This is a genomic window from Roseomonas haemaphysalidis (assembly GCF_017355405.1).
GTDB lineage: Bacteria > Pseudomonadota > Alphaproteobacteria > Acetobacterales > Acetobacteraceae > Pseudoroseomonas > Pseudoroseomonas haemaphysalidis.
Map to the genome: position 1 here is coordinate 1,191,544 of NZ_CP061177.1, position 55,316 is coordinate 1,246,859.

The 55,316-nt window shown below is 71.4% G+C and carries 55 protein-coding genes (2 of these 55 only partly in view); 22 read left to right on the forward strand and 33 right to left on the reverse strand.

Annotation, left to right across the window (positions count from 1 at the left end; genetic code table 11):
* The 4 genes from IAI59_RS05425 to IAI59_RS05440 all read right to left on the reverse strand — a co-directional run.
* On the reverse strand, positions 1-21 hold the beginning of the coding sequence (locus IAI59_RS05425; RefSeq protein ID WP_207419248.1) for an MOSC domain-containing protein. Its footprint begins 468 nt before the window's first position; 21 of the gene's 489 nt are visible here — the first part of the coding sequence; it begins with the start codon at positions 19-21; its stop codon lies beyond the left edge, outside the window.
* 1 nt (position 22) lies between these two features.
* Positions 23-406 (reverse strand): nuclear transport factor 2 family protein, encoded by a 384-nt coding sequence (locus tag IAI59_RS05430; RefSeq protein WP_237181201.1) that lies wholly within the window; start codon positions 404-406, stop codon positions 23-25.
* Positions 403-813, reverse strand: a complete 411-nt coding sequence (locus IAI59_RS05435) for a hypothetical protein (protein WP_207419249.1) — start codon at positions 811-813, stop codon at positions 403-405. The genes IAI59_RS05430 and IAI59_RS05435 overlap by 4 nt, the downstream gene beginning before the upstream one ends.
* A 93-nt stretch (positions 814-906) precedes the next feature.
* Positions 907-1,113: a DUF1674 domain-containing protein gene (locus IAI59_RS05440; RefSeq protein WP_207419250.1), complete on the reverse strand. Its 207-nt coding sequence runs from the start codon at positions 1,111-1,113 to the stop codon at positions 907-909.
* Positions 1,114-1,154: 41 nt separating this feature from the next.
* Between IAI59_RS05440 and htpX the strand changes: the two genes are divergently transcribed.
* From htpX to IAI59_RS05475, 7 genes are all read left to right on the forward strand, one after another.
* The gene (gene htpX, locus IAI59_RS05445; RefSeq protein WP_207419251.1) at positions 1,155-2,117 is read left to right on the forward strand and encodes a zinc metalloprotease HtpX; all 963 of its coding nucleotides are present in this window, start codon (positions 1,155-1,157) and stop codon (positions 2,115-2,117) included.
* A 154-nt stretch (positions 2,118-2,271) separates the two neighbouring features.
* Entirely contained in the window at positions 2,272-3,330 is a 1,059-nt protein-coding gene (locus IAI59_RS05450; RefSeq protein WP_207419252.1) for an alpha/beta hydrolase, read from the forward strand.
* A 162-nt stretch (positions 3,331-3,492) separates the two neighbouring features.
* On the forward strand, positions 3,493-3,699 hold the full coding sequence (locus tag IAI59_RS05455; RefSeq protein ID WP_207419253.1) for a cold-shock protein: 207 nt from the start codon (positions 3,493-3,495) through the stop codon (positions 3,697-3,699).
* 135 nt (positions 3,700-3,834) lie between these two features.
* A complete protein-coding gene (locus IAI59_RS05460; protein ID WP_207419254.1) occupies positions 3,835-5,616 on the forward strand; it encodes an IlvD/Edd family dehydratase in 1,782 nt (593 codons plus the stop codon).
* A gap of 167 nt (positions 5,617-5,783) precedes the next feature.
* Positions 5,784-6,530, forward strand: coding sequence for an SDR family oxidoreductase (locus tag IAI59_RS05465; RefSeq protein ID WP_207419255.1), 747 nt, complete (start codon positions 5,784-5,786; stop codon positions 6,528-6,530).
* 13 nt (positions 6,531-6,543) lie between these two features.
* Positions 6,544-7,386 (forward strand): fumarylacetoacetate hydrolase family protein, encoded by an 843-nt coding sequence (locus tag IAI59_RS05470; protein ID WP_207419256.1) that lies wholly within the window; start codon positions 6,544-6,546, stop codon positions 7,384-7,386.
* A 122-nt stretch (positions 7,387-7,508) separates the two neighbouring features.
* Entirely contained in the window at positions 7,509-8,606 is a 1,098-nt protein-coding gene (locus tag IAI59_RS05475) for an alpha/beta fold hydrolase (protein ID WP_207419257.1), read from the forward strand.
* A 165-nt stretch (positions 8,607-8,771) separates the two neighbouring features.
* On the opposite strand, the gene pncA is transcribed toward IAI59_RS05475, so the two are convergent.
* The 8 genes from pncA to IAI59_RS05515 all read right to left on the reverse strand — a co-directional run bounded on the left by pncA (position 8,772) and on the right by IAI59_RS05515 (position 14,540).
* Positions 8,772-9,380, reverse strand: coding sequence for a bifunctional nicotinamidase/pyrazinamidase (gene pncA, locus IAI59_RS05480; RefSeq protein WP_207419258.1), 609 nt, complete (start codon positions 9,378-9,380; stop codon positions 8,772-8,774).
* Entirely contained in the window at positions 9,377-9,997 is a 621-nt protein-coding gene (ureG, locus tag IAI59_RS05485) for an urease accessory protein UreG (RefSeq protein ID WP_207419259.1), read from the reverse strand. The genes pncA and ureG overlap by 4 nt, the downstream gene beginning before the upstream one ends.
* Positions 9,994-10,704, reverse strand: a complete 711-nt coding sequence (locus IAI59_RS05490) for an urease accessory protein UreF (RefSeq protein ID WP_419556515.1) — start codon at positions 10,702-10,704, stop codon at positions 9,994-9,996. Before IAI59_RS05490 ends, ureG begins: the two co-directional genes overlap by 4 nt.
* On the reverse strand, positions 10,670-11,182 hold the full coding sequence (locus tag IAI59_RS05495) for an urease accessory protein UreE (protein ID WP_207419260.1): 513 nt from the start codon (positions 11,180-11,182) through the stop codon (positions 10,670-10,672). Before IAI59_RS05495 ends, IAI59_RS05490 begins: the two co-directional genes overlap by 35 nt.
* A gap of 165 nt (positions 11,183-11,347) precedes the next feature.
* Positions 11,348-13,057 (reverse strand): urease subunit alpha, encoded by a 1,710-nt coding sequence (gene ureC, locus IAI59_RS05500; protein WP_207419261.1) that lies wholly within the window; start codon positions 13,055-13,057, stop codon positions 11,348-11,350.
* A complete protein-coding gene (locus tag IAI59_RS05505; protein ID WP_207419262.1) occupies positions 13,057-13,362 on the reverse strand; it encodes an urease subunit beta in 306 nt (101 codons plus the stop codon). The genes ureC and IAI59_RS05505 overlap by 1 nt, the downstream gene beginning before the upstream one ends.
* Before the next feature lie 11 nt (positions 13,363-13,373).
* Positions 13,374-13,676, reverse strand: a complete 303-nt coding sequence (locus IAI59_RS05510; protein WP_207419263.1) for an urease subunit gamma — start codon at positions 13,674-13,676, stop codon at positions 13,374-13,376.
* Between the two features lie 42 nt (positions 13,677-13,718).
* Positions 13,719-14,540, reverse strand: a complete 822-nt coding sequence (locus IAI59_RS05515; RefSeq protein WP_207419264.1) for an urease accessory protein UreD — start codon at positions 14,538-14,540, stop codon at positions 13,719-13,721.
* Positions 14,541-14,731: 191 nt separating this feature from the next.
* On the opposite strand from IAI59_RS05515, the gene IAI59_RS05520 reads away from it, so the two are divergent.
* Entirely contained in the window at positions 14,732-16,675 is a 1,944-nt protein-coding gene (locus IAI59_RS05520; protein ID WP_207419265.1) for a PhoX family protein, read from the forward strand.
* Positions 16,676-16,889: 214 nt separating this feature from the next.
* On the opposite strand, the gene IAI59_RS05525 is transcribed toward IAI59_RS05520, so the two are convergent.
* A complete protein-coding gene (locus IAI59_RS05525) occupies positions 16,890-18,422 on the reverse strand; it encodes a UxaA family hydrolase (RefSeq protein WP_207419266.1) in 1,533 nt (510 codons plus the stop codon).
* Between the two features lie 75 nt (positions 18,423-18,497).
* Positions 18,498-19,121, reverse strand: coding sequence for a YqgE/AlgH family protein (locus IAI59_RS05530; protein ID WP_207419267.1), 624 nt, complete (start codon positions 19,119-19,121; stop codon positions 18,498-18,500).
* 110 nt (positions 19,122-19,231) lie between these two features.
* Here IAI59_RS05530 and IAI59_RS05535 point away from each other — a divergent pair, with 110 nt between their 5' ends.
* Positions 19,232-19,714, forward strand: a complete 483-nt coding sequence (locus IAI59_RS05535) for a peroxiredoxin (RefSeq protein ID WP_207419268.1) — start codon at positions 19,232-19,234, stop codon at positions 19,712-19,714.
* 235 nt (positions 19,715-19,949) lie between these two features.
* Here IAI59_RS05535 and IAI59_RS05540 read toward each other — a convergent pair whose 3' ends face one another.
* Both IAI59_RS05540 and IAI59_RS05545 read right to left on the reverse strand, forming a co-directional pair.
* Positions 19,950-21,143, reverse strand: coding sequence for an acyl-CoA dehydrogenase (locus IAI59_RS05540; RefSeq protein WP_207419269.1), 1,194 nt, complete (start codon positions 21,141-21,143; stop codon positions 19,950-19,952).
* A 141-nt stretch (positions 21,144-21,284) separates the two neighbouring features.
* Positions 21,285-23,246, reverse strand: coding sequence for a DEAD/DEAH box helicase (locus tag IAI59_RS05545; protein WP_408887627.1), 1,962 nt, complete (start codon positions 23,244-23,246; stop codon positions 21,285-21,287).
* A 176-nt stretch (positions 23,247-23,422) separates the two neighbouring features.
* Between IAI59_RS05545 and IAI59_RS05550 the strand changes: the two genes are divergently transcribed.
* The 8 genes from IAI59_RS05550 to IAI59_RS05585 all read left to right on the forward strand — a co-directional run bounded on the left by IAI59_RS05550 (position 23,423) and on the right by IAI59_RS05585 (position 34,842).
* A complete protein-coding gene (locus IAI59_RS05550) occupies positions 23,423-24,118 on the forward strand; it encodes an alpha/beta fold hydrolase (protein ID WP_207419270.1) in 696 nt (231 codons plus the stop codon).
* Between the two features lie 98 nt (positions 24,119-24,216).
* On the forward strand, positions 24,217-25,278 hold the full coding sequence (locus IAI59_RS05555) for a family 8 glycosyl hydrolase (protein ID WP_207419271.1): 1,062 nt from the start codon (positions 24,217-24,219) through the stop codon (positions 25,276-25,278).
* Positions 25,279-25,529: 251 nt separating this feature from the next.
* Positions 25,530-26,249, forward strand: a complete 720-nt coding sequence (locus IAI59_RS05560; RefSeq protein ID WP_207443843.1) for a hypothetical protein — start codon at positions 25,530-25,532, stop codon at positions 26,247-26,249.
* 13 nt (positions 26,250-26,262) lie between these two features.
* Positions 26,263-27,129 carry a cellulose biosynthesis protein BcsQ gene (gene bcsQ, locus IAI59_RS05565; RefSeq protein WP_207419273.1) on the forward strand — a complete coding sequence of 289 codons (867 nt, stop codon included), beginning with the start codon at positions 26,263-26,265 and terminating at the stop codon, positions 27,127-27,129.
* Complete coding sequence (gene bcsA, locus IAI59_RS05570; RefSeq protein ID WP_207419274.1) at positions 27,129-31,880, forward strand: UDP-forming cellulose synthase catalytic subunit; 4,752 nt, start codon at positions 27,129-27,131, stop codon at positions 31,878-31,880. The genes bcsQ and bcsA overlap by 1 nt, the downstream gene beginning before the upstream one ends.
* Positions 31,881-31,905: 25 nt before the next feature.
* The gene (bcsD, locus tag IAI59_RS05575; protein WP_207419275.1) at positions 31,906-32,379 is read left to right on the forward strand and encodes a cellulose biosynthesis protein BcsD; all 474 of its coding nucleotides are present in this window, start codon (positions 31,906-31,908) and stop codon (positions 32,377-32,379) included.
* Between the two features lie 92 nt (positions 32,380-32,471).
* Positions 32,472-33,746 (forward strand): class I SAM-dependent RNA methyltransferase, encoded by a 1,275-nt coding sequence (locus IAI59_RS05580; RefSeq protein ID WP_207419276.1) that lies wholly within the window; start codon positions 32,472-32,474, stop codon positions 33,744-33,746.
* 70 nt (positions 33,747-33,816) lie between these two features.
* Positions 33,817-34,842 carry an MBL fold metallo-hydrolase gene (locus IAI59_RS05585; RefSeq protein ID WP_207419277.1) on the forward strand — a complete coding sequence of 342 codons (1,026 nt, stop codon included), beginning with the start codon at positions 33,817-33,819 and terminating at the stop codon, positions 34,840-34,842.
* A gap of 252 nt (positions 34,843-35,094) precedes the next feature.
* Here IAI59_RS05585 and IAI59_RS05590 read toward each other — a convergent pair whose 3' ends face one another.
* The 8 genes from IAI59_RS05590 to IAI59_RS05625 are packed head-to-tail and all read right to left on the reverse strand — an operon-like array spanning position 35,095 to position 41,659.
* Positions 35,095-35,466 carry a HesB/IscA family protein gene (locus IAI59_RS05590; RefSeq protein ID WP_207419278.1) on the reverse strand — a complete coding sequence of 124 codons (372 nt, stop codon included), beginning with the start codon at positions 35,464-35,466 and terminating at the stop codon, positions 35,095-35,097.
* A gap of 13 nt (positions 35,467-35,479) precedes the next feature.
* A complete protein-coding gene (locus tag IAI59_RS05595; RefSeq protein ID WP_207419279.1) occupies positions 35,480-35,944 on the reverse strand; it encodes an SUF system Fe-S cluster assembly protein in 465 nt (154 codons plus the stop codon).
* On the reverse strand, positions 35,904-36,371 hold the full coding sequence (gene sufU, locus IAI59_RS05600) for a Fe-S cluster assembly sulfur transfer protein SufU (protein ID WP_207419280.1): 468 nt from the start codon (positions 36,369-36,371) through the stop codon (positions 35,904-35,906). Before sufU ends, IAI59_RS05595 begins: the two co-directional genes overlap by 41 nt.
* On the reverse strand, positions 36,371-37,615 hold the full coding sequence (locus IAI59_RS05605) for an aminotransferase class V-fold PLP-dependent enzyme (protein ID WP_207419281.1): 1,245 nt from the start codon (positions 37,613-37,615) through the stop codon (positions 36,371-36,373). Before IAI59_RS05605 ends, sufU begins: the two co-directional genes overlap by 1 nt.
* A gap of 2 nt (positions 37,616-37,617) precedes the next feature.
* Entirely contained in the window at positions 37,618-38,898 is a 1,281-nt protein-coding gene (gene sufD / locus IAI59_RS05610) for a Fe-S cluster assembly protein SufD (protein WP_207419282.1), read from the reverse strand.
* Entirely contained in the window at positions 38,895-39,638 is a 744-nt protein-coding gene (gene sufC, locus IAI59_RS05615; protein WP_207419283.1) for a Fe-S cluster assembly ATPase SufC, read from the reverse strand. Before sufC ends, sufD begins: the two co-directional genes overlap by 4 nt.
* Positions 39,639-39,655: 17 nt before the next feature.
* Positions 39,656-41,155, reverse strand: coding sequence for a Fe-S cluster assembly protein SufB (gene sufB / locus IAI59_RS05620; protein ID WP_207419284.1), 1,500 nt, complete (start codon positions 41,153-41,155; stop codon positions 39,656-39,658).
* 12 nt (positions 41,156-41,167) lie between these two features.
* Entirely contained in the window at positions 41,168-41,659 is a 492-nt protein-coding gene (locus IAI59_RS05625) for an SUF system Fe-S cluster assembly regulator (RefSeq protein WP_207419285.1), read from the reverse strand.
* A gap of 139 nt (positions 41,660-41,798) precedes the next feature.
* Between IAI59_RS05625 and IAI59_RS05630 the strand changes: the two genes are divergently transcribed.
* The 4 genes from IAI59_RS05630 (at position 41,799) to IAI59_RS05645 (ending at position 45,695) form a co-directional block, all read left to right on the forward strand.
* Positions 41,799-42,419, forward strand: coding sequence for an NUDIX hydrolase (locus tag IAI59_RS05630; protein WP_207419286.1), 621 nt, complete (start codon positions 41,799-41,801; stop codon positions 42,417-42,419).
* Positions 42,420-42,696: 277 nt separating this feature from the next.
* Complete coding sequence (locus IAI59_RS05635; protein WP_207419287.1) at positions 42,697-43,854, forward strand: Re/Si-specific NAD(P)(+) transhydrogenase subunit alpha; 1,158 nt, start codon at positions 42,697-42,699, stop codon at positions 43,852-43,854.
* 16 nt (positions 43,855-43,870) lie between these two features.
* Positions 43,871-44,281, forward strand: a complete 411-nt coding sequence (locus IAI59_RS05640) for a proton-translocating transhydrogenase family protein (protein ID WP_207419288.1) — start codon at positions 43,871-43,873, stop codon at positions 44,279-44,281.
* Between the two features lie 4 nt (positions 44,282-44,285).
* Complete coding sequence (locus IAI59_RS05645; RefSeq protein ID WP_207419289.1) at positions 44,286-45,695, forward strand: NAD(P)(+) transhydrogenase (Re/Si-specific) subunit beta; 1,410 nt, start codon at positions 44,286-44,288, stop codon at positions 45,693-45,695.
* 159 nt (positions 45,696-45,854) lie between these two features.
* On the opposite strand, the gene IAI59_RS05650 is transcribed toward IAI59_RS05645, so the two are convergent.
* On the reverse strand, positions 45,855-46,379 hold the full coding sequence (locus IAI59_RS05650) for an ankyrin repeat domain-containing protein (protein WP_207419290.1): 525 nt from the start codon (positions 46,377-46,379) through the stop codon (positions 45,855-45,857).
* Between the two features lie 200 nt (positions 46,380-46,579).
* Here IAI59_RS05650 and IAI59_RS05655 point away from each other — a divergent pair, with 200 nt between their 5' ends.
* Positions 46,580-47,218: a hypothetical protein gene (locus IAI59_RS05655; RefSeq protein WP_207419291.1), complete on the forward strand. Its 639-nt coding sequence runs from the start codon at positions 46,580-46,582 to the stop codon at positions 47,216-47,218.
* A 192-nt stretch (positions 47,219-47,410) separates the two neighbouring features.
* Here the strand turns inward: IAI59_RS05655 and IAI59_RS05660 are convergent, their stop codons facing one another.
* The 8 genes from IAI59_RS05660 to IAI59_RS05695 all read right to left on the reverse strand — a co-directional run.
* Positions 47,411-48,673: an MFS transporter gene (locus tag IAI59_RS05660; RefSeq protein WP_207419292.1), complete on the reverse strand. Its 1,263-nt coding sequence runs from the start codon at positions 48,671-48,673 to the stop codon at positions 47,411-47,413.
* Between the two features lie 183 nt (positions 48,674-48,856).
* Entirely contained in the window at positions 48,857-50,035 is a 1,179-nt protein-coding gene (locus IAI59_RS05665) for an MFS transporter (RefSeq protein WP_207419293.1), read from the reverse strand.
* A 1-nt stretch (position 50,036) separates the two neighbouring features.
* Positions 50,037-51,239, reverse strand: coding sequence for a dual-specificity RNA methyltransferase RlmN (gene rlmN / locus IAI59_RS05670; protein WP_207419294.1), 1,203 nt, complete (start codon positions 51,237-51,239; stop codon positions 50,037-50,039).
* A gap of 1 nt (position 51,240) precedes the next feature.
* On the reverse strand, positions 51,241-51,780 hold the full coding sequence (locus IAI59_RS05675; protein WP_207419295.1) for an invasion associated locus B family protein: 540 nt from the start codon (positions 51,778-51,780) through the stop codon (positions 51,241-51,243).
* Positions 51,781-51,909: 129 nt separating this feature from the next.
* Positions 51,910-52,614, reverse strand: a complete 705-nt coding sequence (locus tag IAI59_RS05680) for a glutathione S-transferase (RefSeq protein ID WP_207419296.1) — start codon at positions 52,612-52,614, stop codon at positions 51,910-51,912.
* 96 nt (positions 52,615-52,710) lie between these two features.
* On the reverse strand, positions 52,711-53,847 hold the full coding sequence (locus IAI59_RS05685; protein WP_207419297.1) for an NADH:flavin oxidoreductase/NADH oxidase: 1,137 nt from the start codon (positions 53,845-53,847) through the stop codon (positions 52,711-52,713).
* A gap of 17 nt (positions 53,848-53,864) precedes the next feature.
* Positions 53,865-54,719, reverse strand: coding sequence for a DUF2272 domain-containing protein (locus IAI59_RS05690; protein ID WP_237180951.1), 855 nt, complete (start codon positions 54,717-54,719; stop codon positions 53,865-53,867).
* Positions 54,720-54,903: 184 nt separating this feature from the next.
* Positions 54,904-55,316, reverse strand: partial view of a hypothetical protein gene (locus IAI59_RS05695; protein ID WP_207419298.1) — the end only. 1,489 nt of this gene lie beyond the right edge of the window; 413 of the gene's 1,902 nt are visible here — the last part of the coding sequence; its start codon lies off the right edge, out of view; its stop codon occupies positions 54,904-54,906.

Sequence of the window (55,316 nt, forward strand, 5' to 3'; positions counted from 1 at the left end):
GGGCGAGGCCGGGTTCAGCACCTCAGGTGCCGGAGCAATGCGCCGCCAGCATGCGCCATCCCGCATCGGTCCGGCGCCACATCCGGGTGTAGCGGAAGGCGGCGGTGAAGGGGGTGCCGTCCCAGCGCCCGGCCAGTTCGGCGCGCAGCGTCACCACGGCGGCGTCGTCGCCCGCCATGCGAATGGCGCGGTCCAGGATGTCGGCGCGGGACAGGCGCAGCAGGCCGCTGCGATAGGCGGACAGGTCATCGGCCTTGCCCAGGGTGCGGCCCGCCTGGTCGGTGAACACCAGCTCGTCGTCCAGCAGGCGGTCCAGGGCGGCGAGGTCGCCGGCCAGCATGGCGGCGCGCAGCGCGGCCTCGGCGGCTTCCACCTCGACGCGGGGTGCGGGGGGCAGGTCGCTCACTGCCGGGCGTCCTGGCGCAGCTCGGCCAGCACCGCCTGCAGCTCGCCCTGGGCCTTGGCCACGTCGGGGCGCATCAGGAAGCCCTGCTGGCGGTCATGGAACTCGGCGTCCTCGCCCTCGGCAAGGCCGGTAGCGGTGGCCAGAAAGCCTTGCATGTCCGTGGCGGAGGGGGTGGCGCCCTTGGCGTTGGCCTCGTCGATCCGCAGGATCAGGTCGCTCAGCTTGCGCAGCCAGGCGAAGTCCGGGTCATGCATCACCGCCTGCAGCAGCGCATAGGGGTTGCCGCCGGCCGGGTGCCCGGCGGCCTGCGCGTTGAGCAGGGCCCGGTGCCAGCCGGCCACCGCCGCCGCCAGCCGCCGGGACGGGTGCGGCACCAGGCTGCGGGTGGCCTGTGGGGATGGGGGCATGGGGCGGTTCTCCTTCGCTTGGAGAGGGTTAGCCGGGATGCGAAGCGGCGGCGAGGGGCCTTGGCCACGCGGCGCCGTTGCCCCCGCGGAGGCTCAGAAGTCGCTGACGCGCCCTTTGCGCTCCCAGTCGCCGAAGCGGGTCGGCTCCGGGCCGGTTGGGCCGCCGATCTCGGGCGGCAACTTCGGCCGCGGCGCGGCGTCTTGAGGCTTCGGCGGCGTGGCGGCCGGCTGCTGGGCAGGTGGCTGCTGGGCGGGTTCAGGCTGTGCCGGAGTGGCCGGCGTCTGGTCGGAGCTGGTCATCCACCCCATCTGGGGAGGATCGGCCGGCGGGGAAACGGGTGATGGGCGGATATCTGCGGACCACGGTGCTGCTGGCAGCCATGACGGCGCTGTTCGCCACCGTGGGCGGGCTGCTGGGCGGGCGTTCCGGCATGCTGGTGGCCCTGGCGGTGGCCTGCGCCACCAACCTCTTTGCCTGGTGGCGCAGCGACCGCATGGTGCTGCGCATGCACAATGCGCAGCCGATCGGCCCGCGCGACGCCCCCGCGCTGTGGCGCATGACGGAGGCGATGGCCGCCCGCGCCGGCCTGCCGATGCCCGCGCTGTACCTGATCCACGAGCGGCAGCCCAACGCCTTCGCCACCGGCCGCAACCCGCGCAACGCCGCCGTGGCGGTGAACACCGGCCTGCTGGAACTGATGCCGGAACAGGAGGTCGCCGGCGTCATCGCCCATGAGCTGGCGCATATCCGCAACCGCGACACGCTGCTGATGACCGTCACGGCCTGCTTGGCGGGCGCCATCGGCATGCTGGCGCAGTTCGGCTTTCTGTTTGGCGGGCGCGACCGCGAGCGAGGGCCGGGGCCGCTGGTCGGGCTGCTGGTGATGATCCTGGCGCCGCTGGCCGCCGCCGTGGTGCAGATGGCGATCAGCCGGTCGCGGGAATACGAGGCGGACAAGGGCGCCGCGCAGATCACCGGCAACCCGGCGGCGCTGGCATCCGCGCTGACACGGCTGGAAAGCGGCCGCGCGCTGCCCAACCCGGCGGCCGAAACCAACCCCGCGACGGCCCATCTGTTTATCGTCAACCCCTTGTCCGGGGCGCGGATGGACGGCCTGTTTTCCACCCACCCGCGCACAGAGAACCGCGTGGCGGCCCTGTTGCAGATGGCCGGGCCGGCAAGCGGCCCGCGCCCCGGCGCGGCGGCGCGGGCACCCTGGGGGGGCGGGGGCAAGGCCGCGCCGGCATCCGGCGGCCCCTGGGCGCGGCCCGGGACGGAGCGGCGGCCGGGGCCCTGGGGCTGATGCGCCGGGCGGCACCGCCGCCGTGTTTCCCGCTCCCACACTCCGAAACACATCGTCAGCCGCCGACCGATTCCAGCGCTGCGCGTTCCCCGCTATGATCGGCGCGCTTCGGCGCCGTGCCGCCCCATCCGCTACCGCCCCCGGAGAAACCCCCATGCGCCGCCGCGTGCTGCTCGCCGCCCCGATCGCCGCCCCGCTCCTGTCGCCCCTGCTGGCGGCCGCGCCGGCGCGGGCCCAGCCCGCCGGCGTGACGCTGGAGGAGTTCCAGGTCGCCTCCGCCCCCGGCATCCAGCTCTACCTGCGCAACAAGCGGCAGGAAGGAGCGGCGGCGGCGCGGGCGGACCGCATCGTGCTGTGCGTGCACGACGGCAGCTTTCCGGCCAGCACCTCCTTTGACCTGCCGGCCGGCGGCGTGTCCTGGATGGACTACATGGCGGGGCGCGGCTTCGACGTTTGGAGCGTGGACCTGCGCAACTACGGCCGCTCGACGCGCGAGGCGGCGATGAGCCAGGCGACCGCGCCGGCTTCCGGCACGCCGCTGACGCCGGCGCGCGACGCGCTGGCCGACATCGCCGCCGCCGCCGCCTTTGTGCGCGAAAAGCGCGGCGTGCCCAAGCTGGTGCACCTGGGCTGGGGCTGGGGTGCCGGACTGATGGCGCGCTTCGCGACCGAGAACGCGGCGCTGGTGGACCGGCTGGTGCTGTATGCGCCGGAATGGCCGGCCCAGCCCGCCGCCGCCGCGAACGGCGCCGCGCCGGCCCCGGCGGCCGGCGCCACGCTGCCGCCGTTCCGCAGCCTGACGCGGGCCGAGGTGCGCGCGCGCTGGGTGGAAGGCGTGCCGGACAACAAGCGCGCCGCCCTGTTTCCCGCCGGCTGGTACGAGCACTGGGCGGACACCACCTTCGGCGCGGACCCGGATGGCGCGCGGCAGGTGCCGTCCGTGCTGCGCGTGCCCAACGGCGCCATGGCCGAGGCGGGGCGGCAGCCGTTCGACGCCGCGCGGGTGACCGTGCCCGCCCTGGTGACGCTGGGCGAATGGGACCGCGAGGCGCCGCCCGCGCAGGCGGTGGCCCTGTTCCAGGCGATGACCGCCAGCCCTGCCAAGCGGCTGGTTCTGTTGGGCGAGGGCACCCATGGCATCATGCTGGAGCGCAACCGTGGCGCGCTGTTCCAGGCCGTGCAGGTCTTCCTGGAAGAGGCCTTGACAGGTTGAGGTTGCGGCGCGCGCGATGCTTCCCTAGATAGTTGATCGTCGACTGATCGGCCGGCCGCGCGAGCGGCTGGATTTGCGCGCATCGTGCCTGGTGCTCGTCCAAAGGTTGATCCGCCGCGCATGTCGCGTGGCGGCAGCATTTTTTGTTACGGAACACCCACGATGTCCACCGGTACCGTCAAGTGGTTCAACACGACCAAGGGCTACGGCTTCATCCAGCCTGAGGATGGCTCCAAGGATGTGTTCGTGCACATCTCCGACGTCCAGCGCGCCGGCATGCAGGGCCTGAACGAGGGCGAGCGCGTCGAGTACGAGGCGCAGCGCTCCAAGGACGGCAAGCTTTCCGCCGGCAACCTGCGCCGCGTGTGAGGCTTTCGGCCGCGCCCCACCCGGGGCGCGGCCGTTCCTTTGCGTGCTGATGCCGCCGCCTGTTTGCCTCCGGGCTGATTGACAGGCCGCGATGCCGGGCCGAGTTTCCCTAGCGGGAGAACGAGGACGGGCCCGATGGATCAAACGAAAAAAAGCTTCCGCCTGCGCAGCCAGCGGTGGTTCGATGACCCGGAAGACCCGGGCATGACCGCGCTCTACATCGAGCGCTTCCTGAACTTCGGCATGACCCGCGGCGAGCTGCAGTCCGGCAAGCCGATCATCGGCATCGCCCAGACCGGCAGCGACATCGCGCCCTGCAACCGCCACCACCTGGCGCTGGCCGACCGCGTCAAGGCCGGCATCCGCGACGCCGGCGGCATCCCCCTCGAATTTCCGATCCATCCGATCCAGGAAACCGGCAAGCGCCCCACCGCCGCGCTGGACCGCAACCTCGCCTACCTGTCGCTGGTCGAGATCCTGCACGGCTACCCGATCGACGGCGTCGTGTTGACCACGGGCTGCGACAAGACCACCCCCGCCTGCCTGATGGGGGCCGCCACCGTCAACATCCCGGCCATCGTGCTGTCCGGCGGCCCGATGCTGGACGGTCACTGGAAGGGCCGCCTGTCCGGCTCCGGCACCATCGTCTGGGAAGCGCGCAAGCAGCTCGCGGCCGGCGAGATCAACTACGACGGCTTCATGCAGATGGTGGCGAGCAGCGCCACCTCCGTCGGCCACTGCAACACCATGGGCACGGCGCTGTCCATGAACTCGCTGGCGGAAGCCCTGGGCATGTCCCTGCCCGGCTGCGCCGCCATCCCCGCCGCCTATCGCGAGCGCGGGCAGATCGCCCACGCCACCGGCATGCGCATCGTGGACATGGTGAAGGAGAACCTGCGCCCGTCGGACATCATGACGCGCGAGGCCTTCGAGAACACCATCGTGCTGGCCAGCGCCATCGGCGCCAGCTCCAACTGCCCGCCGCACCTGGTCGCCATCGCCCGCCACATGGGCGTGCACCTGACCACGGAGGACTGGCAGACCTTCGGCGCCGACATCCCCCTGCTGGTCGACTGCCAGCCCGCCGGGCGCTTCCTGGGCGAGATGTTCTACCGCGGCGGCGGCGTGCAGGCGGTGATGAAGGAGCTGGCCGGGGCCGGCAAGCTGCACACGACCGTGCGGACCGTCACCGGCCGCACCCTCGCGGAGGACCTGGCGCACGCCCCGCTGGCCGATCACGAGGTGATCCGCCCCTACGACAAGCCACTGCTGGAGCAGGCCGGCTTCGTGGTGCTGAGCGGCAACCTGTTCGACAACGCGGTGATGAAGGTCAGCGTCATTGACGCCGACTTCCGCAAGCGCTTCCTGTCCGACCCCGAGGACATCTTCGAGGGCAAGGTGATCGTCTTCGAGGGCCCCGAGGACTACCACGACCGCATCGAGGACCCGGCGCTGGGCGTGGACGACCACACCGTGCTGGTGATCCGCAACTGCGGCCCCGTGGGCTACCCCGGCAGCGCCGAGGTGGTGAACATGCAGCCGCCGGGCGAGATGATCAAAGCCGGCCTGCACAGCCTGCCCACCATGGGCGACGGCCGGCAAAGCGGTACCTCGGCCAGCCCCTCCATCCTCAACGTCTCGCCCGAAGCCGCCGTCGGCGGCGGGCTCGCGCTGATGAACTCGGGCGACCGCATCCGCATCAACCTGAAGACCCGCAAGGTGGACCTGCTGATCTCCGAGGAGGAGATGGCGACCCGCCGCGCTGCCTGGACGCCGCCCAAGCTGCTGAACAAGACGCCGTGGGAGGAGATCTACCGCTCCATGGTCGGCCAGCTCGGCACCGGCGGCTGCCTGGAGCCCGCGACGCTGTATCTCAACATTCTCGAGACGCGGGGCGAGAGCCGGCACAACCACTGATGGCGTGAAGGCTGGGGGAATGAATTCCCCCAGCCCCCCATCTTCTTTCTATCGGTCTGGAACGACGGCTGGCGAAACGCGCAGCCCCTTGCTGATAAAAATGAAAGAAGGGGTCCGGGGAATTCTTTCCCCGGCTTGCTTGCTTGTCGTCCACGAGGGGGAACACGATGGCCGGAAGGCTGCAGGGTAAACATTGCTTCGTCACCGCCGCCGGCCAGGGCATCGGCCGTGCCGCTGTTCTGGCCTATGCGCGGGAAGGCGCGACGGTGGTGGCCACCGACCGCGACGCGGACAAGCTGCAGGGCCTGGGCGAGGGCGTCACTGCGCTCGCGCTGGACGTGCTGGACGACGCGGCGGTGAAGCGGACCATCGAAGAGCACGGGCCCTTCGACGTGGTGTTCAACTGCGCCGGCTTCGTGCACCAGAACGATGTGCTGAACTGCGCCGATGCCGACTGGGACTTCGCCTTCGCGCTGAACGTCCGCGCGCAGTGGAAGGTGATCCAGGCGGCGCTGCCGGGGATGCTGGAAAAGGGCGGCGGGGCGATCGTCAACATGGCGTCCGCCGCCGGGTCGGTGAAGGGCGTGGCCAACCGCTTCTGCTACGGCACCACCAAGGCCGCCGTGGTCGGGCTGACCAAGAGCGTGGCGGCGGATTTCGTGACCCGCGGCATCCGCTGCAACTGCGTCTGCCCCGGCACGGTGGACACCCCATCGCTGGGCGAGCGCATCGCCGCCAATGCCGATGCCATGGGCGGGCTGGACGCGGCGCGCGCGGCCTTTGTCGGCCGCCAGGCGATGGGCCGCCTCGCCACGGCCGAGGAGATCGCGGAACTGGTGCTGTACCTGTCCGCGCCCGAAAGCCAGTTCGTGACCGCCCAGGCCGTCGTCATCGACGGCGGCTGGACCAACTGAGGAAACCGACACCATGAAGTTGCTGCGTTTCGGCCCGCCGGGCCAGGAGAAGGCGGGCCTGCTCGATGCCTCGGGCACCATCCGCGACCTGTCCGGCGTGCTGCCGGACTTCTCCGGCGATGCGCTGTCGCCCGCTGGGCTGGCCAAGCTTGCCGCCATCGACACCGCCGGCCTGCCGGAGGTGCCGGCCTCCACCCGGCTCGGCCCGCCGGTGGCGCATATGAAGAACTTCGTCTGCATCGGCCTGAACTACGCCGACCACGCGGCCGAAACCGGCGCCGCCATCCCGAAGGAGCCGATCGTCTTCCTGAAGTCGCTCGGCGCGCTGTGCGGCCCCAACGACGACGTGCAGATTCCGAAGAACAGCAGCAAGACGGACTGGGAAGTCGAGCTGGCCATCGTCATCGGCACCCGCGCTAAGAACATCGCGGAGAACGCGGCGCTCGACCACGTCGCCGGCTACGCGGTGTGCAACGACGTGTCCGAGCGTGAATTCCAGATCGAGCGTGGCGGCACCTGGGACAAGGGCAAGGGGCACGACACCTTCGGCCCGCTCGGCCCATGGCTGGTGACCAAGGACGAGGTGCCAGACCCGCAGGACCTGGCGATGTTCTGCGAGGTGGACGGCCACCGCTTTCAGGACGGCTCCACCCGCACCATGATCTTCGGCGTGGCCAAGATCGTCTCCTACGTGTCGCAGTTCATCACGCTGCACCCGGGCGACGTCATCACCACCGGCACGCCGCCGGGCGTCGGCATGGGGCAGAAGCCGCCGGTCTACCTCAAGCCCGGGCAGACCATCCGCCTCGGCATCGCGGGGCTGGGCGAGCAGACGCAGAAGACCGTCGCGGCCTGACAGCCTGCGCGGGGCCGCGTGGCCCCGCGCAGGACCGTTGACCGCCGCCGCCCGCCGGATCGACACTGCCGGATCGTTCCAGGTTCGACAGTGCCGGGTCTACCGGCCGGAGGAGGCGTCCGATGCCATCCCAGTTCTCCCGCCGCGCGGCCCTCGGGCTGGCGGCGATGGCGGCCATGGCCGCAGGCCCCGCGCTGGCCCAGGCGCCCGCCGCCATTCCCGCCCCGGCGCTCACCGCCGCCCCCGTGCCGGTGCAGGGCCGCTGGGTGGCGCGGGACTTCCGCTTCCACGACGGCCAGACGATGGCGGAGCTGCCGCTTTCCTACACCACCCTCGGCGCGCCGACCGGCCAGCCTGTGCTGGTCTTGCACGGCACCGGCGGCTCCGCCCGCAGCCTGCTGACGCCCATCTTCTCTGGCCAGCTTTTCGGCCCGGGGCAGCCGCTGGATGCCAGCCGCTACTACGTCATCATCCCGGACATCCTGGGCGCCGGCTCATCCGCCAAGCCTTCCGACGGCCTGCGCGCCAACTTTCCCCGCTACACCTACGACGACATGGTGCAGGCGCAGTACCGGCTGGTGACCGAGGGCCTCGGCATCCGCCACCTGCGGCTGATCCTCGGCCAGTCCATGGGCGGCATGCACGCCTGGCTCTGGGGCGTGACCTATCCCGAGATGATGGACGCCATCGTGCCGATGGCCTCGCAGCCTACCGCCATGTCCGGCCGCAACTGGATCATGCGGCGGTTGCAGATCGAGATGATCCGCCGCGACCCGGCCTACCAGAACGGCAACTACACCGAGCAGCCGGCCAGCCTGCGCATGGCCAACGTCTTCTACGGGCTGGGCACCAGCGGCGGCACCCAGTTCCTCCAGGCCGCCGCCCCCAGCCGCGCCGCCGCCGACACGCTGGTCGACTCCCGCCTGGCCGCGCCGCCGCCGCTGGATGCCAACGACTTCATCTATCAGTGGGATTCCGCGCGGGACTACGACCCCTCCGCGCAGCTCGACCGCATCAAGGCCCGCGTGCTGGCCATCAACGCCGCCGACGACGAACGCAACCCGCCCGAGACGGGGCTGATGCAGGCGGCCATGGCACGCATCCCGAACGCGCAGATGCTGCTGATCCCGGCCAGCGAGAAAACGATGGGGCATGGCACCACGGGGACCGCGAGCTTCTACGCGGAGGAACTGCGGCGGTTCGTGGAGGGATTGGAGTAGGCAAGGTCGGGGGAAGGAATTCCCCCGAACCCCCATCTTTTTTCTATCAGCCGGCGCCGGCGGGGGAGGGATTGCATGATTGAGCAATCCGACGCTTTCGGCAGCCACCGACTGACGAAAACAAAAGAAGGGGTCCGGGGAATTCCTTCCCCGGCCTGCGCTGACTTAGAGTGCGTCGCTCGTCACGATCCGAACCCCGCGGTCCAGCAGCCGCCGCGCACCCGCCGCCGTCGCCTCGGGCGTGATGCCGCGGCAGGCGTCCTCCACCAGCGTCACGTGGTAGCCGAGGCGGGCGGCATCCTCGGCGCTGAAGTCGGTGCAGTAGCCGCGCGCCAGGCCGCAGACGGCGATGTCGCGGATGCCGCGTTCCTGCAGGTAGCCGTGCAGGCCGGTTGGCGTGCGGCGGTCGTTCTCGAAGAAGGCCGAGTAACTGTCGATGGCTTTGCGGAACCCCTTGCGCAGCACCAGCTCGAAGCGGCGGGCGTCCAGCGCCGGGTGCAGGGCGGCGCCGGGGGTGCCCTGGATGCAGTGGTCGGGCCAGAGTACCTGCTCGCCATAGGGCAGCGTGACCGTCTCGAAGGGCGCGCGGCCGGGGTGCTGGCTGGCGAAGGAGCTGTGGTCGGCCGGGTGCCAGTCCTGCGTCGCGACCGCGTGCGGGAAGCGCGCCAGCAGGCGGTTGATGACGGGCACCACGGCCTCGCCATCCGGCGCGGGCAGGGCGCCGCCGGGCATGAAGTCCGGCTGCACGTCGACCGCCAGCAGCAGCGTGCTCACGCGACGATGCCGCCCTGGCGCAGGACGAAGTCGGCGATCTCGGCGACGCCCTGCTCGGCTTTCAGGTTGGTGAAGATGAAGGGACGCTCGCCGCGCATCTTCTTGGAATCGCGGTCCATGACGCCGAGGTCGGCGCCGACCAGGGGCGCGAGGTCGGTCTTATTGATGACCAGCAGGTCGGAACGCGTGATGCCGGGGCCGCCCTTGCGGGGGATCTTGTCGCCGGCCGAGACATCGATGACGTAGATGGTCAGGTCCGCCAGCTCAGGGCTGAAGGTGGCGGCCAGGTTGTCGCCGCCGCTTTCGATGAACAGCACTTCCAGGCCGGGAAAGCGCGTCGTCATTTCATCGACGGCGGCGAGATTAATGGAAGCGTCCTCGCGGATGGCGGTGTGCGGGCAGCCGCCGGTTTCGACGCCGATAATGCGCTCGGGCGCCAGCGCGCCAGAGCGGGTGAGGAACTCGGCATCCTCGCGCGTGTAGATGTCGTTGGTGATGACGGCGATGTCGTGCCGGTCGCGCAGGTGCTTGCACAGCCGGTCGGTCAGCGCCGTCTTGCCGGAGCCGACGGGGCCGCCGATGCCGACGCGGAAGGGGCCGTTGGTGGAAGCACTCATGAGCGGAACAGCCTCGTGTATTGCGTCTCATGACGCAGGGAAAACAGGTCGAGCATGGGCGCCGCGGTGCCCAGGCGGTCGAGCTCGGCGATGAGCGCCGCCTCCGTCGCGGCTTCCAGCACCGGCAGCAGGGCGGCGGTGGCCACCTGCCCGTCGGTCTGGCCCAGCGGCACCAGCCGCACGCCGGCCGAGACGATGTTGGCAGCAAACGACGACAGGAAACCGAACAGCACGGCGCGCAGCGGCATGCCCTGCCACGCGGCGGCCGCCCCCAGCGCGACGGGATGCGTGATGGCGTTGCGGTGCCGCCGCGCGAAATCGGCGAGCCGTGCCTCCGGCCAGGCGGCGGTGGTGACGCGCAGAAAGGCCGTGCCCTGCGCCAGGGTTTCCAGCGCCGTCTCGGCCGTGCCACGCCAGGCATTGGCGAGGTCGGTCACCTCGTCCAGCGCGGCGTCGTCACCCGCCTCGGCCGCGCGAAAGGCGGCGGCGAGCAGGGCGCCATCGATCCGCCCCGCGCCCGCTTCCAGCACCGCCGAGACGTAGGCCACCAGCCCGGCGCGGTCGCGCACCGCGCCGTCCTCCACCGCGCGCTCCAGCCCGTGGCTGTAGGTATAGGCGCCGACCGGATAGGCGGGGGACAGCCAGCTCAGCAGCCGTTGCAGGCCGCCGGGATCAATGGCGGTGGAGGATGCCATCGCCATGGTCATGCAGCTCGCCGTGCTTGTGGCCGGTGTGGCGGTTGTGCTCGCCATAGGCCCCGCCTTCCGGGTTGAAGGGCGCGTCCACCTTGCTGGCCGTGGCACCGAGCCCCTGCAGCATACGCAGGATCACATGATCCTCGCGGATCAGGATGCGCTCGCCATCGATCTCCGCCGGCAGATGCCGGTTGCCGAGGTGCCAGGCCAGCCGCAGCAGATGCTGCGGGTCGCGCCCGCGCACCTCGATCAGCGGCTCCGGCGCCGCGCGCACCAGCACCACGCCGCCGCCTTCCAGCAGCAGCCCGTCGCCATCCCGCAACGCCACCGCTTCCGGAAGATCGAGCAGAAAGCTCAGCCCTTTCTCGCCCGTGTAGCGCCTGCGGCGGCGGTGGCGGTCGTCGAACCCGGCGGTGACGGTGTCGCGCGCCGTGCGTGCCTGCCACTGGCCGGCGGGGAGGATCTGGGTGGCGCGGGGGAGATCGGTCATGCGTTGGCTCGGGTCACAGGCTGGGAGAAGGTCTTCTTTTTCTGAAGAAAAAGAAGCAAAAAGACTTTGTCTGAAAGCGGCGTCGCGCGGGGCGCTCCGCGCGATGCCAAACTGACAAAAGGTTTTTGGTTCTTTTTCCAAAAAAGAACGGCTTGCTCGCTCCCATCAAAACAAGAAATAGCGTTGTGCCATCGGCAACACCGCCGCCGGCTCGCAGATCAGCAGCTCGCCATCGGCGCGGACCTCGTAGGTTTCGGGGTCGATCTCGATGCGCGGCAGGGCGTCGTTCAGCACCATGTCGCGCTTGCCGATGCGGCGGGTGTTGCGCACCGGCCGCAGCATGCGGCGCAGGCCGAGGCGGGTGCCGACGTCGGCTTCCATGGCGGCGGCCGACAGGAAGGTGATGCTGCTCGCCTGCATGGCGCGGCCGAAGCCGCCGAACATCGGGCGGTAATGCACCGGCTGCGGCGTGGGGATGGAGGCGTTGGGGTCGCCCATCGGCGCCATGGCGATGGTGCCGGCCTTGATCACCATCTCGGGCTTCACGCCGAAGAAGGCGGGGGACCACATCACCAGGTCGGCGAGCTTGCCGACTTCCAGGCTGCCGACGTGCTCGTTGATGCCCTGCGCGATGGCGGGGTTGATGGTGTATTTGGCGATGTAGCGGCGGATGCGCAGGTTGTCGTTCTGCCCCTGCTCGCCGGCAAGGCGCCCGCGCTGCACCTTCATCTTGTGTGCGCATTGCCAGGTGCGGATGATCACCTCGCCGACGCGGCCCATCGCCTGGCTGTCGGAGGACATCATGGAGATGGCGCCGAGGTCGTGCAGGATGTCCTCGGAGGCGATGGTTTCCTTGCGGATGCGGGATTCCGCGAAGGCCACGTCCTCGGCGATGCGCGGGTCGAGGTGGTGGCAGACCATCAGCATGTCGAGATGCTCGTCCACGGTGTTCACCGTGTAGGGCATGGTGGGGTTGGTGGAGCTCGGCAGGAAGTTCGGCTCGCCGATGACGCGCAGGATGTCCGGCGCGTGGCCGCCGCCGGCGCCCTCGGTGTGGAAGGCCTGGATGCTACGGCCGCCGATCGCTTTGATAGTGTCCTCGACGAAGCCGCTCTCGTTCAGCGTGTCGGAATGGATGGCGACCTGGATGTCGAACTGGTCCGCCACGCGCAGGCAGGTGTCGATGGCCTTGGGCGTGGTGCCCCAGTCCTCGTGCAGCTTCAACCCGCAGGCGCCGGCGCGGATCTGCTCCTCCAGCGCCGCCGGCAGGGCGGCGTTGCCCTTGCCCAGGAAGCCGAGGTTCATCGGAAAGCTTTCCGCCGCCAGCAGCATCCGTTCCATGTGCCAGGGGCCGGGCGTGGATGTCGTGGCCAACGTGCCATGCGCCGGGCCGGTGCCGCCGCCGAACATGGTGGTAACGCCCGAGGCCAGCGCTTCCTCGATCTGCTGCGGGCAGATGAAGTGGATGTGCGGGTCGATGCCGCCGGCGGTCAGGATGCGCCCTTCGCAGGCGATGATCTCGGTGCCCGGGCCGATGACGATGTCGACGCCCGGCTGCGTGTCCGGGTTGCCCGCCTTGCCGATGGCCGCGATCAGGCCGCCCAGCAGCCCGACATCGGCCTTGTAGATGCCGCTGTGGTCGATGATCAGCGCGTTGGTGATGACGGTGTCCATGGCGCCCTCGGCGCGCGAGCACTGGCTTTGCCCCATGCCGTCGCGGATCACCTTGCCGCCGCCGAACTTCACCTCCTCGCCATAGGTGGTGAGGTCGCGCTCCACCTCGGCGAACAGCTCGGTATCCGCCAGCCGCACGCGGTCGCCCACCGTGGGGCCGTACATGCCGGCATAGGCGGTGCGGGAGATGCGTGCCGGCATCAGAGCGCCCCCTCCGTCTCGCCACGGAAGCCGTGCACGATGCGGGCCCCGGCGAGTTCCACCAGGCGCACGCGGCGGCTTTGCCCCGGCTCGAAGCGCACCGCCGTGCCCGCCGCGATGTCCAGCCGCCGACCGCGCGCGGCCGCGCGGTCAAAGCGCAGCGCCGGGTTGGTTTCGGAGAAGTGGTAGTGGCTGCCGACCTGGATGGGCCGGTCGCCGGTATTGGCCACCTCCATCTCGATGCTGTCGCGGCCGGCGTTCAGCTCGATCTCGCCCTGGCCGACGATCACCTCTCCGGGAATCATGCACGCGCTCCTCAGCGGATCGGGTTGTGGACGGTCACCAGCTTGGTGCCGTCGGGAAAGGTCGCTTCCACCTGGATGTCGTGGATCATGTCCGCGATCCCTTCCATCACCTGCTCGCGCGTCAGGACCGAAGCACCGTCGCGCATCAGCTCCGCCACGCTGCGCCCGTCGCGCGCGCCTTCCACCACGTGGTCGGTGATCAGCGCGATCGCTTCCGGATGGTTGAGTTTTACGCCGCGCGACAGCCGTTTGCGGGCCACCTCCGCCGCCATGGCGATCAGCAGCTTGTCCTTTTCGCGGGGCGTCAGATGCATCGGCTCGTCCTTATGGCGGCGGGCATTCTGCCGCGCCGTGCCTCAACTCGTCCACAGCCGCGGCAACCGTGCCGGCAATCCCAGCACGCCGGCGCGCAGCAAGGGAATGGCGCGCGCCATGGCGTCCCGCACCGGGCTGGCGCCGCCCAGGCAGCGTGCCAGCATCAGGCCCGGCCGGGCCAGCGTGGCATCGAAGCCCTTGTCGCGCAGCAGGTCGCGCCCGGCCAGCGCCTCGGCCTCGCCGGCCGCCAGCAGCAGCAGGCCGCTGGCTTCCGCCCCGGCGAAGCCGAAGGGCGCCGCCAGCCGGCCGGCGATGTCGCCGTCCAGCGCCGTGGCATCCGCCCACAGCAGCCGCCCGTCGCGGCGGATGCGCCATGCGTCGAACAGCGACCCCTGTGTCAGCCGCTCGCCACGCGCCACGCGGCCGAACACCAGCATCTCCGCCGCCAGCAGCCGCGCCCCCGGCGCCAGCGCCGCGTCCAGGCGCCGCTCCAGCCGCGCGCCTTGAAACAGGATGGTTTCCTGCGGCAGCCATTCCAGCGTGGCGCCGGCGCCGACCTCCAGCCGCGTCGCGATCCGGGTCTCCTCCGCCAGGGCGCGATACACCTTCTCGGCCGCAGGCGTGGTGACGCCGGCCACCGCCGCTTCTCCCAGCGTGACCCGCGCATCCAGCGAATCGCCCCCCGCCAGCCCGCCGCCGACATTGACCAGCGCGGCCATCGGCGCCTCGCCCGGCTCCGGGGTGGGGAACAGCACGCGCAGCGGGGCGGCGTGGAACAGGTGCCTGAGCACGGTGCCGCGCGGGGTGTGGACGAAGCCGAGCTCGGCGGTGCCGTGCGCGCGCTGGTGGCGGGGGAGGGACATCGACCGGCAATCTGCGCGACCGGAGCGGCTGCCGGAAGGCCGGGACCCGGGATTTCCCGCCCCGCCGGACTTTTTCCTTCGCGCTGCCCGATGTTGCAGTTGCATGAAACCAGCGCGTGACATCAAACCGTCATTGGTTTGCCGCAGGGCACGGCGGCATGGGGCGGAACCCCTGCCAGTGAGCGCCTGCCATGCAAGACGACACCGACCTCGACGCCCTGGGCGTCAACGCCTCGCCCCAGGCCGATTTCCAGGCCGTCCTGGGCGCCCGCCTCGCCCGGCGTGGCCTGCTGCGCGGCGCCGCCGGCCTGGTGGCCCTGGCCGGGATCGGTGGTGGTGCCGTCGCCACCACCACCCGCGCGGCGCTGGCCGCCGGCGCTTCCACCCTGACCTTCCCCGAGGTGCCGCACGGCCCGCAGCCCGGCCACGCGGTGGCCGAGGGCTATGACGCCCAGGTGCTGATCCGCTGGGGCGACAAGGTGCTGCCCGGCGCGCCGGACTTCGCGCCGATGGCGCAGACCGCGAGCGCCCAGGCGCAGCAGTTCGGCTACAACAACGACTACCAGGCCTTCATGCCGCTGCCCGCCGGCTCCACCGGCTCCGACCACGGCCTGCTGTGGGTGAATCACGAATACCCCGAGGCGGAGGCGATGTTCCCCGGCCTCGACCGCAAGACCATGGCCACCGCCCTGACGCGTGAGCAGGTGGATGTCACCATGGCCTCGATCGGCGGCTCGGTGCTGGAGCTCCGCCGCCAGGAGGGGCGCTGGCAGGTGGTGCTGGGCGGGCTGAACCGCCGCATCACCGCCGACACGCCCATGCGCATCGCCGGCCCCGCCGCGGGCGACGACCGCATGAAGACCGCCGCCGACCCGCAGGGCACCACGGTGCTGGGCATGATCGGCAACTGCGCCGGCGGCGTGACCCCCTGGGGCACCGTGCTGACCTGCGAGGAGAACTTCGACACCTATTTCACCGGCGACGTGACCCAGGGCCCCGAGGCCGCCGCCTGGAAGCGCATGGGCCTCACCGGCAAGGCCAACCACGGCTGGGCCCGCTTCCACGACCGCTTCGACCTGGCGAAGACGCCGAACGAGCCCAACCGCTTCGGCTGGGTGGTCGAGATCGACCCCTACGACCCGAACGCCACCCCCGTGAAGCGCACCTCGCTCGGCCGCTACAAGCACGAGGCCGCCACCACGGCGCTGACGCCGGATGGCCGCGTGGTGGTCTATTCCGGCGACGACCAGCGCTTCGAGTACCTTTACCGCTTCGTCAGCCGCGACGCCTTCAACCCCAACGACCGCGCCGCCAACCGCGACCTGCTGGACCACGGCACCAATTCCGTCGCCTGCTTCAACGACGATGGCGGCGTGGAGTGGCTGCCGCTGGTCTTCGGCGAGGGGCCGCTGACGCCGGCCAACGGCTTCCGCAACCAGGCCGACGTGATGATCGACATCCGCCGCGCCGCCGACCTGGTGAAGGCGACGCCGATGGACCGCCCGGAGGATGTCGAGCCCAGCCCGACCACCGGCAAGGTCTATGTCGTGCTGACCAACAACACCTCGCGCAAGGCCGCGCAGGTGGACCGCGCCAACCCGCGCGCCGAGAACCGCTTCGGCCAGATCCTGGAGCTGACGCCGCCCGACCGCGACGGCAAGCCCGACCACGCGGCGGCGACCTTCCAGTGGGACATGTTCATCATGGCCGGCAACCCGGCCGACCCCAGCCACGGCGCCCGCTACGGCGAGGGCATCTCCCCCGCCGGCTGGCTGGCCTGCCCGGACAACATCGCCTTCGATGCCCGCGGGCGGCTGTGGATCGCCACCGACCAGGGCGAGCAGCAATCCGTCAACGGCATCGGCGACGGCATCTGGGCCTGCGACACCAGCGGCCCCGGCCGCGCCGTGACCCGCATGTTCTTTCGCACGCCCACCGGCGCCGAGATGTGCGGCCCCGCCTTCACGCCGGACGACCGCAGCCTGTTTGTGGCCGTGCAGCACCCGGCCAACGACGACCCGACCACCACCTACGCCACGCCCTCCACCCGCTGGCCGGACTTCCAGGAAGGCATGCCGCCGCGGCCATCGGTGGTGAGCATCGTCAAGCGGGATGGCGGGGTGATCGGGGGGTGAGGAAGGCCGGGGGGAAGGAATTCCCCCCGGACCCCCCATCTTTTTTCCTGCCTGTCAGAGTTCGCCTGCGGCCAACAAGCGCTTTCTTGAATTGCGGACTGCAAGGTGGCGCACTCAGCTGGCAGGCCTCGCCGCCAGGGCCGCTCCCGAAAACAGATTAAAAAGAAGATGAAGGCCGGGGGAATTCTTTCCCCCGGCCTTCATCCCCCGCTGATCACATCGTCGCGCCGATCGGCCACGGCGCGAATTCCGCCGAGCCGAAGTCGAAGCTCTCGCTCTTGGTGTGCTCGCCGCTCGCCACCCGCAGGATCAGCTCGAAGATCCGCTGGCCGCATTCCTCGACGCTTTCGCGTCCCGAAAGGATGGTGCCGCAGTTCACGTCCATGTCCTCCTCCATGCGCTCGTACATGGCGGAGTTGGTGGCGAGCTTGATGGAAGGCGCGGGCTTGCAGCCGAACACGCTGCCGCGCCCGGTGGTGAAGCACACCAGGTTGGCGCCGCCCGCCACCTGGCCGGTGGCGGCCACCGGGTCGTAGCCCGGCGTGTCCATGAACACGAAGCCCTTCTCGGTCACCGGCTGGGCGTAGTCGTAGACCGCCGTCAGGTTGGTGGTGCCGGCCTTGGCCATGGCGCCGAGCGACTTCTCCAGGATGGTGGTGAGGCCGCCGGCCTTGTTGCCTGGGGAGGGGTTGCTGTTCAGCTCCGCCTGCCCGCGCGCCGCGTAGTCCTCCCACCAGGCCATCAGGTCCACCAGCTTCTGCCCCACCGCGCGCGAGGTGGCGCGGCGGGTCAGCAGGTGCTCGGCGCCATAGGTCTCGGGCGTTTCGGACAGGATGACGGTGCCGCCGTGCTGCACCAGCAGGTCGGAGGCATAGCCCAGCGCCGGGTTGGCGGTGATGCCGGAATAGCCGTCCGAGCCGCCGCATTGCAGCGCGACCGTCAGGTGGCTGGCGGGCACCGGCTGGCGGTGCACCTTGTTGGATTCCTCCAGCACCTCGCGCACGAAGGCGATGCCGGCCTCCACCGTCTTGCGGGTGCCGCCCATGGTCTGGATGTCCATGTTGCGCAGCCGCCCGGCCAGGTTCTGCTCCTCCAGCAGGCCGGAGATCTGGTTGACCTCGCAGCCCAGCCCGATGGCGATGACGTGGGAGAAGTTGGCGTGGCGGGCGTAGCCGGCCAGCGTGCGGCGCAGGATGCGCAGCCCGTCATTGTCGCCCATGCCGCAGCCGGTTTTGTGGGTCAGCGCCACCACGCCGTCGACATTGGGGAACTCGGCCAGCGGGTCGCGGCCGGCGAAGGGGTTGCGCTTGAAGGCATCGGCGATCATCGAGGCGACGTGGGCCGAGCAGTTCACGCTGGTGACGATGCCGATGTAGTTGCGCGTCGCCACCCGCCCGTCCGGCCGCAGGATGCCCATGAAGGAGGCCGGCTGCGGCACATACAGCGTCGGGCGGGCATCCACGCCCCAGGCATAATCCTTGGTGAACTCGCCCATGCCGCAGTTCTGCACATGCACCCAGTCGCCGGGCGCGATGGGCTGCGTGGCGAAGCCGATGATCTGGCCATAGCGGCGGATCGGCTCGCCCACCGCATGTGCCTTGATGGCCACCTTGTGGCCGGGCGGGATGCGCGACGCTGCCAGGATACCGGGTGCCACGGGGCTGCCCTCGGGGCCCGCGCGGCGGGCGATCAGCACCGTATCCTCCGGATGCAGGCGGATGAAGGGTGTCTCGACCGCGATGTCCATGTTCTTGCTTCCTCCAGGGGTATCCGATCCTGGCGCGGCAAGCGGCCCCTGCGAAGGGCTGCCCGCCAGGGGCAGTCACGCGTGGCCGGCGTTGCTCGACAGCAGCAGCGGGTCGATCCGCAGCTTGGCCAGGGCCTGCCGCCATTGCGTGTCCGGCTCGGCGCCGAACAGCAGCGCCTCGTCCGGGGTCACGTTCAGCCAGGCATTGCCCTGGATCTCGGTTTCCAGCTGCCCGGGGCCCCAGCCGGCATAGCCCAGCGCCAGCAGCCCCTGCCGCGGGCCGCCGCCGCCGGCGATGGCCTTCAGGATGTCGACGCTCGCGGTCAGCGCCAAGTCGCCGGTCACCTTCAGGCTGGCATCGCTTTCCCAGTCGGCGGTGTGCAGCACGAAGCCGCGCCCGCCTTCCACGGGGCCGCCGGCCAGCAGGCGGATCTGCCGCTGCGGCGGCAGGGGCTCCACCTCCAGCTGCTTCAGCAGTTCCTCGAAGCTCAGCGTGTCCAGCGGCTTGTTCAGCACGATGCCCATGGCGCCGTCGGCCGAGTGGGCGCACAGGCAGATCACCGCGCGGGCGAAGCGCGGATCGGTCAGCCCGGGCATGGCCACCAGCAGCTGGCCGCCCAGGTACCCCTCGGCCTCCGTGCCGCCCAGCAGCCGGTTGGGCCGGTCCGGGAAGTCGTGTTCGCTCGCGCGTGTCGCCATGGTGCATCGAATGTGGCGGCGCGGAAGGCACCGCGCAAGCGTTCCGGTTGACAGAAGCCACCCGCGCGGAACATGCCCATGCCAGCCCCCTTCACAGGACCATGCTGCCCATGACCATCCAGACCGGCGACCGCTTCCCCGACACCAAGCTGACCCAGGCCACCGCCGAGGGCCCGCGCGAGGTGTCCAGCACCGACCTGTTCAAGGGCCGCACGGTGGTGCTGTTCGGCGTGCCCGGCGCCTTTACCCCCACCTGCTCCGCCCGCCACCTGCCGGGCTTCGTGCAGCAGGCGGCCGAGCTGAAGGCCAAGGGCGTGGATGCCATCGCCTGCATGTCGGTGAACGACGCCTTCGTGCTGCAGGCCTGGGCGCGCGACCAGGGCATCACGGACGAGGTGACCCTGCTGGCCGATGGCTCCGCCACCCTGACCAAGGCGCTGGGGCTGGACATGGACCTGACGGCGCGCGGCATGGGCGTGCGCTGCAAGCGCTTCGCCCTGGTGGCCAAGGATGGGGTGGTCGCCTACCTCGGCATCGAGGAGCCGGGGGCGTTCGAGGTGTCCAAGGCGGAGGCGGTGCTTGCCGCGCTTTGAGGGTGGCCAGAAGGGGCGCCGCCACTTCCGGACTTCCCGGCCGGGGTGGTTGAACCACCCCGGACCCCGACATCAGGGGATCATTATTCCGAAAAGCCGCCCACGCTGAACCCGCAGTCGCCGGGGGTCACCGACCCCCGGCGCGATGAACCGTCAACGGCCGGTCATGGCGGGGCCTGGGGTGGCACTGCCGCCCCAGCGGGGGGCCAGGGGGCGGCGCCCCCTGGCCAGTCCATCAGCCGAAGGCGTTCAGGCCGGTCTGCGCGCGGCCCAGGATCAGGGCGTGCACGTCGTGCGTGCCCTCGTAGGTGTTGACCGCTTCCAGGTTCATCACATGGCGGATCACGTGGTACTCGTCGGCGATGCCGTTGCCGCCGTGCATGTCCCGCGACACGCGGGCGATGTCGAGCGCCTTGCCGCAGTTGTTGCGCTTCAGCAGGGAGATCATCTCCGGCGCCATGCGGTTGTCGTCGAACAGCCGGCCGAGCTGCAGCACGGCATGCAGGCCCAGCGTGATCTCGGTCTGCATGTCCGCCAGCTTCTTCTGCACCAGCTGGGTCTGCGCCAGCGGGCGGCCGAACATCTGGCGGTTCATGGTGTATTCGCGCGCCGCCAGCCAGCAGAACTCCGCCGCCCCCAGCGCGCCCCAGGCGATGCCGTAGCGGGCGCGGTTGAGGCAGGAGAAGGGACCCTTGAGGCCCTTCACGTCTAGCTTGTTCTCATCGGGGACGAAGACCTCGTCCATCATGATCATGCCGGTGATGGAGGCGCGCAGCGAGAACTTGCCCTCGATCTTGGGCGCGGTCAGGCCCTTCATGCCCTTCTCAAGCACGTAGCCGCGCACGTCGCCCGCGTCGTCCTTGGCCCAGACCACGAAGACGTCGGCGATGGGGGAGTTGGTGATCCAGGTCTTGGAGCCGCTGACCAGCACGCCGCCATCGACCGACTTGGCGCGGGTGCGCATGGAGGAGGGGTCGGAGCCCGCATCCGGCTCGGTCAGGCCGAAGCAGCCCACCAGCTCGCCCTTCTGCATGCCGGGCAGCAGCCGGTCCTTCAGCGCGTCCGTGCCGTAGGCCCAGATGGGAAACATCGCCAGCGAGGACTGCACGGAAAAGGCCGAGCGGTAGCCGGAATCGACCCGCTCCACCTCGCGCGCGATCAGGCCATAGGACACGTAGTTGACGCCGGCGCAGCCATGGCTGTCGAGCGTCGCGCCCAGAAAGCCCATCTCGCCGAACTCGTTCATGATCTCGCGGTCGAAGCGCTCATGGCGGTTGGCTTCCAGCACGCGCGGAAACAGCTTGTCCTGGCAATAGGCCTGCGCGGCGTCGCGGATCATCCGCTCGTCCTCGCTCAGCTGGCTGTCCAGCAGCAGCGGGTCCTGCCAGTCGAAGCTGGCGCGGGTGGTCAGCGGGGTCAGGGCATTCATGGCATTCGTCTCCTCGGCGGCCGGATTGGCAGGCGGGCCCAAGAGATGCCGTGGCGTGCCATGCACCAGCCTGCGGAAATTGGCGTCATCCACGTCAGGTGGCAACCCCGCGCCGGAATGATCCGGCGCGGGGCGGGGTCGTCAGGCGGCGTCGGCCTCGCGGTCGGCGGCCGGCTCGGCGGCGGCCTCGGCCACCCGGTCGCGCCGCGGGCGCGGCATCGGGATCAGCATGAAGGCCGGCACCTGGTCGCCGAAGCCCACCACCGGCGGGCCCAGGTCGTCGCGGTCGCGTCCGCCGCGGCGGTGCTCGTCGCGCCGGCTGTCGTCGCGCGGGCGGTCGTCGCGGCGCGGGCGCTCGTCGCGGGCGGCACGCTCCTCGCGCGGGGCGCGGGCGCGCTCCTCCTCGCGGTGGCGGCGGTGCTCCTCGCGGTTGCGGTAGCCCTCCTCGCGCGGGGGGGCGGGGGGGGCGTCCACGGCGGCGGGCTCGGCCACGCGCGGGGCTTCCTCGTCGCGGCGGCGGCCGCGGCGCTGGATCTCGTCGCGCGGCGCGTCGTCGCGGCGCGGGCGGTCCTCGCGCGGCTTGTCGTCACGCGGCTTGTCGTCGCGGCGGCCACGGCCGTCGCGGCCCTTGGCACCGGCGGCTTCCTTGCCCCGGCCGCCACGGCCGCGGCCACGGGTCTTGGAGTCCCGGGCCTCGGCCAGCTCCTCCTCGGTCACCGTGTCGATGCCGTCCACGGTGATGCGCGGGATCTCGCGGCCGGTCAGCCCCTCGATCGCGGACAGCAGCTTGGCGTCATCAGCGGTCGCGATGGAATAGGCGTGGCCTTCGCGCCCGGCGCGGCCGGTGCGGCCGATGCGGTGGACATAGTCCTCCGCATGGAAGGGCAGGTCGAAGTTGAACACGTGGCTCAGCCCGCCGATGTCGATGCCGCGCGCCGCGACATCCGAGCACACCAGGAGCTGCAGCTCGTTGTTCTTGAATTTCTCCAGCGTCGCGAAGCGCACCGACTGCGGCAGGTCGCCATGCAGCGCACCGACCGAGAAGCCGTGCTTGGACAGGCTCTTGTACAGCACGTCCACGTCGCGCTTGCGGTTGCAGAAGATCAGGGCGTTCTGCACCTTCTCGCGCTGCACCAAGCGGCGCAGGGCGCGGCGCTTGTCGCCCTCGGCCACCAGCACCAGCCCGGCGGTGATCGTGGTGGCCACCGAGGCGGGGGCGGACACCGTGATCTCCTTGGGGTTCTGCAGGAAGGCGTCGGCCAGCTTGCGGATCTCGGGCGCCATGGTGGCCGAGAAGAACAGCGTCTGGCGCAGCGGCGGCAGCATGGAGACGATGCGCTCGACATCAGGGATGAACCCCATGTCCAGCATGCGGTCCGCCTCGTCGATCACCAGGATCTTGCAGTCGGCCAGCATCACGCGGCCGCGGTCGAACAGGTCCAGCAGCCGGCCCGGCGTCGCGATCAGCACGTCCACGCCCTTGTCCAGCGCGTCGCGCTGGTCGTTCATGCTTTCGCCGCCGATCAGCAGGGCGTGGGTCAGCTTCATGTGCTGCCCGTACTTCACGAAGTTCTCGGCCACCTGCAGCGCCAGCTCGCGCGTCGGCTCCAGGATCAGCGAGCGCGGCATGCGCGCCTTGGCGCGCGAGCCGGCCAGGATGTCCATCATCGGCAGCACGAAGGAGGCGGTCTTGCCGGTGCCGGTCTGCGCGCAGCCCAGAACGTCGCGGCCCATCAGCACGATGGGGATGGCCTGCTCCTGGATCGGCGTCGGGTGGCGGTAGCCGACATCCTCGACGCCCTTGAGCAGCAGCTCGGACAGGCCAAGGTCCTCGAACACCACGCGCGGCGTCTCGTCCTCGTGCTGCGTCCAGGACGCGGCTTCCTCGGCGGCCTGGTGCTCAGCCTCGCTCAGCGGCGCGGCGGGCGCGTCGTCCTCCGCCGTCACGGGCGCTTCCGGCGGGCCGTCCGCCGGGGTGTCGCCGGGCAGGGCGTCCGGCTGGGGCAGGGCGTCGGAATGCTCGTTCTCGGCCGCGGTGAACGCGGGCGCTTCAGGCTGATCGCTCAACAGTGGTCCCTTCGCCGGCCATGCGGCGGGCCTCATGGGGGCATATAGGCCGGCCGGTCACGCGCGATCGCGCGGCCCTGGTTCCGACATTGGCGCTCTCATGCGCCCAAAGCCGCCGCTTGGCAAGTTTTTCGCGCGGTTTACGGCCCCCATCCGGCCGGTTAACTGGGTTGCGCCCCTTGCCGGCCAGAAACACCAACGGAACCCGCGCCATGTCCCCCCACCCCTTGCTGCTGCTGCCCGGCCTGCTGTGCGATGCGCGGCTGTGGCGGGACCAGCTGGACGGCCTGTCCGACATCGCCGCCGGCAGTGTGGCCGACCTGACGCAGGACGCCGATGTGGCCGGCATGGCCCGGCGCGCGCTGGACGCGGCGCCGCCGCGCTTCGCGCTCGCCGGGCTGTCCATGGGCGGCTACGTGGCGCTGGAGATCCTGCGCCAGGCGCCGGAACGCGTCACCCACCTGGCCCTGCTGGACACCGGCGCCCGCGCCGACACGGAGGAGCAGTCCCGCCGCCGGCGCGGCCTGATGGCACTGACCCGCAGCGGCCAGTTCAAAGGCGTCACCCCCCGGCTGCTGCCCAGCCTGCTGCACCCGGACCACGTGGAAGGCCCGCTGGGCCAGGCGGTGCGCGACATGGCCGAGCGCGTGGGGCGGGACGCCTTTCTGCGCCAGCAGCAGGCCATCCTGGGCCGCCCCGACTCGCGCCCCCTGCTGCCCACGATCGCCGTGCCCGCGCTGGTGGCGGTGGGCGAGCAGGACATCCTGACGCCACCGGAGCTGGCGGAGGAAATGGCCGCCGCCATTCCGGGCGCGACGCTGGCGCGCATTCCCGGCGCCGGCCACCTGCCCAGCATGGAGCAGCCGCAGGCGGTCAATGCGCTGATGCGGCAATGGCTCGGCCGCTGAGGCACGGCGCCGGCCTGACCGCGCGGGCAAGGCGCCGGCCATTCCCGCTGCCCGTTCGCTAAGACTTTCGCAACCCCGCGCGGGCCATGCTGCCCGCCATGTCCCGCTCCAGCCCCGCCATGCCCGGCCGACGCCTCTTGCTGGCCGCGCTGGCGCTGCCGGCGCTGCGCCCGGCCCCCGCGATGGCCGCGGCCGGCGCGGCTCCGCCCGCGCTGCAGGCGGCCTGGGCCGGATTCCAAGCCCGCTTCGTGTCCGGCGAAGGGCGGGTGGTGGACAACGGCAACGGCGGCATCTCGCATTCCGAAGGGCAGGGCTGGGCCATGCTGGCCGCCGCGCGCTGCGGCGACCGGGAAGGGTTCGAGCGCCTGTGGGACTGGACACAGCGCCACCTGCGCCGCCCGCAGGACCGGCTGTTCGCCTGGCGCCACCGGCCCGGTGCGCCCGCCACGGCGGCCGACCGCAACAACGCCGCGGATGGCGACCTGTTTATCGCGGCCAGCCTTCTGCTCGCCGGGCGGCGATGGCCGCAGCCGGCTTTCACGGAAGCGGGCACGGCCACGGCCGAGGACGTTCTGCGGCTGCTGCTGCGCGACGTGGCGGGGCGCACCGTGCTGCTGCCGGGGCTGGCGGGGTTCGAGGATGCCGAGGCGGTGACGCTGAACCCGTCCTACTACGCGTTTCCCGCCATCCGCCTGCTGGCCCGCGCGGCGCCAGACCCGGCATGGCTGCGGCTGGCGGCGGATGGCGTGGCGCTGCTGCGCGGCGCGCGCTTCGGCCGCTGGGGCCTGCCGCCGGACTGGCTGCGGCTGCGCCGCGCGGATGGCGTGGCCAGCCTGGCGCCCGGCTGGCCGCCGCGCTTTTCCTACGATGCGGTGCGGGTGCCGCTGTACCTGGGCTGGGCTGGACTGGGCGAGGAGCCGGCGGTGCAGGCGGCTCTGGCCTTCTGGAACGACCCGGGCTGGGGCGGCAGGCGACCGCCTGCCTGGGCCGATCTGGCCACCGACGCGGTGGCGCCCTTTGCCGCGGATGGCGGCATTCTGGCGCTGCGGCAATGGGCGCAGCGGCGCCGTCCGATGGCGGCACCGCCGGACGATGGGGAACAATATTACGTCGCGATGCTGAAAATGCTGACGCTGATCGCCGAGGCGGACGAGTCTTAAAAAAGTCGTGAAAAGAAACAGGCTCTGCCCGAAATTCCTATTCCGTTTGGGGTAAACAAACTGCATTCTGCGCGTGAGACGCACTAGGGTAGCCGCGTATGAGTCAGGACAGCGACGTTGATCGGGTAGCCGCTGCCCTGAATGGGCCCGTGATCCGCTATCGCAGCTTCGGCAATGGACCGACACGCCCGCTGCCGCTCGCGGCCGGGCCGCGGGGCGACGATGCGCCGCCGGCTTCTGTTGCCGCCCCGATGCCAGCGGACGACGTGCCGCAGCCCGTGGCGGCCGCGCCGAACCCAGGGCCCCACGTCCCCCCCGCCGCCGCCACGCCGCCGCCGCCCCCTGCCGACGAGGGGGCAGCCACCGCCCAGGCGCAGCCGAATCAGGCGCCGCCCCCGGCGCTGCCCGCCGCAGCTCCGCCGGCCCCACCTCCACCCACCCCGGCTCCGGCCAGCCCGCCCGCCGCCCGTCCCACGGCCGACTCGCTGCTGCTGGCGCTGCGGGACGACGCCCGGCGCGATGCCCAGCCACAGGACCCCGCCGCGCCGCCGCGCAGCCTGCTGGACCAGCTTCGCCTGGATTCCGCGCTGCCGTCGCCGCCGGCCGAGGGGCTGCTGGCCCTGCTGGCTTCGCCGCCTTGCTGGGACGCGCCGCAGCCTGGGCCCGCCGCGCCGGAGCCGCCGCCGCTGGTCGGCCAGCCGATCCAGCCCTGGGTGCCGGCCGAGCCCGCCGCCGAGGTTTCGCGGGCCGAGGGGCCGGCGCCGGAAGCGCCAGCCGCGCCGCGCCCCGTTTGGGCGCCGCTGCCGCCTGCGCCGGCCGCCGCCGCCGCCGCACCTGCGCCCGCCTCGCTGGCCGCCATGTTCCGGCTGGTCGGGGGCGCGCCGGTGGCCGCGCCGCCGCCGCCAGCACCGGCGCGGCCCGCTTCGTTGCAGGACGTGTTGCGGGGCCTGCGCTCCGCCGAGCACGGTTGAGGAGCCGCAGCCGGTGCCGCTGATCTGCTTTGCTTCGCCCAAGGGTGGCGTGGGCAAGACCACGCTGTCGGCCAATGTCGCCGACCTGCTGCGCCAGTCCGGCCGCACCGCGCTGGCGCTGGACCTCGACCCCCAGAACGCCTTGCGGCTGCATTTCGGCGTGCCGCCGGGCGACCTGGGCGGCTTCAACGGGCAGTTGCCGCGCCGGCCGGACTGGCGCGCGGCGCTGCGCCAGGCGGCGTCCGGCACCCTGCTGCTGCCGCACGGCGCGGTGGAGCTGCGCGATGCGCTGGAACACAACGCCGCGCTGGAACGCGACCCCGGGCTGCTGGCCACGCCGCTGCGCGAGATGCTGGCCGACCCGCGGGTGGTGGTGGTGGCCGACATGCCGCCCGGCCCGTCCCAGGCGCTGGCGATCCTGATGCCCATGGCCGCCCTGGTGGTGACCGTGCTGCAAAGCGAGGCGATCAGCGCCGCCATGCTGGGCGAGATCGAAGCCGGGCGCTTTCTGGGCAACGGCACCATGGCGGCGCTGTTCGCCGGCCGTCTGCAATTCGTGCTGAACGGCGTGGACCTGGATTCGCGCCTGTCGCGCAACGCCGCCGAGGCGGTGGCGCGGCATCTCGGCCCGCGCCTGCTCGGCGCCGTCAGCCGCGACGAGGCGGTGGGCGAGGCGCTGGCGGCGCAGCGGCTGGTGCACGAGATGGCGCCCGACAGCCGCGCGGCGGCCGACCTGCGGCAGGTGGCGCGCGCCATCGAGGCGCTGCTGCCGCCGCCGGCCCCGGCGCCCGCCCCCTGGCGGGCGGCGGAACTGCTTGACGCGCGAAAGGCACCCCGCATGGCCACGGCCTGGTCGGTGCCGGAATGGGGAACACGCTGATGCGGCTCGGTCGTCGGATCAACGGCATGCTGATGCGCGTGCCGCTGATGAACGTTCTCCTGATGACGATGGGCGGGCTGCTCGGCCTGGTCTTCATGGTGGCGCCGCTGGAAGCGGAGCAGCAGGCCTGGCTGGCGCTGGGCGGCTTTCTGGTATTCCTGGTGGTCAACCGCTTCCAGGGGCGGGGCGCGCTGTTCTTTCTGGTGGCGCTCTCCTCCTTCATCTCCATGCGCTACCTGTATTGGCGCGTCACGGAAACGCTGGGCTACACCGGCTACATCGCCACCTTCCTGGGCACCGGCCTGCTGCTGGCCGAGGTCTATGCCGTGCTGGCGCTGCTGCTGTCCTATTTCCAGCAGCTCTGGCCCTTGCAGCGCAAGCCGGTGGCATTGCCCGACGCGGTCGAGGAATGGCCGGTCGTCGACATCTTCATCCCCTCCTACAACGAGCCGCTGGAGGTGGTGAAGCCGGCGGTGTTCGGCGCCATGGCCATGGACTGGCCGCGCGACAAGATGAACATCTACGTGCTGGATGACGGCCGGCGCGCCGACTTCCGCGCCTTCTGCGAGGAAGTCGGCTGCGGCTACATGATCCGTCCCGACAACAAGGGCGCCAAGGCCGGCAACATCAACCACGCGCTGACCAAGACCAACGGCGAGTACATCGCCATCTTCGACTGCGACCACGTGGCGACGCGCGCCTTTCTGCAGCTCACGCTGGGCTGGATGCTGCGCGACAAGCGCATCGGCATGCTGCAAACGCCGCACCACTTCTATTCGCCCGACCCCTTCGAGCGGAACCTCGCTTCCGGCCAGCGCATCCCCAACGAGGGGCTGCTGTTCTACGGGCTGGTGCAGCAGGGCAACGACCTGTGGAACGCCACCTTCTTCTGCGGCTCCTGCGCCGTGCTGCGCCGCACCGCGCTGCTGGAAGTGGGCGGCGTGCCTACCCAGACGGTGACGGAAGACTGCCACTGCTCGCTGAAGATGCAGCGGCTGGGCTGGCGCACCGCCTATCTGCGGCTGCCCATGGCCGCCGGCCTCGCCACCGACCGCCTGCTATCCCACATCGGCCAGCGCATGCGCTGGGCGCGCGGCATGATCCAGATCCTGCGCGTGGAGAACCCGATGTTCGGCCCCGGGCTGAACTTCGCGCAGCGGTTGTGCTACCTGAATGCCCAGTGGCACTTCCTGTTCCCGCTGCCGCGCTTCGTGTTCCTGACCTCGCCGCTGGCGTTCCTGTTGTTCGGGCAGAACATCATCGCCGCCTCGCCGCTGGCGATCCTGGCCTATGCCGGGCCGCACGTGGTGCATTCCATCGTCACCAACAGCAAGCTGCAGGGCAAGGTGCGCCACAGCTTCTGGTCCGAGATCTACGAGACGGTGCTGGCGCTCTACCTGCTGCCCGTGGTGCTCACCACGCTGCTCGACCCGTCCAAGGGCAAGTTCAACGTCACCGACAAGGGCGGCACGCTGCAGGACGGCTATTTCGACGTGCGCGCCGTGGGGCCCAACCTGGTGCTGGGCGGCGTGCTCGTGCTGGGGCTGATGTCCGGCATCCTGGGCATGGTGCTGAACGCGCCGTCCAGCCTGGCCTTCCAGGCCAATGCGCTGAACGCGGTGTGGGTGCTGCTGTCGCTGGTCACGGTGCTGGCGGGCCTCGCCGTCGGCCGCGAGCGGCGCCAGGTGCGCGAGCGCGCGCGCATCGCCGCCGTGATCCCGGCCGCCGTGGTGCTGCCGGACGGCACCCGCGTGAAGGGGCGCAGCGTCGACCTGTCGCTGGGCGGCGCCGCGCTGGCGGTGCCGGCGCCGGAGCAGCTCGCTTCCGGCGCCACGCTGACCCTGGAATTCGAGATCGCCACGGAAACGGTGTCGGTGCCGGCCGAAGCGCTGCGCTGGCAGGGCGATCGGCTGCAGGCGCGCTTCACGCCCGAAACGCTGCTGGATGAAGGCAATATCGTGCGCGTCGTGCTCGGCCGGGCCGACGCGTGGCTGCACTGGGACGACGTGCCTGCGGACCGCCCGCTGCGCGCTTTGGCGGAGGTCGCATTGAGCATCGGTGGTTTGTTCCGGGGCAGCAGCCAGCTGTCGCTGAAGGAGCGGCGCGCCCGCCGCCAGCAGCAGCAGGCGGCGCTGCGCGCCACGGTCACGCCGCCGGCCGGCGTGGCGACCCCGGTGGCCGCGGCGCCGCCCGCCGCTGAGGCCGCCGCGCCGGCGGCGCCGCGCCGTGGCCGCACGCGCCTCGGCCGCCGCGCCGCGGCGCTGCTGGTCCTGGCGCTTGGCATGCCGGCGGCGGCGGAAGCGCAGGTGATGCGTCCGCAGGCGCCGCCCGCCCTGCCGCCGGTCGGCTCGCCCGGCAGCGCGGTCCCGGGCCTGACCCTGGCGCAGGCAACGCCCGTGCTGCCGCCGCAGGCGCCCAACGGCGCCCCGCTGGGCGCCCCGCCCGCCGGCGCGCCGCTGGCCACGCCGCCGGCCGCCGCGCCGCCGCCCGCCGCCGCGCAGGCCACGCCCCCCGCCGCCGTCCCGCCGGCGGCGGCAGCGGCGCCTGCCCCGGGCGGGCTGGCCTTTGGCGCGCCCAGCGGCCCGGTCGGCTCCTCGCGCATGGAAACGCGCAGCCTGCGCCAGCTCGGCCTCGGTGGCCCCATGCAGCTGCGCGGCACCTCGGACCTGCAGGGCGTGCTGTTCGGCATCCGCGGCGACGAGGTGGTGACCGGCGCCAAGCTGACCATCCAGGGCGCGACCAGCCCGGCGCTGATCCCGGAACTGAGCCAGATCGCCGTCACGTTGAACGAGCAGTTCGTCGCCACCGTGACGCCGGACAAGGCGCGCCCCGCCTTCGGGCCGGTGGAATTCCCGATGAACCCGGTGTTCTTCGCGGATGCCAACCGGCTGAACTTCCGCTTCACCGGCCGCTACGCGGTGGAATGCAACGACCCGCTGTCGGGCCTGCTGTGGTCCACCATCTCCGACCTGTCCACCGTGCAGCTGACGCTGGAACGCCTGCCGCTGCCGCGCGACCTGGCCCGCCTGCCGGAGCCGTTCTTCGACCCGCGCGTGCTGCGCGAGCCGCTGAACCTGCCGGTGGTGCTGCCGGACAACGCCGGCAACGACGTGGTGCGCGCCGCCGCCATCGCTTCCTCCTGGTTCGCGGTGCAGGCGGACTACCGCGGCGCCAACTTCCCGGTCAGCCTGGCGCTGCCGGCGCGCGGCAACGCGGTGGTGATCGCCACCGGCCCCGATGCCATTCCCGGCCTGACGCTGCCGCGCATGGAAGGCCCGACCCTGGCCGTGGTGCCCAACCCGGCCGATGCCGACGGTCTGCTGCTGGTGGTGGGCGGGCGCAACGGCGCCGATGCCGCCGTCGCCGCCCAGGCCCTGGCCGTGGGGCGCGAGGCGCTGTCGGGTGAGCTGGCGCTGGTGCAGGCGCCGACCGCCGCGCCGCGCGAGCCCTATGACGCCCCGCGCTGGATCCGCTCCGACCGCCCGGTGAAGTTCGGCGAGATGGTGGACCCGTCCGAGCTGCAGTCCTACGGCTTCGCGCCCGGCACCATCGCCATCCCGTTCCGCACCGCGCCCGACCTCTACACCTGGCGCGACCGTGCCCTGCCGGTGAACGTGTTCTTTCGCGCGCCGCCGGGGCCGATCACGGATGTCGCGGTGTCGCGCCTCGATGCCGGGCTGAACAACACCTACCTGCGCTCCTTTCCGCTGCGCGACGGGGAGCCGAGCTGGCCGTTCAACTGGCTGGCCCGCCAGGTCAACGCCGCCAGCGTGGCCGAGCGCAGCCAGGGCGAGGTGGGCCTGCCGCCCTACCTGATCTTCGGCCTGAACGACCTGCAGCTGCGCTTCGACATGCGGCCGATGAACCGCGGCGACTGCGTGTCCATCCCCGGCGACGTGCGGGCCTCCATCGACCCGGACAGCACCATCGACCTGTCGCGCGGCTGGCGCTTCGCCGAGCTGCCCAACCTGTCCTACTTCGCCGGCGCGGGCTTTCCCTACACCCGGCTGGCCGATTTCGGCGGCACCGCCGCCGTGCTGCCGGAGCGGCCCAACACCTCCGAGCTGTCCGCCTTTCTGACCCTGCTGGGCCGGCTGTCCGCCAATGTCGGCCACGCCGCCACCCGCATCGCCATCGCGCGCCCGACCGGGCTGGCCGAGGTGGCGGAGCGCGACCTGCTGCTGATCGGCGCCATCGGCCGCCAGCCCGCGCTGGCGGACATGCTGCGCGACCGCAGCCCGCTGCAGATCGAGGGCAACCGCGTGACCCTGGCGCTGCCCGACGCGCTGGAAGGCTTCCGCAACCTGTTCCTGTCCGATGACCAGCGGCTGCAGCGCGACCAGTTGCAGGCCACGCTGGCGCAGCCGCCGTCGCAGGCCGGCGACGGCACGGGCATGCTGATCGGCTTTGAAAGCCCGCTGAGCGCCAAGCGCAGCGTGGTGGCGCTGACCGGCAGCAACCAGCAGGGAATGGAAGCCATGGTCGCCTCGCTGCGGGACGTGGAGGTGCTGCCGCGCATCCAGGGCGATCTCGCCGTGCTCTCCAACGGCCGCATCACCGCCTACAAGATCAACCGCAACTACACGGTGGGCTTCATCCCGCCCTGGCTGTGGCCGCAATACTACCTGGGCCAGCGGCCGGACACGCTGCTGCTGATGGTGCTGGTGGCCGCCCTGCTGGTGGCGGTGCCGACCTACTGGCTCTTGCGCCGCAAGGCCGCCCGCCGCCTGCGCACGCGCACCGGCCATTGATGACGCCGCGAGGAACACACCGCCCATGACCCAGACGCTTCAGCCAGCCCTGGCCTACCTGGCACGGCGCGACGTCAGCGCGCAGTGGCGCGGCTTTCTGGGGGCGATGCTGCCCGCGCTGGCCGCCCGCCTGCCGGACGCCGAGCGCGATGCCCTGCTGCGCGACGCCGGCGAACGGCTGGCCGCCGCCTGGCCGCTGCAGCCGGCGGACACGCTGGACGGGCTGGAGCAGCGCATGAACGAGGCGCTTGCCGCCGCGCGCTGGGGCCATGTGGCGCTGCAACTGGACGCGGCGGACCGCACCCTGCGCTTTGTGCACAGTGCCGCCCCCTGCGTTGCCGCCGCCGGGGACCCGGACGGGGCCTGGATCGGCCCCGTGCTGGAGGGCCTTTACGCGGCTTGGCTGAGCGCCCAGCCGGGTGGCGGCGAGGCGGGCGCCGCCCGGGTGCGGCTGGTGTCCTTCACGCCGGGCGAGGCGGTCCTGGCCTTCGGGCAGTAAGGGCAGGGCCGGGGAACTTCCTTCCCCCGGCCTTTCCCCCCGTTGCCGGATGGCGCTTGCATCGCCGCCCCGCGCCGGGCACTCCCCCGCGCATGGAATTCAGCATCGCCCGCCTGGGCACCGCGGGCGACGGCATCGCCGCCGGCGCCGACGGCCGCCCGGTCTTCATCCCCTTCGCCCTGCCCGGCGAGCAGGTGGAAGCCGAGCCGGCCGGCAAGCAGGGGGAAGGGCAGGCGGCGGCGTTGCGCACGGTGCTGCGGGCCTCGTCCGACCGCGCCGTGCCGCCTTGCCCGTATTTTGGCCATTGCGGCGGCTGCACCATGCAGCACATGGCCATCCCGCCCTACGCCGCCTGGAAGCGCGCGCGTTTGGCGGAGGCACTGGCCCGCGCCGGTTTCGCCGACGATGGCGCGGTGGCCGCGCCCGCCGTCACCCCGCCGCACACCCGCCGCCGTGCCGACCTCGCCCTGCGGCGGGAGCAGGGAGTGCCGGTGCTGGGCTTCCACGCGCGCGCCAGCGGCGCGGTGGTGGACCTGGACAGCTGCGTGGTGCTGGACCCGGCGCTGGTGGCGCTGTTCGCGCCGCTGAAGCAGGTGTTGCGCAGCCTGTCCGCATTCCGGCGGGAAGGCTCGGCGGTGCTCAACCTCCTGGACACCGGCCCCGATCTCCTGCTGCGCCTGGATGCCGAGCCGAGCTTCGCCGACCGCACCCTGCTGGCCGACTTCGCGCGCGAGCACGGCATCCCGCGCATCGCCTGCGCGCCGCTGAAGGGGCTGGTCAGCGAAACCATGGCGCAACTCGGCCCCGCCGTGATCGCGCTGGGCGGCGTGCCGGTGCCGGCAGCCCCCGGCGCGTTTCTGCAGGCGACACCGCAGGGCGAGGCCGCGATCGTCGCCGCCGTGCTGGCCGGCTTGCCGGAAAAGCTGCCCGCCAAGGCACGCATCGCGGATCTCTATGCCGGCCTCGGCACGCTATCCTTTCCGCTGGCGGCCCGTGCCCGGGTGGCGGGGTATGAAAGCGGGCCGGACGCCTTTGCCTCGTTGGATGCGGCCGCGCGCAAGTCGGGCGGGCGGGTGGAGGCCTTCCGGCGCGACCTGTCGCGCCAGCCGCTGACCGTGAAGGAGCTGGATGCCTTCGCCGCCGTGGTGCTGGACCCGCCCTATGCCGGGGCCATCGATCAGATGCCGGCGCTGGCGAAAAGCAGGGTCCAGCGCATCGTCTACGTGTCCTGCAACCCGGTGGCGCTGGCACGCGACACCAAGCTGCTGCACGCCGCCGGCTGGGGGCTGCTGCGGGCCACGCCGGTGGACCAGTTTCTGTGGTCGTCGCAGTTGGAAGCGGTGGCGGTCTTCGCGCGGCAGAAATGACAGGTTCCCGCTTGATCCCGGCGCGGCGCGGCCCAATTCCGAAGGGCTTGAACCAGCGGGAGCGGACAGCATGGACTTCGATCAATGGAGCTTCGACCGGCGCGGGCTGATGGCCGCCGCCGGGGCACTGGCCGCCACGCCGCTGCTGGCGCGGCTCGGCATCAGCCCGGCCGCCGCCCAGACGGCCGCCGCGCCCGCCGCCGCCCCCGCCGCGGCCGGCCCCGCCCAGGCCCCCGGCTTTTACCGCTTCAAGCTGGGCAGCCGCGTCGTGACGGTGGTGAACGACGGCTACGGCAGCCGCCCCAAGCCCACCGAGGGCTTCGTGAAGAACGCGGATGCCGCCGCCGTTGAAGCCGCGCTGCAGGCCGGCTTCCTGCCGACGGATGCCATCAACATCCCCTACACCGTCACCTTTCTGGAAACCCCGGACGGGCTGGTGGCCTTTGACGCCGGCACCGGCGGGCAGCTTGGCGCGACCGCGGGCCGGCTGGCGGCCAACATGGCCGCCGCCGGGCTGGACGCCGCCCGCGTGACCCAGGTGGTCATGACCCACTTCCACGCCGACCACATCACCGGCCTGACCACCGCCGACGACAAGCCGGTGTTTCCCAACGCCGCCGTGATCGTGCCCAAGGCCGAATACGCCTACTGGATGAGCGACGACAATGCCGCCAAGGCGCCGGACGCCATGAAGCCCGCCTTCGCCAACGTCCGCCGCCGCCTGGAGCCCTACAAGGCCAAGCTGCGGCAGATCGAGGAAGGTGAGGTGATGTCCGGCGTCGTCGCCCTGTCCACCCCCGGCCACACTCCCGGCCATACCAGCTACTTGCTGGCCGATGGCAGCAATCAGGCGATGGTGCTGGGCGACGTCACCAACCGCCCCGAACTGAACCTCGTCAACCCGGGCTGGCACTTGGTCTTCGACATGGATGCCGACCTCGCGGAAAAGACCCGTCGCGAGGTGTTCGACCGTGTGGCGACCGACCGCATCCGCTGCATCGGCTACCACTGGCCGTTCCCGGCGAACGGCTACGTGGCGAAGACCGAGGGCGGCTACCGCTTCGTGCCGGCGGACTGGTCGAGCGCGGTTCTCTGAGGCTGCGGGCCGTGGCCAGGGGGCGCCGCCCCCTGGACCCCCGCCGGGGTGGCTGAGCCACCCCGGACCCCTGCATCAGAAAGCATCTGGGCGCGCCGGGGGTCGATGACCCCCGGCGACTGAGGATTCGGTCCGGGTGGTCCGCGGAATAAAAAAGGCCGCCCTCTGCAGGCGGCCTTTTTTCTCGCAGCGGGGTCCGGGGTGGACTTTCCACCCCGGCGGGGGCCTGGGGGCAGCGCCCCCAGCCTTGCGTCACACGTGGAAGCTTTCCCCGCAGCCGCAGCGCCCCTTCTCGTTGGGGTTCACGAAGGTGAAGCCGGCGGACATCGCCTTCACCTCGTAGTCCATGGTGGTGCCCAGCAGAAACAGCGTCGCCTTGCGGTCCACCAGCACGGTCACGCCCTTGTCGGTCACCACCTCGTCGCCCGGCCCAGGCGCATCCGCCCAGGTCAGGTCGTAGGACATGCCGGAGCAGCCCTTGGTGCTGACCGCGACGCGCAGCAGCTTGCCGTCCTGCCCCTTGGCGTAAAGGCCGCGCAGCCGCTCGGCGGCGGCGTCGGACACCTGCATCAGCGGCGGCAGGGCCCGACGGGCGGGGGCGGGGGTGGTCGTGGAAGTGCTCATGGCGGCTTCCTTCTCAGTACATGTTGAGGGCGAGGCGGGCATCCTCGCTCATGCGCGACGGGTCCCAGGGCGGGTCCCACACCACTTCGACGGACACGTCCTTGACGCCCGGCACCAGGCGGATGGCTTCCTCCACCTGCTGCGGCAGCTCCTGCGCCGAGGGGCAGGACGGGGTGGTCAGCGTCATTTCCACCGCCACCTTGCCGTCGTCGCCGATCTCGACCGCGTAGATCAGGCCGAGCTCGTAGATGTTCACCGGGATCTCGGGGTCGAACACGGTGCCGATCATGTCGATCACCTTGGCTTCCGAGATGGCGCCGCCTTCGGGCGCCTGCTCGCCCTCGGGCGTCCAGGTGCTGTGCGCGGCGGCCATGGCCTCCTCGCGCGCGAAATCGGCGGCGCCGGGGGCGATCGGGCGCTGCGGGGTGGTGGTCTCGTCACTCACTGCGGGCGGCCTCCTGCTTCTGGTCCAGCGCATTGTTCAGGGTGTGCCAGGCCAGCGTCGCGCATTTCACGCGGCTGGGGTATTCCGACACGCCGCCCAGCACCTGCAGCCGCTCCATCTCGTCGGCGATGCTGGCGCCGCAGTCGGGGCAGGTGCCGGTCATCGCCAGGCTGCGGAACTTCTCGCCCAGTTCCTTGGCCTCGGCCTGGCTCTTGCCGCGCACCGTCTCGGTCATCAGGCTGGCGCTGGCCATGGAGATGGCGCAGCCGCGGCCCTGGAAGCCGGCATCAGCGATGGCGCCGTCCTCGGCCAGCTTGACCCACAGCTCCATCCGGTCGCCGCACATCGGGTTGTCGCCCTTGGCATGGCGGTCGGCATCCTCCAGCCGGCGGAAATTGCGCGGCTTGCGGCCGTGGTCGAGGATGACTTCCTGGTACAGGTCGCGCAGGTCGTCAAACATCAGTTGAAGAACTCCCGGGCCTTGCTCAGCGCCTCGGCCAGGTAGTCGACCTCACCCAGCGTGGTGTAGAGGCCGAAGGAGGCGCGGCAGGTGCTCTCCACGTTAAATCGTGCGTGCAGCGGCTCGGCGCAATGCCGGCCGGAGCGCACGGCGATGCCCGTGCGGTCGAGCAGGGTTGCGAGATCGTGGGCATGCGCGTTGTCCAGCGCGAAGGCGAAGACGCCGCCGCGGTCCTGCGCCCGGCCCAGCAGGGTCAGCCCCTCGACCTCGGCCAGCTTGGCGGTGGCGTGGTCCACCAGGACCCGCTCATGCGCCTCGATCGCCTCCATGCCGATGGCTTCCACATAGTCGATCGCGGCATGCAGGCCGATCGCCTCGATGATCGGCGGCGTGCCGGCCTCGAAGCGCGCGGGCACGGGGGCGGGCAGGAAGCGTTCCAGCGAGACCTCAGCGATCATGTCGCCGCCGCCCAGGAAAGGCGGCATCCGCTCCAACAGCTCCATGCGCGCCCACAGCACGCCGATGCCGGTGGGGCCGTAGAGCTTGTGGCCGGTGAAGACGTAGAAGTCGCAGCCGATGGCCTGCACGTCCACGCGGCGGTGCACCACGGCCTGCGAACCGTCCAGCAGCAGCTTGGCACCGTGCGCATGCGCCAGGGTGGCCAGCCGCGCGGCGGGCGTCACGGTGCCCAGCACGTTGGACATGTGCGTGACGGCGACCAGCTTGACCACGCCATCGGCCAGCTTGGCCTCGACATCCGTCAGGTCCAGCTCGCCCGCATCGGTGATGCGGGCGACGCGCAGCTCGATGCCATGCGCGTCGCGCAGCATCTGCCAGGGCACCAGGTTGGCGTGGTGCTCCATCTCGCTGATCAGCACGCCATCGCCAGCCTTCAGCACGCCCCGGCCATAGCTGTGGGCAACGAGGTTGATGGCGGCGGTGGAGGAGGAGGTGAAGACGATCTCCCGCTCATCCGCCGCGTTGAGAAAACGCGCGACGCCAGAGCGCGCCGCCTCGTAGGCCGCCGTCGCCTTTTCCGAAAGGTTGTAGGCGCCGCGGTGGACGTTGGCGTAGGCCGTTTCCATCGTCCGCACCATGGTGTCGATCACGGCGCGGGGCTTCTGGGCCGAGGCACCGGAATCCAGGAACACCAGTTTCTTGCCGCGAACCGTCTCGGACAGGATCGGGAAATCCCGCCGCACGCGTTCGACATCGAAACCGGGGCTCATCATCGCGCCGTCCATGGCTACGCCACCTTCTCCCACCAGCCGGACACGGCGGTGGCCAATGCGTTGCGGGCCGTCTCGTTTTCCACGGTCTCCACGGCTTCCTGCAGAAAGGCCTCGACCAGCATGGAGCGGGCGAGATCCTGCGGAATGCCGCGGGCGCGGAGGTAGAAGAGCTGCGCCTCGTCCAGCGCGCCGACGGTGGCGCCGTGCGAGCACTTCACATCGTCGGCGTAGATTTCCAGCTGCGGCTTGCTGTCGATCTCCGCTTGCTCGGACAAGAGCAGCGCCTGGTTCATCTGGTAGCCGTCGGTGCGCTGGGCGATCTGGTGCACGTGGATCTTGCCCTGGAACACGCCTCTGGAGCGGCCGGCCAGCACCGTCTTGACCGTCTGGCGGCTGGCGCAGTCGGGCGCCGCGTGGTCCAGAAAGGTCGTGCAATCGCCGTGCTGGCCGTCCGCCAGGAGCTGCGCGCCGTTCAGGTGCGCGGTGGCCTTGGGGCCGTCCAGCGAGACATGCGCCTCGCTGCGCGACAGCTTGGCGCCGGCATGCAGCAGGAAGCTGTCATAGGTGCCGCCGGCCGCGACCTTGGCGAAGACCGTGGACAGGTGGATGCCACCGGGCGCGTCCTGCTGGATGCGCACATGCGTCAGGTGCGCGCCCTCGGCCAGCTGGATCTCCACCACCGGGTTGTGCAGGTAGCGGCCCTCGCCATGGCCCACCGCGCGCTCGATCAGCACCAGCTGCGCGCCGGCACCGAGCCGCACCACGTGGCGCGGATGCACCGCCACGGGCCGGTCGCCCGACTGCACCACGGACAGCAGCTCGATCGCGCCGCCATCGGTGCCGTCCGGCAGGTCGATCAGCGCGCCGTCCTCGAACAGCATGGTGTTCAGCGCCGCCAGCGGCAGGTCGTGCACGCGCGCCACGCTGCCGAGCAGCCCCTCGGCCGTGCCCAGCGCGGTGCCCAGGCTGCGCACCGTGGGGGGCGCCTCCGACAGGTCGGCGCGGAAGCGGCCGTCCAGCAGCACCACGCGGGCGGGCGCCACGGCCTCCGGCAACGCCACGTCGTCGTCCACCGGCGTCAGCGCCTCGGCGAAGCCGGTGCGCGCCAGCAGGCCGAGGTCGGTGTAGTGCCAGGCCTCGATCTTGCGGGTGGGGAAGCCCTGCTCGCGGAAGGCCTTGGCCGCGTTCTCGCGCAGCGCCTGCACCCAGGGGGTGCGGGTGCCGGGCAGGCGGGCGCTGAGCCCCTCGTAGCGGCGCAGGAAGCCTTCGGGCCCTGGTTCGAACAGCGTGATCATGCCGCGTTCACGGCCGCGTAGCCGCTGCCTTCCAGCTGCTTGGCCAGCTCCGGCCCGCCCGACTGCACGATGCGGCCGTCCATCAGCACGTGCACGCGGTCGGGCACGATGTAGTCCAGCAGCCGCTGGTAGTGGGTGATGACCAGCGCCGAGAAGTCCGGCGCGCGCAAGGCGTTCACGCCTTCGGAGACGATCTTCAGCGCGTCGATGTCGAGGCCGGAATCGGTCTCGTCCATGATCGCGAGGCCGGGGCGCAGCAGCGCCATCTGCAGCACCTCGTTGCGCTTCTTCTCGCCGCCCGAGAAGCCGACGTTGACGCCGCGCTTCAGCATGTCCTCCGGCATGGACAGCTCCTTCATGCGGGCACGCGCCAGCTTCAGGAACTGCATGGCGTCCAATTCCGGCTCGCCCTTGTTGCGGCGGATGGCGTTCAGCGCCGTGCGCAGGAAGTTGGCATTGCCCACGCCCGGCAGCTCCACCGGGTACTGGAAGGCCAGGAACACGCCCGCCGCCGCCCGCTCCTCCGGCTCCATCGCCAAAAGGTCGATGCCGTTGAAGGTGGCGGTGCCGCCGGTGATCTCATAGCCATCCCGCCCCGCCAGCACGTAGGACAGGGTGGACTTGCCGGAGCCGTTCGGCCCCATCACGGCGTGGATCTCGCCGGTCGGCACTTCCAGGTCGATCCCCTTGAGGATCGGCTTGCCATCGATTTCGGCCGTCAGGCCCTCGATCTTCAACATAATCTCGTACTCGTCCCTTAGCCCACGGAGCCTTCAAGGCTGATCTGCAACAGCTTCTGCGCCTCGACCGCGAATTCCATCGGCAGCTCCTTCAGGACCTCCCGGCAGAAGCCGTTGACGATCAGCCCCACCGCGTCCTCCTGCGAAAGGCCACGCTGGCGGCAGTAGAACAGCTGGTCCTCGGCGATGCGGCTGGTGGTCGCCTCATGCTCGATCTTGGCGGTGCTGCAGCGGTTCTCGATATACGGCACGGTGTGGGCGCCGCAGAGGTCGCCGATCAGCAGGCTGTCGCACTGCGTGAAGTTGCGCGCGCCGCTCGCCTTGGCGCTGATCTTCACCTGGCCGCGATAGGTGTTCTGCCCGTGCCCGGCGCTGATGCCCTTGGACACGATGGTCGACTTGGTGTTGCGGCCGATGTGGAACATCTTCGTCCCCGTGTCGGCCTGCTGGTAGTTGTTGGTGATGGCCACCGAATAGAACTCGCCCACCGAGTCGTCGCCCTGCAGGATGCAGGACGGGTACTTCCAGGTGATGGCCGAGCCCGTTTCCACCTGCGTCCAGGAGATCTTGGAGCGCGCGCCGCGGCAGGCGCCGCGCTTGGTGACGAAGTTGTAGATGCCGCCCTTGCCGTTCTCGTCGCCCGGGTACCAGTTCTGCACCGTGCTGTACTTGATGCTGGCGTCGTCATGCGCGACCAGCTCCACCACCGCGGCATGCAGCTGGTTCTCGTCGCGCATCGGCGCCGTGCAGCCCTCCAGGTAGGAGACGGTGCTGCCGGCGTCCGCGATGATCAGCGTCCGCTCGAACTGCCCGGTGCTCTTGGCGTTGATGCGGAAATAGGTGGACAGCTCCATCGGGCAGCGCACGCCCTTGGGGATGTAGACGAAGGAACCGTCGGTGAAGACCGCGCTGTTGAGTGCGGCGAAGAAGTTGTCGCCCTGCGGCACCACGGAGCCGAGGTACTGCTGCACCAGCTCGGGGTGGTTCTGCACCGCCTCGGAGATCGGGCAGAAGATGATGCCCTCCTTCGCCAGGCGGTCCTTGTAGGAGGTCGCGACGCTGACGCTGTCGAACACCGCGTCCACCGCCACCGGCATGCGCGCGCCGCCTTCCTCTCCCAGGTCCGCGCCCTCGACGCCGGCCAGGATCGCCTGCTCCTTCAGCGGGATGCCCAGCTTGGCGTAGGTCTTCAGCAGCTCGGGGTCGACCTCGTCCAGCGACTTCGGCCCGGCCTTCTGCTTGGGCGCGGCGTAGTAGTAGGAATCCTGGTAGTCGATCGGCGGATAGCTGACGGAAGGCCAGCGCGGCTCCACCATGGTCTTCCACATGGCGAAGGCCTTCAGGCGCCAGTCGAGCAGCCACTGCGGCTCATTCTTCTGCGCGCTGATGTAGCGGACGATGTCCTCGTTCAGCCCCTTGGGGGCGAAGTCCATCTCGATCTCGGTTTCGAACCCGTACTTGTAGGGGCCCTCGGTGAGCGAGGAAACGGCGTCGATGGTCTCGGTAACGGCGGGCATGATGCGGGGTCCCTACTCGGCAGCCAGGGTCGCCGGCTGAGCCGGCAGGAATGTCGTCGTCGTCTGGGGCGCGGCATGCCCCACGGAGTGGCAGCTCCGCGAGGCCGGCCCGGCAAGGTCGGCCAGGGTGATAGCGGCCAGCGCGCCGCGCACCGCTTCGTTCACGCGGTCCCAGCGGCCACGCACGGGGCAGGTCGCCTCCGTTTCGCAGCCGCCCGAGGCACCGTCGACGCAGGCGGTCAGCGCGATCGGCCCGTCCACCGCCAGGATGACGTCGGACAGCGGCAGCTCGGCCAGCGGGCGGGCCAGGCGATAGCCACCACGCGCGCCGCGCAGCCCCTCCACCAGCCCGGCCTGCGCCAGCGCCTTCAGCACCTTCGCCACCGTCGGCTCGGCGATGCCGGTGCACAGCGCCAGGCAGGGCGCGGTCTGCACCCCGCCCTGGGCTTCCAGCCGGGCCAGAACGACCACGGCGTAATCGGTGAGTTTCGATAGCCGCAGCACGCTGGCGATGGCTCCTGGAAGAAAGCGGACCGTGTTCGTCCTGTTTCGGGCAAATGACCCTGCGGCCTTATGTTGTCAAGGATTTGGCCCGGTGAATCCCGGGTTTGCATGGCTGGCATCCTGGTGCCAGTTTGCCCCCATGCCCCAGCCCGTCTTCCCGCGCCACGCGGCCAGCCTGATCCTGTGGCGCCGGCGGACGGGCGGCGAAACCGAGATCCTGATGGGCCTGCGCCATGCCGGCCTGCGCTTCATGCCCGGGCACCTGGTGTTCCCCGGCGGCCGCGTCGACCTCGCGGACCGCCGCGCCCCTGTGGCCCGCGACCTGCGGCCGGACACGCGGGCCGCCCTGCAGCGCGCCGCCCCGCCGCCGCTGGCACGCGCCCTGGCCGTCGCCGCGGCGCGCGAGCTGGAAGAGGAAACCGGCCTGACCCTGGCGCCGCAGGGCGGCACCGCCCCGGCACTGGACGTGCTGTCCTATGTCTGCCGCGCCGTCACCCCCGCCACGCAGCGTATCCGGTTCAATGCCCGCTTTCTGGCCGCCCCCGCCGAGGCGGCGCGCGGCCGCCTGTCCGGCAGCGGCGAGCTGGAGCGGCTGGACTGGTTCACGCTGCAGGAAGCCACCGCCGCGCCGCTGGCCGGCATCACCGCCCGGGTGCTGGAGCAGTTCGGGTCGATGATGGCCCTGCCGGAAGCGGCGCGGAACGCGCGGCCGCTGGTCTGCTTCCATGGGCTGGACCGGCCGAGGGCGGAGCGGGACTGAGGGGCGCTGCCCCTTCCGGACTGCCCCGCCGGGGGGCTTGAGCCCCACCCCGGACCCTGGCACGAGGAAGCGTGGGGGGAGGCTTCGCGGCCACAGGGCCGCGCTGCGAAGCCTCATCGAACCCTGCGTCGTGCTCTTCCGGGATGCCGGGTTCTGGGGTGGCCTGGCCATGCCGGCGGCACCCCCGGAGGGGGCGGCGTCCGCCGGGCCGCCCTTGCCGTCGCCGCGCCCCCTCGTCATCCTCGCCCGCAGTCGATCGAGGGTGGAGGAGAGCCAGATGCGCCTTGCGGTGCTGAAGGAGCGGCGGGCGGGCGAGACCCGCGTCGCCGCGACGCCGGAAACGGTGAAGAAATTTCTGGCACTGGGTGTCGAGGCGGTGGCGGTCGAAGCCGGCGCGGGCCTCGGCTCCGGCTATCCCGATGCGCTTTATGCCGAGGCGGGCGCGACGGTGGCGCCCGATGCCGCGGCCGCGCTGGCCGGCGCCGGCATCGTCCTGAAGGTGCGCGCGCCGCTGGCCGCCGGCGAGGGCGAGGTGGACGAGCTGTCGCTGATCCCGCGCGGCGCGCTGCTGGTCGGCACGCTGGAGGCGCTCGGCAACCCCGACCGCGCCAAAGCCTATGCGGCGGCGGGCATCGAGGCCTGTTCCATGGAGCTGCTGCCGCGCATCACCCGCGCGCAGAGCATGGACGTGCTGTCGTCCCAGGCCAACCTGGCGGGCTACCGCGCGGTGGTGGAAGGGGCGGCGGCCTTTGACAAGGGCTTCCCGATGCTGATGACGGCGGCGGGCACCATCCCGGCCGCCAATGTCTTTGTCATGGGCGCGGGCGTGGCCGGGCTGCAGGCCATCGCCACCGGCCGGCGCCTCGGCGGCCGCGTGTCCGCCACCGACGTGCGGCCGGCGGCCAAGGAGGAGATCAAGTCCCTCGGCGCCTCCTTCGTCGGTTACGAGGACGAGGAAAGCAAGGCGGCGCAGACGGCGGGCGGCTACGCCAAGCAGCTTTCGGCCGAGTTCTACGCCAAGCAGGCCGAGGTGGTGGCGACGCATATCGCCAAGCAGGACGTGGTGGTGACCACCGCGCTGGTGCAGGGCCGCAAGGCGCCGACTCTGGTCACCGCCGCCATGGTGGCCAGCATGAAGCCCGGCAGCGTGATCGTGGACATCGCGGCCGATGCCGGCGGCAACTGCGCCATGACACAGCCGGGCGAAAGCATCGTCACCGACAATGGCGTCAAGATCCTGGGCTATCGCAACTGGCCGGGCCGCATCGCGGGTGCCGCCAGCGCGCTTTATGCCCGCAACCTGCTGACCTTCCTTTCCACCTTCTGGGACAAGGACGCGAAGGCGCCCAGGCTGCCCGAGGAGGACGAGATCGTCCGCGGCGCCGTGCTGACGCGGGGCGGCGCCGTGGTCCACCCGCAGCTGCTGCAAGCCTGAGCGAGGGAGAAGCCCGATGAACCCCACCGACCTCGCCAACCAGGCGAGCGCGACCGCCGAGCGCGCCCTGGCGCTCGCCGCCCAGGCCCGCCTGCTGGCCGAGAACACGCTGGCCCCCGTCGCGCCCATGGCGCAGGCGGCCGAGCCCTTTCTGATGCTGCTGACCATCTTCATGCTGGCCTGCTTTGTCGGCTACTACGTGGTCTGGAACGTGACGCCGGCGCTGCATTCGCCGCTGATGGGCGTCACCAACGCCATCTCCTCCGTCATCATCGTCGGCGCCATCCTGGCCACCGGGCTGGGGGATAGCTGGATCGCCAAGTTCTTCGGCTTCCTGGGCGCCACGCTCGCTGCCGTGAACATCTTCGGCGGCTTCATGGTGACGCGACGGATGCTGGCGATGTTCGCCGGCAAGAAGAAGGGCTGAGCGCATGGCACAGACCCTCACCACCTTCGCCTATCTCGTCGCCTCCGTCCTGTTCATCCTGGCGCTGCGCGGCCTGTCGCACCCGACCACGTCACGGCGGGGCAACCTCTACGGCATGATCGGCATGGGGCTGGCGATCGTCGCCACGCTGCTGCGGCCGGGGATGGAAATCTCGGGCATCGTCATCGTGCTGGCGGGGCTCGCCGTCGGCGGCACCATCGGCACCGTGCTGGCCCAGCGCATCCAGATGACCTCGCTGCCGCAGCTGGTCGCCGCCTTCCACTCGCTGGTGGGCCTGGCCGCCGTCTTCGTCGCGGCGGCGGCCTTCTACAATCCGGAAAGCTTCGGCATCGGCCACGCCGGCGCCATCCACGGCGGCTCGCTGGTGGAGATGTCGCTTGGCGTCGCCATCGGCGCCATCACCTTTTCCGGCTCGGTGATCGCCTTCGCCAAGCTGCAGGCGCTGATGAGCGGCGCGCCGATCACCTTCAGGTACCAGCACTGGGTCAACCTCGGCATCGGCATCCTGCTGCTGGTGCTGATCGTCGCCTTCGTCGCTTCCGGCAGCGGCGTGCTGTTCTGGCTGATCGCGCTGGTGGCGCTGGCGCTGGGCTTCCTGTTGATCATCCCGATCGGCGGCGCGGACATGCCGGTCGTGGTGTCCATGCTGAACAGCTATTCCGGCTGGGCGGCGGCGGGCATCGGCTTCACGCTGCAGAACCTCCTGCTGGTGGTCACCGGCGCGCTGGTCGGCGCATCCGGCGCCATCCTGTCCTACATCATGTGCAAGGGCATGAACCGCAGCATCTTCAACGTGCTGCTGGGCGGCTTCGGGGCCGAGGCGGGCGGTGCCGCCGCCGCCGGCGGCGCGGCCCAGCCGGCGCGCCCGGTGAAGTCCGGCAGCCCGGAGGACGCCGCCTACATCATGCGCAACGCCGGCAAGATCATCATCGTGCCCGGCTACGGCATGGCGGTGGCCCAGGCCCAGCAGGTGCTGCGCGAGATGGGCGACCTCTTGAAGAAGGAAGGCGCCGAGGTGTCCTACGCCATCCACCCCGTGGCCGGCCGCATGCCCGGCCACATGAACGTGCTGCTGGCCGAGGCCAACGTCCCCTACGAGGAAGTCCACGAGCTGGAGGAGATCAACCCCGAGTTCGCGGAAGCCGACGTCGCCTTCGTCATCGGCGCCAACGACGTCACCAACCCGGCGGCCAAGACCGACAAGTCCTCCGCCATCTACGGCATGCCCATCCTGGACGTGGAACGCGCCAAGACGGTGTTCTTCATCAAGCGCGGCATGGCGTCCGGCTATGCCGGCGTGGAGAACGAGCTGTTCTTCCGCGACAACACTATGATGCTGTTCGGCGACGCCAAGAAGGTGACGCAGCAGATCGTGCAGGCGCTGCAGAAGTAGGAAATCCGGGGGAAGGAATTCCCCCGGTCCCCCATCTTCCTGTTTCCGGTCTGGACCGACGGCCCGCGGCGTCGGCTCGCCCCCTTTCCTACAGGCACTGCAAACAGACAGAAAAAAAGAAGGGGGCCGGGGAATTCCTTCCCCGGCCTTGCTTTTCTCCTATTCCTCCAGCGCCCCCAGCCGCGCCGCCGCCTCCGCCGCCCCCATCGCCTCGGCCGCCCGGCGCGCGGTGGCGCCGCGCGCGTCGCGGGCCGCCGGGTCGGCGCCGGCGGCCAGCAGCCGCTCCACCATCTCCACCCGGTTGAACATCGCCGCCGTCATCAGTGCCGTGCGGCCATCCGGGCCGCAGCCATCCACGCTGGCGCCGTGGGCCAGCAGCAGCTCCACCACCTCGGCGAAGCCCTTGAAGGCGGCACCCGCCAGGGGCGTTTGCCCGCGGTCGTTCAGGCGGTCGGGGTCGGCGCCATGGACCAGCAGGCGCCGCACCACATCGGCATGGCCGTGGTAGCTGGCCAGCATCAGCAGCGTGTCGCCCTTGTCGTTGCTCATGTTGGCCGGCAGGCCCTGGTCCAGCAGGCCGCCCACCGTTTCGGCGTCGCCGCTCCGCGCGCATTGGAACACATGGGCCGCGAAGGCCAGGGTTTCCTCGTCCCACTTCCCCGGGGAAGGGTCAGGCTCGGTCATTGGCTCAGGCTCCGCTGGGTGGACGGCCTTTAGATAGGCCGCGCGCGCGGCGACACGAGTCCCTCCCGCGTTGTTGCGCGGCCAATGGCTTGCCAACCCGGGTGCGACGGCAAAAAAACCCTGGCGTGCATCCGCCAGCTCCGCCTTCGCGTTAAGCGCCGGCCGGGACCGCTGGCGAAACGAACCGAGGAACACCGTTCATGCCCCGCAGTACCCATCTGCTCCTGTCGCTGGCCACATTCGCCGGGCTGGCGCTGTCCGGCCTGCCTGCCCAGGCGCAGGAAGACGGCTCCTTCAACCTGACCAACCGCAGCAACCGGGTGATCGAGCGGCTGTTCGCCTCGCCCAACGACACCAACGAATGGGGCGACAACCGCATCGGCAATGGCCAGACCATCGCCAACGGCGCCTCGCTGGCCGTGCGGATGCCCGCCAGCGGCGGCTGCCGCACCGACCTGCGCATCGCCTTTGCCGGCGGCATCGTGGAAGAGCGCCGCGACATCGACACCTGCGCCGACCGCGACGTGGTGATCGGCACCCCCGCGCGCACCGGCGCCACCCGCGCGGCGCGCGAGAACGGCCAGGCCGGCGACCCCAGCTTCACCCTGGTGAACCAGGCCGCCCGGCCGATCCGCGAGCTGTTCGCCAGCCCGACCACCGAGGACAACTGGGGCGAGGACCGCCTGGGCCGCGACACGGTGCGCGCCCGCGGCCGCCGCGACATCCGCCTGCCGGGCGGCATCTGCCAGTACGACCTGCGCGTGGTGTGGGACGACGGCCGCGCCGAGGAGCGGCGTGACGTGAACCTGTGCGAGACGCGGGAGCTGTCGTTCAAGTAAACGCTGGCAAGCAATGCCGGCGGGACGGGCCCGGGGCGCCGCCCCGGACCCCCGCATCTGTTCGCGCGGAGGACCGGTGGTCCTCCGCGACGACCAGGCTGGCTGCTGCATAACGTTGGCTGTCCTCCACCAGCCCGCCACTGTTGCGCGCCGCCCCGGCTCTTCCCGACGGCGGGGCCTAGGGTGCTCCTGTCACCCCGGCGGGGAATCCGAGGGGGCAGCGCCCCCCTGGCCACGCGTCGTCACCACGAACAACACCGTGCAGACCAGCGCCGCCACGGCGAGAAACGCCAGCGCCGCGCCGATCCCGCCCCAGCCCGCCACCGGCCCCGAGGCCGACTGCAGCACCGCGGTGCCAAGAAAGAACGACAGGTTGACCGCCGACAGCGCCTTGCCCGTCTGTTCCGCCGGCACCACAGCCCGCGTCATGGCGAAGACCAGCGGCTGCACCGCGATGGCGATGCCAAAGGCAAAGAACATCGCCGCGTCGTAGCCGACCGGCAGCATGGCCACGCCCAGCGCGCCGGACAGCCAGCCGCCCGGCCCGCCCGCCACCACCGCCAGCAGGCACAGCGCCGCCACAGCGTGGCCGGCCGTCAGCACCAGCCGCCGGTGCCCCAGAAGCCGGTCCAGCGCGCCGCTGAGCGCCGGCCCCAGGATCAGCGCGACGGTCAGCAGCAGCAGCACGTTGCCGGCCTCGATGCGGCTCAGGCCCTTGACCTCCATCAGCCACGGGCCGCCCCACAAGCCGCGCAGCGCCATGATCACGGCAAAGGAGCCGAAGGCGAGCCACACCATGCCGCGCAGCCGCGGCGACAGGCCGAGCCGCAGCACGTCCCGCGCCTCGGCCGCGAGCGAAGGGCGGGGGCCGGGGGCGCGCGGCTCCGGCGCCGGCACCAGCTTCCACACCAGCGCCGCCACGCCGACCGACAGCGCGGCCGCGATCCAGAAGCCCAGGCGCCAGCCGTGGTGGTCCACCACCCAGGCCATGGGGCTGGCCGAGATCAGCAGCCCCGCATTGCCGGTGGCCTGGATCAGCCCGGACCACAACCCGAACTTGGCGGGCGTCAGGATGCGCGCGGCCAGCGTCATGGGGCAGAGCAGCATGCCGCAGCTACCCAGCCCCAGCACCACCTGCGCCACAAGAAAGCCCGGCTGCCCGCCGACCAGCGCGGACAGCACGGCCCCCACCGCCACCGTGCCCAGCAGCGCCAGCGACACCGGCCTGACCCCGAAGCGGTCCAGCGCCACGCCGAGCGGGATCTGCCCGGCGGCGAAGGTGAGGTGATAGGCGCCCGTCAGCGCCGCCAGCCCATCGGCCGTGGTGCCGATGTCGGCCGCCAGCACATCCGCCGAGATGGCGGGCAAGGTGCGCAGCAAATTGGAAATCATGTGGCCGAGGGCCAGCACCAGCAGCGGCGCCATGAAGGCGGCCGAGCCCTCCCTTGCAGTCATTCTTGTTTGTTCTCGCGTTGTGCCGGGCGGCATGGTGGCAGAGAAGGCCGGGGGAATGAATTCCCCCAGACCCCCTTCTTCTTTTTGTCTGTGCGGGCGTGGGCGCATGGCTGGAGCGGGCGCCCGTGAAACGGGACATGGGGAAGATGGGGCGGCGGGGACTTCCTTGCCCCGGCCTTTCTCCTACCGCCCCGCGAGCACCATCCGCGTTGTCACCGCCAGCGCCGCCATCGCGCATCCGCCCGCCACAAAGGCGCCGCCATAGCCGACACGGGCCATCAGCGCGCCGAACAGGATGGCGCCGAAGGCCTGCCCCAGGAACAGCGCCATGACGAAGGCGGACACCGAGGTGGCGCGGGCTTCCGGCATCAGCTCGGTGCTGCGGGCCTGCAGGGCGCCGTGGAACATGAAGAAGGCGAGGCCCAGCATCGCCTGCAGGGCCGCCACCATTTCCCAGCGCGGCGCGACGCCGATGGCCGCGATACCCGCCGCCAGCAGCAGGCCGCCGGCGAACATCACCCGGGCCTCGCCAAAGCGCAGCAGCAGGGTGCGGGCAATGCGGGTGTAGACAAAGGAGCCGATGCCGAAGCCCGCGACCACCAGCCCGGCGTGCCATTGCTCCAGGTGGAAGCCCTGGATCAGAAAGGAGCCGATGAAGGGCAGGGCGCCGCCCCACAGCAGCGCGCCGTTGACAAAGGCGACGCCCAGCAGCCGCCGCCCGGCCGGGCGCTGCAACAGGGCGATGTAGCGGGCCAGCCCGCTGCCGCCGCCGGCCGGCTCGGCGCGCCACAGCCGGGCGCGCAGCGTGGCGACGATGGCCAGCGCGGTCAGCGCCGCCTGCGCGCCCACCAGCAGAAACACCGCGCGCCAGCCGAAGGCCTGGCCCGCGATGCCGGCGAGCGGCCCGGTCAGCAGCTGCGCCATGACCATGCCGGTGAGAAAGCGCCCCAGCGTCGCCTGCCGCTCGGCATAAGGGACGTTGTCGCCGATCCAGGCCATGGCCAGCGGCACGATGGCGCCGCCCAGCGCGCCCGTGACGGCGCGCAGCCCGACCAGGTGGCCGAGGCTGGCGGCCAGCGCGCAGCCGGCCATGGCAATTCCGTAGAGCAGCAGGCCGGCCACCATGACACGCAGCTTGCCGAGGCGGTCGCCCAAGGGGCCCAGCAGGATCTGGCAGAAGCCGTAGGGCAGGGTGAAGGCGGCGATCACCACCGTGGCTTCCGCCACCGACACGCCGAGGTCGGCGGCGACGACCGGCAGCAGCGGGTCCAGCAGCCGCATGCCGCAGCCGGTGGCGAAGGCGGCCAGCGCCAGCAGCGGCAGCACCGCCGCCGGGTTGGGTGCGGCGGCGGCGGCGGTCACGTCAGGCGGCGACGGGCGTGGCGGGCTTGGCGGCGCGCTTGCGCTCGCTTTCCGTCTTGAGCTGGCCGCAGGCAGCCAGGATGTCGCGCCCACGCGGCGTGCGGATGGGCGAGGCATAGCCCGCGTCCAGCACGATGCTGGCGAAGCGGTGGATGGCGTTGTTGGACGAGGTCTCGTAGGGGCTGCCGGGCCAGGGGTTGAACGGGATCAGGTTCACCTTGGCCGGGATGCCGTCCAGCAGGCGCACCAGTTCCCGCGCATCGGCTTCCGAGTCGTTGACGCCCTTGAGCATCACGTATTCGAAGGTGATGCGCCGCGCGTTGGAAGCGGCCGGGTAGCGGCGGCAGGCGGCCATCAGCTCGGCGATCGGGTATTTGCGGTTCAGCGGCACCAGCTCGTCGCGGATGTCGTCGCGCACCGCGTGCAGCGACACGGCGAGGCCGACGTTCAGCTCCGCGCCGCACTTGTCCATCATCGGCACGACGCCGGAGGTGGACAGGGTGATGCGGCGGCGGGACAGGGCGATGCCCTCGTTGTCCATGACGATGCGCATCGCCTTGGCGACGTTCTCGTAGTTATACAGCGGCTCGCCCATGCCCATGATGACGATGTTGGACAACAGGCGCGGCGTGCCGTCCACCGGCGTCGGCCATTCGCCGTAGCTGTCGCGCGCCGCCATGAACTGGCCGACGATCTCGGCGGCGCCGAGGTTGCGCACCAGCTTCTGCGTGCCGGTGTGGCAGAAGCGGCAGGACAGGGTGCAGCCCACCTGCGTGGACAGGCACACCGCGCCGCGGTCCTCGTCCGGGATGTAGACCGTCTCGACCTGCTGGCCGTCGCGAAAGCCGAACAGCCACTTGCGGGTGCCGTCCGTGCTGGTCTGCTCCGTGGTCACGCCCGGGCGGCCGACCACGAAGCGCTCCGCCAGCTTCGCCTGCATGGTCTTGGCGATGGAAGGCATCTTGCTGAAGTCGGAAACGCCCTGGTGGTAGATCCAGTGCCACAGCTGCTTGGCGCGGAACGGCTTCTCGCCGATCGCCACCATCTCCGCCGCCAGCTCCTCCCGCGACAGGCCGACCAGCTCGCGCCGCCCGTCCGCCAGCGTGGCGGCGGGGGGCGAGAACAGCGCGGCCTTGGCCAGGATGCGCGAACGCTCGGCCTCGGTCAGCGCGGCGGCGTCGGGGAGGGTGGTGGCGTCGGTCATCTCAGCGGCGCCCCGCCGGGCATTCCTTGCCGATCGCCTCATAGGCGGCGGTGAAGCCGGATAGGGAGAAGGTGTCCGTCGCCGTGCCGCGCCCCTGCGGGCCCGGGCCGGTGGCCACCGCGTTGGCACCGCCGCGGAAGGCGGCCACGGCCTTGCCGCCTTCCCGAGCGAAGGCGTTGTCGTTGGCGGTGTAGAAGGCCAGCTCCGTGCCGCCGACCTTGACCTCCACCTCCGCGTTGCGGCTGTAGGTGTAGCCGGCGCGCAGCGCCACCTGGTCGCGGCCCTGCGGGCGGTGCGTCACGGTCAGCATGACGTTCTGCCGCCGGCCGGCGCCTTCCGACTTCTCGGCGCGGGCAAAGGCGTAGCACACCTTGTTGCTGCCTTCGGTATAGGTGGCGGCCGTCCAGTCCTGGAACGTGCCGAGCGCCCGCGGACCGGCCGGCGCCGCAGCTGCGGCCCCCCGCTGCTGCTGCGCGAAAACCTCACCGGACACGCCGATCAGCGAACCCAGCGCCAGAAGAAGGGGGAGAAAGCGTTTCATGCGCCCAATTAAGGTCTTGATGGGGCTTGTCGCAACCGCGCAAAGCCGGGAGGCGATGCGCGTTTACCGGTTGCCTCGCGAATTCCGGGGCAACAGGCTTGGGCTTGGCCGGACGGGGGCGTGGCCGCGTCAGGCCGCGTCCAGCTCGGGGTAGTGGCGGAAGACGCCGTCGCCGAACGGCAAGCGGCGGTCGCTGCCCAGGTAGTGGCGCAGCTCCGGCAGCGCCGCCACGGCGCCGCGCAGCGCCATCACCCCCGGCCATTCGCGCTCCGCCCCCGCCATGCGGCGCGGAAAGGCGAAGCACAGCCCCTCGACCAGCTGAAACAGCGACAGGTCGGCGTAGCTCCAGTGCTCGCCCGCCAGCCAGGGGCCGGCGCCCTGGAGCGCCTGCTCGAAATGCCCGAGGTACTTGGGCAGGCGGGCGTCGCGGAATTCCCGGGCGCGCCGTGCGGCCTCGGGCTTCTGGTCCTCGTAGAACAGCCCGACGCCCACGGGGTGGTGCGTGTCATGCGCCTCGGCCACCGCGTCGGCGATGGTGAGCTGCAGCTGGTTGACCCAGAACCTGCCGGCCGCCCCGCCCGGCGCCAGGCCATGCCTTTCGCCCAGGAACAGCAGGATGTTGGCCGTCTGTGCCACGGTCATGCCGTCCGCCACCAGGTAGGGCGGCGCGAAGGGGGGCTGGGCGCGGGGCCGTCGCAGGTCGGCGGCCAGGGCGTTCAGGCCGCCTTCCGCCCGCGCCAGGTCGCGATAGGCGATGCCCCCGGCTTCCAGGGCCAGCCGCACGAACTCGCCACGGCCGGGGATCTGCGGCCAGTACCAAAGGTCGTAGGGCATGCGCGGGGGTCCTTTACCGGGGCGATGGACAGCAAATGCCCCGGGCCAGCCAGCCGTTGCGGCGGCCGGCCCGGGGCGCGCGCACGCGCGGGGCCGTCAGTCCGCCAGCACGGGCAGCGGCTTGGCCGTTTCGCGGTCCACCGGCATCTTGCCCAGGTGGCCCCAGGCGCGGTCGTACTGCGCCGGCGCCTGCATCGCCTCGGCGCGGCCCAGCGCGGCGGCGGCGTGCAGCGGCCAGTAGGGGTCGCGCAGCAGCTCACGCGCCAGGAACACCATGTCGGCCTGGCCGGCGGACAGGATGTCCTGCGCCTGCTGCGGCTCGGTGATCAGCCCGACGGCGGCCACCGGCACCTCCGCGCCGCGGCGCACGGCCTCGGCGCCCGGCACCTGGTAGCCCGGCTCCAGCGGGATCTTGGCCGGCAGCAGCGCGCCGGAAGACACGTCGATCAGGTCCACGCCCAGCGCCTTGACCTGGCGCGACAGCTCCACCGTTTCGTCTGTGGTCCAGCCGCCGTCCAGCCAGTCGGTGTGCGAGAAGCGGATGCCGAGCGGCATGTCCTGCGGGATCACGGCGCGCACGGCCTTGACCACCTCCAGCGTCAGCCGCGTGCGGCCGGCGAAGTCGCCGCCCCAGCCGTCGTTGCGCTGGTTGGACAGCGGCGACAGGAACTGGTGCAGCAGGTAGCCGTGCGCCGCATGCACCTCGATGAAGCGGTAGCCGGCTTCCACGGCGCGGCGCGCGGTGGCGGCAAAGGCGGCGATGGTGGAGCCGATCTCCTCCTCGCTCATGGCGCGCGGCTCCAGCAGGCCCGGAAAGGCCAGCGCGCTGGGGCCCACCGGCGTCCAGCCATGCTCCTCCGGCCCGGCCACGCCGCCGTCCCAGGGGCTGTTGGTGCTGGCCTTGCGCCCGGCATGGGCGATCTGGATGCCCGGCACCGCGCCGGCCGAGGCGATGACGCGGGCTAGCCGCGCGTGCCCGGCCACCTGCGCGTCGTTCCACAGGCCGAGGTCCTGCGGCGTGATGCGGCCTTCCGGCTGCACGGCGGTGGCTTCCGCGATCACCAGCCCGGCGCCGCCGATGGCGCGGGCGTGCAGGTGGGCCAGGTGCCAGTCGGTGGGGTGGCCGGCATTCTCGCCGGCCGGCTCGCAGGAATACTGGCACATCGGCGCCACGCCGATGCGGTTGCGGATGGTCACGCCGCGCAGGACGATGGGGGAAAACAAGTCGGTCACGTGAAGCAATCTCCGGATCAGGACGGCGCGCGGCCGGTGGACAGGCCCGCGATGGGAACGGCGTCGAACGGCGGCAGGCGCCCCAGGCGGTTTTCAAACACTGCGAACCAGATGGGTTGCCCGGGCGCCCGTGCCACCAGCCGGCCGCCCGCATCGGTGCTGAACACGGAAAGCGTGACCGCATCCGCGATGTTGCCGCCGACCGCCTGCACGCCGCCGGCGCCGGCGGCCACCACGATGTCGCAATGCATCGGCCGGAACTGGCCGCGCTCGGCCAGCCGGTCGCGCCAGCCGGCCAGGGGGCGGCGGGACCGGTCGGCGCACACCAGGTCGCCCGGCTGCGGCGCATAGGCGGCGATGTCGCGCGGCACGAAGGGCGCCTTCGCCGGATAGGCCAGGGCATCCGCCAGCATGCCGTCGATGTAGAAGCTGTGCGCGGCCGAGGACGGGAATTCCCGCTGGTCCACGCCCGCGTTGCGCATCACGAAGCTGACAAAGGCGGCCGACCACGCCGGCTCGCCCCACAGCGCGCCCGCCGTGCCGGGCAGGCCCAGCAGGGCGGCAAAGCGGCCGCGGTTGCGGTCGATCGCGGCCCGGCCCTCGCTGTCCACCGCGCGCCAATAGGCCAGCACGCGCGGGAAGTTGGCCAGCCGCGACTCCTGTGGCGCGGCGGCCGGGCGGGGCTGGCCGTCGTGCACCGTGATGCTCCCCCATTCCCGCCATTCCTCCAGCGCGATCCGCAGCATCCGCTCGCGCACCGTGGCGGGATACGGCAGCGGCGCCGTGCCGGACGCGACCGGGGCCGGCGGCGCGGTGGCGCAGGCGGCGAGCAGCACGAGAAGCGGCAGGAGGCGAAAGGCGGGCAGGGTCATCCGCAGGGCTTATCGCCGTGGCGGAAGACAGGAAAGGTGCGGAAGCGGCGATTGTCGCGCGGCGGGCGGCCAGGGAGGCCGGGGCAGGGAGGCCGGGGCAGGGAGGCCGGGGCACGGACCCCGCCGGCCACCGCCGTTCCCGCCCGCTTCCCGGATGCGGCCACCGCGCCCCGGGCACGGAGCGCTAGGGCTGTTCCGCCATGCCCGCATCCACCCGGCCCAGCGCCGCCTCGTCCGGCGACAGCATGGCCAGCAACAGCACCGGCTGGGTGGCGGCATTGCCTTCCGTGGTGTTCGGCGCGGTGAGCACCTCCAGGTCGCCGTCCAGGCTGCGGATGCGGCCGCGCAGCAGCCGGAAGCAGGCGTCCAGCAGCGTTTGGCGCGCTTCCTCGGCCGCCGCGTCCAGCGTCAGGCCGCCGGCATCGGCCGCCAGCCCCAGCGCGGCCATGGCGCGCATCAGCAGCGCCGGCCGCACGCTCCAATGGCAGTCCTCCGCGCCGCGCAGCAGCGGCTGGGGCTGCGAACCGCCTTCCGCCGCACCCAGGCGCAGGGCGCCCAGGCCGCGCCGCAGCGCCGCCGAAACGCGCGCATCCGGCC

What these genes read in the sequence shown, in the direction of transcription:
- IAI59_RS05435 (WP_207419249.1), bottom strand. Translation starts at nt 813, where the DNA reads ATGCCCCCATCCCCACAGGCCACCCGCAGCCTGGTGCCGCACCCGTCC.
- IAI59_RS05440 (WP_207419250.1), bottom strand. Translation starts at nt 1,113, where the DNA reads ATGACCAGCTCCGACCAGACGCCGGCCACTCCGGCACAGCCTGAACCC.
- htpX (WP_207419251.1), top strand. Translation starts at nt 1,155, where the DNA reads ATGGGCGGATATCTGCGGACCACGGTGCTGCTGGCAGCCATGACGGCG.
- IAI59_RS05450 (WP_207419252.1), top strand. Translation starts at nt 2,272, where the DNA reads ATGCGCCGCCGCGTGCTGCTCGCCGCCCCGATCGCCGCCCCGCTCCTG.
- IAI59_RS05455 (WP_207419253.1), top strand. Translation starts at nt 3,493, where the DNA reads ATGTCCACCGGTACCGTCAAGTGGTTCAACACGACCAAGGGCTACGGC.
- IAI59_RS05460 (WP_207419254.1), top strand. Translation starts at nt 3,835, where the DNA reads ATGGATCAAACGAAAAAAAGCTTCCGCCTGCGCAGCCAGCGGTGGTTC.
- IAI59_RS05465 (WP_207419255.1), top strand. Translation starts at nt 5,784, where the DNA reads ATGGCCGGAAGGCTGCAGGGTAAACATTGCTTCGTCACCGCCGCCGGC.
- IAI59_RS05470 (WP_207419256.1), top strand. Translation starts at nt 6,544, where the DNA reads ATGAAGTTGCTGCGTTTCGGCCCGCCGGGCCAGGAGAAGGCGGGCCTG.
- IAI59_RS05475 (WP_207419257.1), top strand. Translation starts at nt 7,509, where the DNA reads ATGCCATCCCAGTTCTCCCGCCGCGCGGCCCTCGGGCTGGCGGCGATG.
- ureG (WP_207419259.1), bottom strand. Translation starts at nt 9,997, where the DNA reads ATGAGTGCTTCCACCAACGGCCCCTTCCGCGTCGGCATCGGCGGCCCC.
- IAI59_RS05490 (WP_419556515.1), bottom strand. Translation starts at nt 10,704, where the DNA reads ATGACCATGGCGATGGCATCCTCCACCGCCATTGATCCCGGCGGCCTG.
- IAI59_RS05495 (WP_207419260.1), bottom strand. Translation starts at nt 11,182, where the DNA reads ATGACCGATCTCCCCCGCGCCACCCAGATCCTCCCCGCCGGCCAGTGG.
- ureC (WP_207419261.1), bottom strand. Translation starts at nt 13,057, where the DNA reads ATGCCGGCACGCATCTCCCGCACCGCCTATGCCGGCATGTACGGCCCC.
- IAI59_RS05505 (WP_207419262.1), bottom strand. Translation starts at nt 13,362, where the DNA reads ATGATTCCCGGAGAGGTGATCGTCGGCCAGGGCGAGATCGAGCTGAAC.
- IAI59_RS05510 (WP_207419263.1), bottom strand. Translation starts at nt 13,676, where the DNA reads ATGCATCTGACGCCCCGCGAAAAGGACAAGCTGCTGATCGCCATGGCG.
- IAI59_RS05515 (WP_207419264.1), bottom strand. Translation starts at nt 14,540, where the DNA reads ATGTCCCTCCCCCGCCACCAGCGCGCGCACGGCACCGCCGAGCTCGGC.
- IAI59_RS05520 (WP_207419265.1), top strand. Translation starts at nt 14,732, where the DNA reads ATGCAAGACGACACCGACCTCGACGCCCTGGGCGTCAACGCCTCGCCC.
- IAI59_RS05525 (WP_207419266.1), bottom strand. Translation starts at nt 18,422, where the DNA reads ATGGACATCGCGGTCGAGACACCCTTCATCCGCCTGCATCCGGAGGAT.
- IAI59_RS05530 (WP_207419267.1), bottom strand. Translation starts at nt 19,121, where the DNA reads ATGGCGACACGCGCGAGCGAACACGACTTCCCGGACCGGCCCAACCGG.
- IAI59_RS05535 (WP_207419268.1), top strand. Translation starts at nt 19,232, where the DNA reads ATGACCATCCAGACCGGCGACCGCTTCCCCGACACCAAGCTGACCCAG.
- IAI59_RS05540 (WP_207419269.1), bottom strand. Translation starts at nt 21,143, where the DNA reads ATGAATGCCCTGACCCCGCTGACCACCCGCGCCAGCTTCGACTGGCAG.
- IAI59_RS05545 (WP_408887627.1), bottom strand. Translation starts at nt 23,246, where the DNA reads ATGAGGCCCGCCGCATGGCCGGCGAAGGGACCACTGTTGAGCGATCAG.
- IAI59_RS05550 (WP_207419270.1), top strand. Translation starts at nt 23,423, where the DNA reads ATGTCCCCCCACCCCTTGCTGCTGCTGCCCGGCCTGCTGTGCGATGCG.
- IAI59_RS05555 (WP_207419271.1), top strand. Translation starts at nt 24,217, where the DNA reads ATGTCCCGCTCCAGCCCCGCCATGCCCGGCCGACGCCTCTTGCTGGCC.
- IAI59_RS05560 (WP_207443843.1), top strand. Translation starts at nt 25,530, where the DNA reads ATGCCAGCGGACGACGTGCCGCAGCCCGTGGCGGCCGCGCCGAACCCA.
- bcsA (WP_207419274.1), top strand. Translation starts at nt 27,129, where the DNA reads ATGCGGCTCGGTCGTCGGATCAACGGCATGCTGATGCGCGTGCCGCTG.
- bcsD (WP_207419275.1), top strand. Translation starts at nt 31,906, where the DNA reads ATGACCCAGACGCTTCAGCCAGCCCTGGCCTACCTGGCACGGCGCGAC.
- IAI59_RS05580 (WP_207419276.1), top strand. Translation starts at nt 32,472, where the DNA reads ATGGAATTCAGCATCGCCCGCCTGGGCACCGCGGGCGACGGCATCGCC.
- IAI59_RS05585 (WP_207419277.1), top strand. Translation starts at nt 33,817, where the DNA reads ATGGACTTCGATCAATGGAGCTTCGACCGGCGCGGGCTGATGGCCGCC.
- IAI59_RS05590 (WP_207419278.1), bottom strand. Translation starts at nt 35,466, where the DNA reads ATGAGCACTTCCACGACCACCCCCGCCCCCGCCCGTCGGGCCCTGCCG.
- IAI59_RS05595 (WP_207419279.1), bottom strand. Translation starts at nt 35,944, where the DNA reads ATGCGCTGGACCAGAAGCAGGAGGCCGCCCGCAGTGAGTGACGAGACC.
- sufU (WP_207419280.1), bottom strand. Translation starts at nt 36,371, where the DNA reads ATGTTTGACGACCTGCGCGACCTGTACCAGGAAGTCATCCTCGACCAC.
- IAI59_RS05605 (WP_207419281.1), bottom strand. Translation starts at nt 37,615, where the DNA reads ATGGACGGCGCGATGATGAGCCCCGGTTTCGATGTCGAACGCGTGCGG.
- sufD (WP_207419282.1), bottom strand. Translation starts at nt 38,898, where the DNA reads ATGATCACGCTGTTCGAACCAGGGCCCGAAGGCTTCCTGCGCCGCTAC.
- sufC (WP_207419283.1), bottom strand. Translation starts at nt 39,638, where the DNA reads ATGTTGAAGATCGAGGGCCTGACGGCCGAAATCGATGGCAAGCCGATC.
- sufB (WP_207419284.1), bottom strand. Translation starts at nt 41,155, where the DNA reads ATGCCCGCCGTTACCGAGACCATCGACGCCGTTTCCTCGCTCACCGAG.
- IAI59_RS05630 (WP_207419286.1), top strand. Translation starts at nt 41,799, where the DNA reads ATGCCCCAGCCCGTCTTCCCGCGCCACGCGGCCAGCCTGATCCTGTGG.
- IAI59_RS05635 (WP_207419287.1), top strand. Translation starts at nt 42,697, where the DNA reads ATGCGCCTTGCGGTGCTGAAGGAGCGGCGGGCGGGCGAGACCCGCGTC.
- IAI59_RS05640 (WP_207419288.1), top strand. Translation starts at nt 43,871, where the DNA reads ATGAACCCCACCGACCTCGCCAACCAGGCGAGCGCGACCGCCGAGCGC.
- IAI59_RS05645 (WP_207419289.1), top strand. Translation starts at nt 44,286, where the DNA reads ATGGCACAGACCCTCACCACCTTCGCCTATCTCGTCGCCTCCGTCCTG.
- IAI59_RS05650 (WP_207419290.1), bottom strand. Translation starts at nt 46,379, where the DNA reads ATGACCGAGCCTGACCCTTCCCCGGGGAAGTGGGACGAGGAAACCCTG.
- IAI59_RS05655 (WP_207419291.1), top strand. Translation starts at nt 46,580, where the DNA reads ATGCCCCGCAGTACCCATCTGCTCCTGTCGCTGGCCACATTCGCCGGG.
- IAI59_RS05660 (WP_207419292.1), bottom strand. Translation starts at nt 48,673, where the DNA reads ATGACTGCAAGGGAGGGCTCGGCCGCCTTCATGGCGCCGCTGCTGGTG.
- rlmN (WP_207419294.1), bottom strand. Translation starts at nt 51,239, where the DNA reads ATGACCGACGCCACCACCCTCCCCGACGCCGCCGCGCTGACCGAGGCC.
- IAI59_RS05675 (WP_207419295.1), bottom strand. Translation starts at nt 51,780, where the DNA reads ATGAAACGCTTTCTCCCCCTTCTTCTGGCGCTGGGTTCGCTGATCGGC.
- IAI59_RS05680 (WP_207419296.1), bottom strand. Translation starts at nt 52,614, where the DNA reads ATGCCCTACGACCTTTGGTACTGGCCGCAGATCCCCGGCCGTGGCGAG.
- IAI59_RS05690 (WP_237180951.1), bottom strand. Translation starts at nt 54,719, where the DNA reads ATGACCCTGCCCGCCTTTCGCCTCCTGCCGCTTCTCGTGCTGCTCGCC.